This window comes from Pseudomonas sp. PB103, from assembly GCF_009764635.1.
Taxonomy (GTDB): Bacteria; Pseudomonadota; Gammaproteobacteria; order Pseudomonadales; family Pseudomonadaceae; genus Aquipseudomonas.
Genome location: NZ_RWIL01000098.1, coordinates 1 through 53,751 on the forward strand (window position 1 = coordinate 1; position 53,751 = coordinate 53,751).

Annotated in this window: 51 protein-coding genes; 26 read left to right on the forward strand and 25 right to left on the reverse strand. The window is 59.9% G+C overall.

Annotation, left to right across the window (positions count from 1 at the left end; translation table 11 throughout):
• Window positions 1-79: 79 nt before the first annotated feature.
• A complete protein-coding gene (locus EJA70_RS17325) occupies window positions 80-730 on the reverse strand; it encodes a hypothetical protein (protein WP_008081191.1) in 651 nt (216 codons plus the stop codon).
• 369 nt (window positions 731-1,099) lie between these two features.
• On the opposite strand from EJA70_RS17325, the gene coxB reads away from it, so the two are divergent.
• The 4 genes from coxB (at window position 1,100) to EJA70_RS17345 (ending at window position 5,493) form a co-directional block, all read left to right on the forward strand.
• On the forward strand, window positions 1,100-2,230 hold the full coding sequence (gene coxB, locus EJA70_RS17330; RefSeq protein ID WP_158832284.1) for a cytochrome c oxidase subunit II: 1,131 nt from the start codon (window positions 1,100-1,102) through the stop codon (window positions 2,228-2,230).
• A gap of 82 nt (window positions 2,231-2,312) precedes the next feature.
• Window positions 2,313-3,899, forward strand: coding sequence for a cytochrome c oxidase subunit I (gene ctaD / locus EJA70_RS17335; protein WP_016986466.1), 1,587 nt, complete (start codon window positions 2,313-2,315; stop codon window positions 3,897-3,899).
• Window positions 3,900-4,028: 129 nt separating this feature from the next.
• The gene (locus EJA70_RS17340; RefSeq protein ID WP_158832286.1) at window positions 4,029-4,580 is read left to right on the forward strand and encodes a cytochrome c oxidase assembly protein; all 552 of its coding nucleotides are present in this window, start codon (window positions 4,029-4,031) and stop codon (window positions 4,578-4,580) included.
• A gap of 25 nt (window positions 4,581-4,605) precedes the next feature.
• Window positions 4,606-5,493 (forward strand): cytochrome c oxidase subunit 3, encoded by an 888-nt coding sequence (locus tag EJA70_RS17345; protein WP_158832288.1) that lies wholly within the window; start codon window positions 4,606-4,608, stop codon window positions 5,491-5,493.
• A 9-nt stretch (window positions 5,494-5,502) separates the two neighbouring features.
• On the opposite strand, the gene EJA70_RS17350 is transcribed toward EJA70_RS17345, so the two are convergent.
• Window positions 5,503-5,706, reverse strand: coding sequence for a twin transmembrane helix small protein (locus EJA70_RS17350; protein ID WP_158832290.1), 204 nt, complete (start codon window positions 5,704-5,706; stop codon window positions 5,503-5,505).
• A 71-nt stretch (window positions 5,707-5,777) separates the two neighbouring features.
• Here EJA70_RS17350 and EJA70_RS17355 point away from each other — a divergent pair, with 71 nt between their 5' ends.
• Genes EJA70_RS17355 through EJA70_RS17375 form a run of 5 tightly spaced genes read left to right on the forward strand, consistent with a single transcriptional unit; the run spans window position 5,778 to window position 9,686 of the window.
• Window positions 5,778-6,518: an SURF1 family protein gene (locus tag EJA70_RS17355; RefSeq protein ID WP_158832292.1), complete on the forward strand. Its 741-nt coding sequence runs from the start codon at window positions 5,778-5,780 to the stop codon at window positions 6,516-6,518.
• Window positions 6,484-7,077: a hypothetical protein gene (locus EJA70_RS17360; RefSeq protein WP_158832294.1), complete on the forward strand. Its 594-nt coding sequence runs from the start codon at window positions 6,484-6,486 to the stop codon at window positions 7,075-7,077. The genes EJA70_RS17355 and EJA70_RS17360 overlap by 35 nt, the downstream gene beginning before the upstream one ends.
• Window positions 7,078-7,087: 10 nt before the next feature.
• The gene (locus EJA70_RS17365) at window positions 7,088-8,167 is read left to right on the forward strand and encodes a heme A synthase (RefSeq protein WP_158832296.1); all 1,080 of its coding nucleotides are present in this window, start codon (window positions 7,088-7,090) and stop codon (window positions 8,165-8,167) included.
• On the forward strand, window positions 8,155-9,054 hold the full coding sequence (cyoE, locus tag EJA70_RS17370; protein WP_038365028.1) for a heme o synthase: 900 nt from the start codon (window positions 8,155-8,157) through the stop codon (window positions 9,052-9,054). Before EJA70_RS17365 ends, cyoE begins: the two co-directional genes overlap by 13 nt.
• Window positions 9,051-9,686 carry an SCO family protein gene (locus EJA70_RS17375; protein ID WP_008081211.1) on the forward strand — a complete coding sequence of 212 codons (636 nt, stop codon included), beginning with the start codon at window positions 9,051-9,053 and terminating at the stop codon, window positions 9,684-9,686. The genes cyoE and EJA70_RS17375 overlap by 4 nt, the downstream gene beginning before the upstream one ends.
• A 530-nt stretch (window positions 9,687-10,216) precedes the next feature.
• Here EJA70_RS17375 and EJA70_RS17380 read toward each other — a convergent pair.
• The 3 genes from EJA70_RS17380 to EJA70_RS17390 all read right to left on the reverse strand — a co-directional run bounded on the left by EJA70_RS17380 (window position 10,217) and on the right by EJA70_RS17390 (window position 12,746).
• Window positions 10,217-10,987 (reverse strand): MetQ/NlpA family ABC transporter substrate-binding protein, encoded by a 771-nt coding sequence (locus tag EJA70_RS17380; protein ID WP_158832298.1) that lies wholly within the window; start codon window positions 10,985-10,987, stop codon window positions 10,217-10,219.
• 77 nt (window positions 10,988-11,064) lie between these two features.
• Entirely contained in the window at window positions 11,065-11,739 is a 675-nt protein-coding gene (locus EJA70_RS17385) for a methionine ABC transporter permease (RefSeq protein WP_008081214.1), read from the reverse strand.
• Window positions 11,739-12,746: a methionine ABC transporter ATP-binding protein gene (locus EJA70_RS17390; RefSeq protein ID WP_008081216.1), complete on the reverse strand. Its 1,008-nt coding sequence runs from the start codon at window positions 12,744-12,746 to the stop codon at window positions 11,739-11,741. The genes EJA70_RS17385 and EJA70_RS17390 overlap by 1 nt, the downstream gene beginning before the upstream one ends.
• Window positions 12,747-13,006: 260 nt before the next feature.
• Between EJA70_RS17390 and katE the strand changes: the two genes are divergently transcribed.
• Window positions 13,007-15,148, forward strand: coding sequence for a catalase HPII (gene katE, locus EJA70_RS17395; protein ID WP_158832342.1), 2,142 nt, complete (start codon window positions 13,007-13,009; stop codon window positions 15,146-15,148).
• A gap of 75 nt (window positions 15,149-15,223) precedes the next feature.
• Here katE and EJA70_RS17400 read toward each other — a convergent pair whose 3' ends face one another.
• The 4 genes from EJA70_RS17400 to EJA70_RS17415 are packed head-to-tail and all read right to left on the reverse strand — an operon-like array spanning window position 15,224 to window position 18,023.
• A complete protein-coding gene (locus tag EJA70_RS17400) occupies window positions 15,224-15,937 on the reverse strand; it encodes a PA5502 family lipoprotein (RefSeq protein WP_158832300.1) in 714 nt (237 codons plus the stop codon).
• A gap of 37 nt (window positions 15,938-15,974) precedes the next feature.
• Window positions 15,975-16,763 (reverse strand): zinc ABC transporter permease subunit ZnuB, encoded by a 789-nt coding sequence (gene znuB, locus EJA70_RS17405; RefSeq protein ID WP_008081222.1) that lies wholly within the window; start codon window positions 16,761-16,763, stop codon window positions 15,975-15,977.
• Window positions 16,756-17,541, reverse strand: coding sequence for a zinc ABC transporter ATP-binding protein ZnuC (znuC, locus tag EJA70_RS17410; protein WP_008081224.1), 786 nt, complete (start codon window positions 17,539-17,541; stop codon window positions 16,756-16,758). Before znuC ends, znuB begins: the two co-directional genes overlap by 8 nt.
• On the reverse strand, window positions 17,541-18,023 hold the full coding sequence (locus tag EJA70_RS17415; protein ID WP_007911760.1) for a Fur family transcriptional regulator: 483 nt from the start codon (window positions 18,021-18,023) through the stop codon (window positions 17,541-17,543). Before EJA70_RS17415 ends, znuC begins: the two co-directional genes overlap by 1 nt.
• A 66-nt stretch (window positions 18,024-18,089) precedes the next feature.
• Here EJA70_RS17415 and EJA70_RS17420 point away from each other — a divergent pair, with 66 nt between their 5' ends.
• Window positions 18,090-19,010 carry a zinc ABC transporter substrate-binding protein ZnuA gene (locus tag EJA70_RS17420; protein ID WP_122660360.1) on the forward strand — a complete coding sequence of 307 codons (921 nt, stop codon included), beginning with the start codon at window positions 18,090-18,092 and terminating at the stop codon, window positions 19,008-19,010.
• A gap of 97 nt (window positions 19,011-19,107) precedes the next feature.
• Here the strand turns inward: EJA70_RS17420 and EJA70_RS17425 are convergent, their stop codons facing one another.
• Together EJA70_RS17425 and EJA70_RS17430 are read right to left on the reverse strand one after the other, a co-directional pair.
• Window positions 19,108-20,061 (reverse strand): homoserine kinase, encoded by a 954-nt coding sequence (locus tag EJA70_RS17425; RefSeq protein WP_158832302.1) that lies wholly within the window; start codon window positions 20,059-20,061, stop codon window positions 19,108-19,110.
• A gap of 61 nt (window positions 20,062-20,122) precedes the next feature.
• Window positions 20,123-20,419, reverse strand: a complete 297-nt coding sequence (locus tag EJA70_RS17430; protein ID WP_008081231.1) for a DUF2782 domain-containing protein — start codon at window positions 20,417-20,419, stop codon at window positions 20,123-20,125.
• Between the two features lie 74 nt (window positions 20,420-20,493).
• Between EJA70_RS17430 and polA the strand changes: the two genes are divergently transcribed.
• The gene (gene polA / locus EJA70_RS17435) at window positions 20,494-23,298 is read left to right on the forward strand and encodes a DNA polymerase I (protein ID WP_158832304.1); all 2,805 of its coding nucleotides are present in this window, start codon (window positions 20,494-20,496) and stop codon (window positions 23,296-23,298) included.
• 425 nt (window positions 23,299-23,723) lie between these two features.
• Here the strand turns inward: polA and yihA are convergent, their stop codons facing one another.
• Window positions 23,724-24,368: a ribosome biogenesis GTP-binding protein YihA/YsxC gene (gene yihA, locus EJA70_RS17440; RefSeq protein ID WP_008081236.1), complete on the reverse strand. Its 645-nt coding sequence runs from the start codon at window positions 24,366-24,368 to the stop codon at window positions 23,724-23,726.
• Between the two features lie 191 nt (window positions 24,369-24,559).
• Between yihA and EJA70_RS17445 the strand changes: the two genes are divergently transcribed.
• From EJA70_RS17445 to EJA70_RS17475, 7 genes are all read left to right on the forward strand, one after another.
• The gene (locus EJA70_RS17445; protein ID WP_045123119.1) at window positions 24,560-24,865 is read left to right on the forward strand and encodes a cytochrome c5 family protein; all 306 of its coding nucleotides are present in this window, start codon (window positions 24,560-24,562) and stop codon (window positions 24,863-24,865) included.
• 30 nt (window positions 24,866-24,895) lie between these two features.
• The gene (locus EJA70_RS17450) at window positions 24,896-25,507 is read left to right on the forward strand and encodes a cytochrome c (RefSeq protein WP_158832306.1); all 612 of its coding nucleotides are present in this window, start codon (window positions 24,896-24,898) and stop codon (window positions 25,505-25,507) included.
• Window positions 25,508-25,773: 266 nt separating this feature from the next.
• On the forward strand, window positions 25,774-26,415 hold the full coding sequence (gene dsbA, locus EJA70_RS17455; protein WP_008081242.1) for a thiol:disulfide interchange protein DsbA: 642 nt from the start codon (window positions 25,774-25,776) through the stop codon (window positions 26,413-26,415).
• Between the two features lie 14 nt (window positions 26,416-26,429).
• Entirely contained in the window at window positions 26,430-27,308 is an 879-nt protein-coding gene (locus EJA70_RS17460; RefSeq protein WP_158832308.1) for an endonuclease/exonuclease/phosphatase family protein, read from the forward strand.
• Window positions 27,305-29,389, forward strand: coding sequence for a GGDEF domain-containing protein (locus EJA70_RS17465; protein WP_158832310.1), 2,085 nt, complete (start codon window positions 27,305-27,307; stop codon window positions 29,387-29,389). The genes EJA70_RS17460 and EJA70_RS17465 overlap by 4 nt, the downstream gene beginning before the upstream one ends.
• Before the next feature lie 101 nt (window positions 29,390-29,490).
• Window positions 29,491-30,273, forward strand: coding sequence for an N-acetylmuramoyl-L-alanine amidase (locus EJA70_RS17470; protein ID WP_158832312.1), 783 nt, complete (start codon window positions 29,491-29,493; stop codon window positions 30,271-30,273).
• Between the two features lie 76 nt (window positions 30,274-30,349).
• Window positions 30,350-31,963, forward strand: a complete 1,614-nt coding sequence (locus tag EJA70_RS17475) for an EAL domain-containing protein (protein WP_178116891.1) — start codon at window positions 30,350-30,352, stop codon at window positions 31,961-31,963.
• Here EJA70_RS17475 and EJA70_RS17480 read toward each other — a convergent pair.
• Complete coding sequence (locus EJA70_RS17480; RefSeq protein ID WP_158832316.1) at window positions 31,960-33,750, reverse strand: KinB sensor domain-containing domain; 1,791 nt, start codon at window positions 33,748-33,750, stop codon at window positions 31,960-31,962. The two genes, EJA70_RS17475 and EJA70_RS17480, sit on opposite strands and share 4 nt — an antisense overlap.
• Window positions 33,751-33,760: 10 nt before the next feature.
• Window positions 33,761-35,107: a sigma-54-dependent response regulator transcription factor AlgB gene (gene algB / locus EJA70_RS17485; protein WP_007954049.1), complete on the reverse strand. Its 1,347-nt coding sequence runs from the start codon at window positions 35,105-35,107 to the stop codon at window positions 33,761-33,763.
• Between the two features lie 427 nt (window positions 35,108-35,534).
• Between algB and EJA70_RS17490 the strand changes: the two genes are divergently transcribed.
• The 5 genes from EJA70_RS17490 (at window position 35,535) to EJA70_RS17510 (ending at window position 39,990) form a co-directional block, all read left to right on the forward strand.
• Window positions 35,535-35,825 carry a hypothetical protein gene (locus EJA70_RS17490; RefSeq protein ID WP_158832318.1) on the forward strand — a complete coding sequence of 97 codons (291 nt, stop codon included), beginning with the start codon at window positions 35,535-35,537 and terminating at the stop codon, window positions 35,823-35,825.
• Window positions 35,826-35,898: 73 nt separating this feature from the next.
• Window positions 35,899-36,063 carry a DUF1328 domain-containing protein gene (locus EJA70_RS17495; protein ID WP_003177151.1) on the forward strand — a complete coding sequence of 55 codons (165 nt, stop codon included), beginning with the start codon at window positions 35,899-35,901 and terminating at the stop codon, window positions 36,061-36,063.
• A gap of 2 nt (window positions 36,064-36,065) precedes the next feature.
• Entirely contained in the window at window positions 36,066-36,530 is a 465-nt protein-coding gene (locus tag EJA70_RS17500; protein WP_008081255.1) for an inhibitor of vertebrate lysozyme family protein, read from the forward strand.
• A gap of 701 nt (window positions 36,531-37,231) precedes the next feature.
• Window positions 37,232-38,563 (forward strand): glutamate/aspartate:proton symporter GltP, encoded by a 1,332-nt coding sequence (gltP, locus tag EJA70_RS17505; protein ID WP_158832320.1) that lies wholly within the window; start codon window positions 37,232-37,234, stop codon window positions 38,561-38,563.
• Between the two features lie 197 nt (window positions 38,564-38,760).
• Window positions 38,761-39,990, forward strand: a complete 1,230-nt coding sequence (locus EJA70_RS17510) for a nucleoside recognition domain-containing protein (protein ID WP_007911793.1) — start codon at window positions 38,761-38,763, stop codon at window positions 39,988-39,990.
• A 104-nt stretch (window positions 39,991-40,094) separates the two neighbouring features.
• On the opposite strand, the gene EJA70_RS17515 is transcribed toward EJA70_RS17510, so the two are convergent.
• From EJA70_RS17515 to EJA70_RS17555, 9 genes are all read right to left on the reverse strand, one after another.
• Window positions 40,095-40,721, reverse strand: coding sequence for an ABC-type transport auxiliary lipoprotein family protein (locus EJA70_RS17515; protein WP_158832322.1), 627 nt, complete (start codon window positions 40,719-40,721; stop codon window positions 40,095-40,097).
• The gene (locus tag EJA70_RS17520) at window positions 40,718-41,656 is read right to left on the reverse strand and encodes an MlaD family protein (protein WP_158832324.1); all 939 of its coding nucleotides are present in this window, start codon (window positions 41,654-41,656) and stop codon (window positions 40,718-40,720) included. The genes EJA70_RS17515 and EJA70_RS17520 overlap by 4 nt, the downstream gene beginning before the upstream one ends.
• Before the next feature lies 1 nt (window position 41,657).
• On the reverse strand, window positions 41,658-42,461 hold the full coding sequence (locus tag EJA70_RS17525; RefSeq protein WP_158832326.1) for an ABC transporter ATP-binding protein: 804 nt from the start codon (window positions 42,459-42,461) through the stop codon (window positions 41,658-41,660).
• On the reverse strand, window positions 42,458-43,606 hold the full coding sequence (locus tag EJA70_RS17530; protein WP_158832328.1) for an ABC transporter permease: 1,149 nt from the start codon (window positions 43,604-43,606) through the stop codon (window positions 42,458-42,460). Before EJA70_RS17530 ends, EJA70_RS17525 begins: the two co-directional genes overlap by 4 nt.
• A gap of 54 nt (window positions 43,607-43,660) precedes the next feature.
• Window positions 43,661-44,689, reverse strand: a complete 1,029-nt coding sequence (locus EJA70_RS17535) for a DUF5924 family protein (protein WP_158832330.1) — start codon at window positions 44,687-44,689, stop codon at window positions 43,661-43,663.
• A gap of 186 nt (window positions 44,690-44,875) precedes the next feature.
• Window positions 44,876-46,255: a pitrilysin family protein gene (locus EJA70_RS17540; protein WP_158832332.1), complete on the reverse strand. Its 1,380-nt coding sequence runs from the start codon at window positions 46,253-46,255 to the stop codon at window positions 44,876-44,878.
• Window positions 46,256-46,432: 177 nt separating this feature from the next.
• Entirely contained in the window at window positions 46,433-48,091 is a 1,659-nt protein-coding gene (locus EJA70_RS17545; RefSeq protein ID WP_158832334.1) for a Na/Pi cotransporter family protein, read from the reverse strand.
• Between the two features lie 383 nt (window positions 48,092-48,474).
• The gene (locus tag EJA70_RS17550; RefSeq protein ID WP_008084323.1) at window positions 48,475-49,242 is read right to left on the reverse strand and encodes a TerC family protein; all 768 of its coding nucleotides are present in this window, start codon (window positions 49,240-49,242) and stop codon (window positions 48,475-48,477) included.
• 69 nt (window positions 49,243-49,311) lie between these two features.
• Entirely contained in the window at window positions 49,312-50,619 is a 1,308-nt protein-coding gene (locus tag EJA70_RS17555) for a CitMHS family transporter (RefSeq protein WP_008084326.1), read from the reverse strand.
• Window positions 50,620-50,942: 323 nt separating this feature from the next.
• Between EJA70_RS17555 and EJA70_RS17560 the strand changes: the two genes are divergently transcribed.
• Entirely contained in the window at window positions 50,943-51,344 is a 402-nt protein-coding gene (locus EJA70_RS17560; protein ID WP_158832336.1) for a GFA family protein, read from the forward strand.
• On the opposite strand, the gene EJA70_RS17565 is transcribed toward EJA70_RS17560, so the two are convergent.
• On the reverse strand, window positions 51,345-51,671 hold the full coding sequence (locus tag EJA70_RS17565; RefSeq protein WP_008084331.1) for a DOPA 4,5-dioxygenase family protein: 327 nt from the start codon (window positions 51,669-51,671) through the stop codon (window positions 51,345-51,347).
• An 82-nt stretch (window positions 51,672-51,753) separates the two neighbouring features.
• On the opposite strand from EJA70_RS17565, the gene EJA70_RS17570 reads away from it, so the two are divergent.
• Complete coding sequence (locus EJA70_RS17570) at window positions 51,754-52,428, forward strand: NAD(P)-dependent oxidoreductase (RefSeq protein ID WP_158832338.1); 675 nt, start codon at window positions 51,754-51,756, stop codon at window positions 52,426-52,428.
• An 11-nt stretch (window positions 52,429-52,439) separates the two neighbouring features.
• On the opposite strand, the gene EJA70_RS17575 is transcribed toward EJA70_RS17570, so the two are convergent.
• Entirely contained in the window at window positions 52,440-53,639 is a 1,200-nt protein-coding gene (locus EJA70_RS17575; RefSeq protein ID WP_158832340.1) for an MFS transporter, read from the reverse strand.
• Window positions 53,640-53,751 lie beyond the last annotated feature (112 nt).

Sequence of the window (53,751 nt, forward strand, 5' to 3'; positions counted from 1 at the left end):
CGATCTTTTGATCTTGATTGTAAAAAACAAGATCAAAAGATCGCAGCCTGCGGCAGCTCCTACATTGGATCGTGTGAACTCAGGCGGCGGGCTGGTCGAGTTCCAGGCCCACGCCCAGGCGGCGGCCCATGCACGGCCAGCGTTTCCACGCGGCGCCGGTGTCCGGACTGCTGAGTTTGTCGCGGTAGGCTTCTACCGATTCCAGCGCAAAACTCTCGTCGTTGAGCATCTCGTCGATGGCGTGATGCACTGCTTCGTCCAGTTGGTTGGCAAATTCCTCACCGATCAATTGGTGAGCAATCAAGTTGGCGACCGTCATGTCCAAGGGGATCAATGGCTGGCCGAAATGCTTGATGTACAGGTCGTTGACCTCTTCGACAAAACGGTGCGCCAGATAGGCTTCGTCGAGCAGGCTGTCCAGGCCAACGTGCCCGGCCATGATGGCCGGCGGCTGGAGGAAATACTGCTCGGCGATTTTCAGCACCGGTTTGATCTGCGATTCGATTCCCGCTTCCCTGGCGACTTCATTGGCTGCGTCCAGCAGGTCCGGCACTTCATCGATGTAGGCGGCGACAAAACGCGTCAGCACACCATTGGCGTCGGCTTCCGGTAACTGGATCGACGGGTGTAGATGCGGCAGCTTGCTTTCCAGCTGACGGGTCAGCAGGCCAGTGTCTTTCTCGTGTTGTTGGGCTGTTTGGATCTGCTCGCGCAATGCGGCGGTGTTCATGAAAACTCCAGGAAACAAGGCAATGAAATAGGGAAGACATAAGTTAGCTGGCTTACGAAAAATGCTAAGACGCATTTGTCATAATTATTTCATCCTTGATGCAGCTGCGTTATATCGATTTGCCACCACTCGTCTGCATCCTTCTCCATTCGTGCCCTCGATTGCAAGCACCCGCTGTTTCAGATCATTTACTTCAGCACATTGCATTTCTCAGCCGCTGACTATACTCGCCAGTGAATGGAGTTAGCTGATGACGCCCGACTGCACCCGCAGCAAGGCCCGGCGATTCAAGTTCGTAGTCTGATGCAGCCGCTCCCTTGCCGCAGGCGAAAGCCGGCGGGATAACAAGAACGATAAGGGGAACCCGCAATGATGCGACATCCACACGTCTGGATGGGCCTCCTGTTGTGGTCGATTTTCAGTCCGGCACACGCTGCCTGGACTGTGAATATGGCGCCTGGAGCGACTGAAATCAGTCACGCAGTATTCGACCTGCACATGACCATTTTCTGGATCTGTGTGGTGATCGGGATCATCGTCTTCGGCGCCATGTTCTGGTCGATGATGGTGCACCGCCGTTCTACCGGGCAGGTCGCCGCAAAATTCCACGAAAGCACCACCGTCGAAATTCTCTGGACCGTCGTACCGTTTCTGATTCTGGTGGCGATGGCCGTGCCGGCGACTGCCACCCTGATCAAGATGTACGACACCAGTGAGCCGGATATCGATATCCAGATCACCGGTTATCAGTGGAAGTGGCACTACAAATACCTGGGTCAGGACGTCGAGTTCTTCAGCAACCTGGCCACCCCCGCCGAGCAGATCCACAACAAGGAAGCCAAGGGCGAGCACTACTTGCTCGAGGTCGATAAGCCATTGGTGCTGCCGACCGGGGCCAAGGTGCGCTTCCTCGTGACCTCCGCCGACGTTATCCACTCGTGGTGGGTGCCGGCCTTCGCGGTCAAACGCGATGCGATCCCGGGTTTCGTCAACGAGGCGTGGACGCGCATCGACAAGCCCGGCATTTACCGTGGCCAGTGCGCCGAACTGTGCGGCAAGGATCACGGCTTCATGCCGATCGTGGTCGAGGTCAAGGAGAAGGCCGACTACGACAAGTGGCTCGCCGAGCGCAAAGCCGAAGCTGCGCAGCTTAAGGAATTGACCAGCAAGGAATGGACCCTCGACGAACTCAAGGAACGCGGCGACAAGATCTATCACACCACCTGCGTGTCCTGTCACCAGGCTGAAGGTCAGGGCCTGCCGCCGATGTTCCCGGCGCTCAAGGGCTCGGAACTGATCATGAAAGGCAGCAAAGCCGATCACCTGCACCGCGTGGTCTTCGGCAAACCGGGCACCGCCATGGCGGCCTTCGGCAAGCAGCTGTCAGAAGTCGACATCGCAGCGGTCGTGACTTACGAACGTAACGCCTGGGGCAACAATAAGGGCGACATGGTCACGCCAAAAGAAGTGCTGGAGATGAAACAGGCGGGGGACAAATGAGCCGACCTATCGCATCTGCCCGCCACGGTTCGCGGCTCGCCGCCGCGAACCACCTCGCCCACTCACGTGAAGGAGACCGGCCATGAGCGCTGTCATCGATGACCATGGTCATGCCGACCACGCCCACGGCCCCGCCAAAGGCCTGATGCGCTGGGTGCTGACCACCAACCACAAGGACATCGGCACGCTTTACCTGTGGTTTGCGTTCTGCATGTTCCTGCTCGGCGGTACGTTCGCGATGGTGATTCGCGCCGAACTGTTCCAGCCGGGGCTGCAAATCGTCGAGCCGGCGTTCTTCAACCAGATGACCACCATGCACGGTCTGGTGATGGTCTTCGGTGCGGTGATGCCAGCGTTCGTCGGCCTCGCCAACTGGATGATCCCGTTGATGATCGGCGCGCCGGACATGGCCCTGCCACGGATGAACAACTTCAGCTTCTGGCTGTTGCCGGCGGCGTTTCTGATCCTGGTGTCGACCCTGTTCACCCCCGGTGGCGGGCCGAACTTCGGCTGGACGTTCTATGCGCCGCTGTCGACGACCTACGCACCGGAAAGCGTGACCTTCTTCATCTTCGCCATCCACTTGATGGGCATCAGCTCGATCATGGGCGCGATCAACGTGATCGCGACCATCCTCAACCTGCGTGCGCCCGGCATGACGCTGATGAAAATGCCGCTGTTCGTCTGGACCTGGCTGATCACCGCATTCCTGCTGATCGCGGTGATGCCGGTACTCGCCGGGTGCGTGACGATGATGCTGATGGACATCCACTTCGGCACCAGTTTTTTCAGTGCGGCCGGTGGCGGTGACCCGGTGTTGTTCCAGCATGTGTTCTGGTTCTTCGGGCATCCCGAGGTGTACATCATGATCCTGCCGGCCTTCGGCGCCGTCAGCTCGATCATCCCGACCTTCTCGCGCAAGCCGCTGTTCGGCTACACCTCGATGGTTTATGCGACGGCGAGCATTGCCTTTCTGTCGTTCATCGTCTGGGCGCACCACATGTTCGTGGTCGGCATTCCGTTGGTGGGCGAGCTGTTCTTCATGTACGCGACGCTGCTGATCGCGGTGCCGACCGGGGTGAAGGTGTTCAACTGGGCCAGCACCATGTGGCAAGGCTCGCTGACCTTCGAGACGCCGATGCTGTTTGCCGTGGCGTTCGTGATCCTGTTCTCCATCGGCGGTTTCTCCGGGTTGATGCTGGCCATCGCCCCGGCGGACTTTCAATATCAGGACACCTACTTTGTCGTCGCGCACTTCCACTATGTGCTGGTGCCGGGGGCGATCTTCGGGATCTTCGCGTCGACCTATTACTGGCTGCCGAAATGGACCGGCCACATGTACGACGAAACCCTCGGCAAGCTGCATTTCTGGCTGTCGTTCGTCGGCATGAACCTGACCTTCTTCCCGATGCACTTTGTCGGGTTGGCGGGGATGCCGCGACGGATTCCGGACTACAACCTGCAGTTCGCCGACTTCAACATGGTCTCGTCGATTGGCGCGTTCATGTTCGGTGCGACGCAGATTTTCTTCCTCTTCATCGTGATCAAGACGATTCGCGGCGGCCCGCCAGCACCGGCCAAACCGTGGGATGGTGCGGAAGGTCTGGAGTGGAGCGTGCCGTCACCGGCGCCGTACCACACCTTCACCACACCGCCGGAAGTGAAATGAACACCATCAGTCCTGTGACAAACCCTGTGGGAGCTGGCTTGCCAGCGATAGGGCCAGCGCAGTGTGTCAGGCAGGCAGCCATCGCTGGCAAGCCAGCTCCCACAAGGATTCATGTGGAGGCTGAAAATCATGGCTGACTCAATCTCGATGAAAAAACTGGTCACCCGTCTGCTTGGGGTGGTCGTGGCGATGTTCGTTTTCGGTTTTGCTTTGGTGCCGATCTACGACGTGATGTGCAAAGCCTTCGGCATCAACGGCAAGACCGCCGGGCAGTACGAGGGCGAGCAAGTGGTCGACACTTCGCGCCAGGTGCGCGTGCAGTTTCTGTCGACCAACACCGCCGACATGCCCTGGGACTTTTACCCCAAGCATGACGAACTCACCGCCAACCCCGGTGCGGTCAACGAGATGATCTTCATCGCGCGCAATCCCACCGACAAACCGATGAGCGCGCAAGCCGTGCCGAGCATCGCGCCGAGTAACGCGGCGGCATATTTCCACAAGACCGAATGCTTTTGCTTTACCCAGCAGGTGCTGCAGCCCGGTCAGCAGATCGAGATGCCAGTGCGTTTCATTGTTGACCGCGACATGCCCAAGGAAGTGAAGCACCTGACGCTGTCCTACACGCTGTTCGATATCACCGCCCGACATCCGCCGGTGGCTGCAAACACTGGCGGTTGAGCGTGCCCGATAAGGAGAACAATAAATGGCAACTCATGAGCATTATTACGTTCCGCCGCAAAGCAAATGGCCGATCATCGCCACCTTCGGCATGGCCATCACCGTGTACGGCCTCGCCACCTGGTTCAATGATCTGAAGGCGGCGCGCCCGGAATCCCACGGCCCGTACATCTTTTTCGTCGGTGGCCTGTTGCTGGCGTACATGCTGTTCGGCTGGTTCGGCGCGGTGATCAAGGAAAGCCGCGCGGGGCTCTATAGCGCGCAGCTGGATCGCTCATTTCGCTGGGGCATGAGTTGGTTCATCTTCTCCGAGGTGATGTTCTTCGTCGCCTTCTTCGGTGCGCTTTTTTACGTGCGCCACGTCTCCGGGCCGGCGCTCGGCGGGGAAGGCACCAAAGGCATCGCGCACATGCTCTGGCCGAACTTCCAGTTCACCTGGCCGTTGCTGCACACACCGGATCCGAAACTGTTCCCGCCGCCGAAAGAAGTCATCAGCCCGTGGGGCTTGCCGCTGATCAACACGATCCTGCTGGTCAGCTCCAGCGTGACCATCACCATCGCCCACCATGCCTTGAAGAAGGGCCATCGCGGCGCGCTGAAAATCTGGCTGGCGATCACCGTGCTGCTCGGTTGCGCGTTTCTTGGTTTCCAGGCTGAGGAATACATGCACGCCTATCACGAACTGGGCCTGACCCTCGGTTCGGGCATTTATGGCGCGACGTTCTTCATGCTCACCGGGTTCCACGGCGCCCACGTGACCATCGGCACGATCATTCTGTTTGTGATGCTGATGCGCATCATGAAGGGCCACTTCGACAACGAGCACCAGTTCGGCTTCGAAGCGGCGAGCTGGTATTGGCACTTCGTCGACGTGGTGTGGATCGGCCTGTTTATCTTCGTTTACGTGCTCTGAGGAACAACCCTACCAAGGTGCATGCGAGACCAATTGGCCGCTGTAAAAGCCCCAGGCGATCAAGCCGACGGTGCAAGCGGCCAGTGCCACCCGAACACTCAAGGCGATGACCAGGCGATTGGAACTGCTGTCGTCCTTGACCAGGAAAAACAGGCCGCTGAACAGGCTGATCACCGTGGCAATCAGCATCAGGACGATCGCTGTTTTGAGCATGGGAAGAACTCCGGGGGACAGGCGATGCAATTGAGTATAGCGAGCGCAACGACTGACTTTGTGGCGCAGCCATGAAGCGCTTTCGTCCGGGCGTGATTCCGACCGTGGTGGTGGCGTTGTTGCTGCCGCTGCTGGTGTCGCTGGGCTTTTGGCAACTGAGCCGGGGCGCCGAGAAGACCGCCCTGCTCGCCAGTTACGCCGAACGTCGTGCGGCCGACCCGATGGCCAGCACTGAGTTGCTGAACAGCGCCGATCCGGCGTATCGCCGCGTGCATCTGCACGGCCAGTTCGATGCCGCGCACAGTCTGCTGTTGGATAACCGTCAACGTAACGGCAAGGTCGGCGTCGAGCTGCTGCAACCGTTTCAGGATCAACGCAGCGGTCTGTGGCTGCTGGTCAACCGCGGCTGGTTGCCGTGGCCGGATCGCCGCGTACCGCCGCAATTCACCACGCCCACTGAAGCATTGAATATCGATGCCTGGGTCTACGTCGCCCCCGGCGCCACTTTCCAGTTGCACGCTGATCCAGTCAGCAGCACCTGGCCGCAAACCATCACCGCCGTCGAACCCGCCAAGCTGTGGCAAACCCTCGACCGCGACGGCTTCGCCTACGAATTACGCGCCGAACCCGGCCCGGCCAGCTACGAGGCCGATTGGCCGGTGGTTGCGATGGGCCCGGAAAAACACCTCGGTTACGCCGTGCAGTGGTTCGCCATGGCCACCGCCCTGCTCGGCCTCTACGTCTATTTGGGCTTGCACAACGCAAAGGAGAAACACCATGGGAACGGCCATGAATCCACCCAGCATGTCTGAGGCGAAACCTGCCGCCAGCCGCCGTCGCGGGCGCGTTCAGCTGCTGCTGATTTTGCTCGGCGTGATTGGCCCGATGGTGCTCGCCACCGGCATGTACAAATTGCAGTTCTGGGTGCCGGAGGGTCGCAGCTATCACGGTGAACTGATCGGCAACGGCCAGACCCGCGCCGACCTCGGCGTGCAGGCCGACGAGGATCGTTGGCAGATCCTGGTCACCGCGCCGAAAGATTGCGCGGTGGATTGCCAGCAACTGGTGTATCTGGCGCGGCAGATCCAGATCGGTCTGGGCCGCGATGCCGGCCGCGCCAGCCATGCCCTCGCCGCTGCTCAACCGGTCAGCGCTGATTACGACGCCAAGCTCAACCGCGAATATCCACAGCTGCAACGCTACCCGCTGGACGCCGCTGTGTTCAGTAAAACCACGGGCGACAAAGCCACGCCGCAACTGTGGATCATCGACCCCCACGGCAATCTCGTGCTGCGTTATGAGCCGAATGTGAAGGGCAAGGATCTGCTCAACGACCTGCGTCACCTGCTGAAACTGTCGAACATCGGATAAGGGCATCGTCATGGCCAAACCTGGATTTCGCCTCGCGCTGTTTGCCACCCTGCTGGCGCTGATTGTGGTGCTGCTCGGCGCCTATACGCGCCTGACCCACGCCGGCCTCGGCTGTCCGGACTGGCCGGGCTGCTACGGTTTTATCAGCGTGCCGAAAAGCGAAGCGCAACTGGCCCATGCCGAACTGCATTATCCCGATTCGCCGGTGGAGGCGCACAAGGGCTGGAACGAGATGATCCACCGCTACTTCGCCGGCACCCTCGGCATGCTCATTTCGATTTTGGCCGGGCGCGCGTGGGTCAATCGGCGTCATCCGGGGCTGCCGTTGAAGCTGCCGTTGTTTCTGCTGGCGGTGGTGATTGCACAAGCGGCGTTCGGCATGTGGACGGTGACGCTGAAGCTCTGGCCGCAAGTGGTCACCGGGCATCTGCTCGGCGGGTTTGCGACCTTGAGTCTGCTGTTTTTGCTGACGCTTAGACTGTCCGGAGTGCTGCCGGCGCTGACCGTGCCCAAGCGTTTGCAGTATTGGGCGACGGCGGGATTGCTGTTGGTAATTGGTCAGATCGCGTTGGGTGGCTGGGTCAGTTCCAACTACGCAGCGGTGGCGTGCATCGACTTTCCGACCTGCCACGGTCAATGGCTACCGCCAGCGGATTTCGCTAACGGTTTTCACCTGACTCAACACATCGGCCCGAATTACTTAGGCGGACAACTCGACAGTGATGCGCGCACGGCGATTCACCTGACCCACCGGATCGGCGCGCTATTGGTGACTTTGGTGCTGCTCGGCCTCGCCTGGCAATTAAAAGTGGTCGGCATGACGCGGCTGGCCGGTCTGGTGCTGATCGCCCTCGCGGCGCAGATCACCCTCGGCATCAGCAACGTGTTGTTCCATCTACCGCTGCCGGTGGCGGTCGCACATAACGCTGGCGGTGCGGCGCTGTTGCTGACGATGGTGCTGGTCAATTACCACGCGCGCACCAGCCTGGTCCGGGTCAAACAACCGGTGCTCGCGCGCTGGCGCCTGAGCCCGCGCAAACATTCCGCCGCGCCCATCACTATTAAAGGAGAAACGCCGTGGCGATTCTGATTGGCGAACGCCCGCATCAGGCGATCTGGCGTGATTATCTGGAACTGACCAAACCGAAAGTCGTGGTGCTGATGCTGATCACCTCGCTGGTCGGCATGTTCCTCGCGACCCGCGCCGGGGTGCCGTGGACGGTGCTGGTGTTCGGCAATCTGGGTATCGCGTTGTGTGCTGGTGGGGCGGCGGCGGTCAATCATGTGGTCGATCGGCGCATCGATGCGGTGATGGCGCGTACGCACAAACGGCCGTTGGCCGAGGGCCGGGTTTCGCCGGCGGCGGCACTGACGTTTGCGCTGGTGTTGGCGCTGCTTGGTCAGGCCTTGTTGCTGACTTTCACTAATCCGCTGACCGCTTGGCTGACCTTGGCCTCGCTGCTCGGTTACGCGGTGATCTACACCGGTTTCCTCAAACGTGCGACGCCACAGAACATCGTCATCGGTGGCCTCGCCGGCGCCGCACCACCTCTCTTGGGCTGGACCGCCGCCACTGGCCACGTCAGCGCCGAACCGTTGTTGCTGGTGCTGATTATCTTCGCCTGGACGCCGCCGCACTTCTGGGCGCTGGCGATCCATCGCAAAGAGGAATACGCCAAAGCCGACATCCCGATGCTGCCGGTCACCCACGGCGAGCACTACACCAAGGTGCACATTCTGCTGTACACCTTCGCGCTGCTGGCGGTGAGCCTGCTGCCGTACGTGATCCACATGAGCGGCGTGCTCTACCTGATTTGCGCGCTCGCCCTCGGCGCAAGGTTTCTGCAATGGGCCGTGGTGCTGTACCGTGGCACTCGGCCGCACGCGGCGATCAACACCTTCAAGTACTCTATTTGGTACTTGTTCCTGCTGTTCATCGCCCTGCTCGTAGACCACTACTTACTGTTGAACCTATGACTCGAACCCAGAAAACCGTCTTCATCCTCGTCGCCGTGATCGCGCTGATCCTCGGCCTGACCGTCAACAAAGTGCTGAGCGGCAAGGGCCAGGGCGACCCGACTGCGCTGATCGACGCCGGCATTATCCTGTTGCCGCAGAGCCGCAATTTGCCAGACGTGACGATGACCGATCAGGATGGCAAACCGGTGGCGATCAATGAGTTGAAGGGTAAGTGGAGTTTGCTGTTCTTTGGCTACACCTTCTGCCCGGACATCTGCCCGACCACATTGGCGCAGCTGCGGCAGATCAAGAGTGAGTTGCCGAAAGACGCTGTGGATAAGTTGCAGATCGTGCTGGTCAGCGTTGACCCGAACCGTGATAACCCCAAGCAGTTGAAGCAGTATCTGGGCTACTTTGATCCGCAGTTCATCGGCCTGACGCCGACTTCGATTGAAGAGCTGCAGAAGGTGGCGAACGCGGTGAGTATTCCGTTTATTCCGGCGGATACCAGTAAGCCGAATTACACCGTCGACCATAGCGGCAATCTGGCGGTGATCGGGCCGGATGGGACACAGCGTGGGTTTATTCGGGCGCCGTTGAATAATGCCAAACTGGTTGCGCAGTTGCCGGTGATGCTTAACCGTAAGTGACAGTTTAAAAGTCAAGAGCCCCTCACCCTAACCCTCTCCCGGAGGGAGAGGGGACTGAATGGGGGATATTCAAGAATTACGCAGAAATGAACGTGCTGCTTTGAATCCATAATCGCCAAAATCTTTCACGCCAGACACCTCGGTCGGCCCCTAAAAGCCCCTCACCCTAGCCCTCTCCCGGAGGGAGAGGGACTGAATGAGGGATATTCAAGAATTACGCCGAAATGAACGTGCTGCTTTGAATCCATAATCGACTGGATCTTTCAGGTCGATGTATGACGCCAGACACCTCGGTCGGCCCCCTCTCCCTCCGGGAGAGGGCTGGGGTGAGGGGCTGCTCCACAACAGCTCTAAAGCCAAACATCAGACACAAAAAAGGGGACGCTTATGGCGTCCCCTTTTTCTTTGATCGTTCCCACGCTCTGCGTGGGAATGCAGCAAGGGACGCTGTGCGTCCCAGCGGACGCGGAGCGTCCGGGGATGCATGCCCACGCGGAGCATGGGCACGATCAATCAAGCCGAAAGAGCGATCAGAACGCCGGCAATACCGCGCCTTTGTATTTCTCGGTGATGAATTGCTTCACTTCCGGGCTGTGCAGCGCAGCAGCCAGTTTCTTCATTGCGTCGCTGTCCTTGTTATCCGGGCGGGACACGAGGATGTTCACGTACGGCGAGTCATTACCTTCAATCACCAGCGCATCCTTGGACGGATCGAGCTTGGCTTCCAGCGCGTAGTTGGTGTTGATCAGCGCCAGATCGACCTGGGTCAGCACGCGCGGGATGGTCGCGGCTTCCAGTTCACGGATCTTCAGGTCTTTCGGGTTGGTCACGATGTCTTTGACGGTCGACAGGATGTTGGTCGGATCCTTCAACGTGATCACGCCAGCCTTGGCCAGCAGCAACAGCGCACGGCCGCCGTTGGTGGCGTCGTTCGGGATCACCACGTTGGCGCCGCTTGGCAGATCCTTCAGATCCTTGAGCTTGCTCGAATAAGCGCCCAGCGGCTCCAGGTGCACACCGGTCACGGCGACAAGGTTAGTGCCCTTGGCCTTGTTGAACTCATCCAGATACGGCTGGTGCTGGAAGAAGTTGGCGTCCAGACGCTTTTCGGCGACCTGTACGTTCGGCTGAATGTAGTCGGTGAAGACCTTGACCTTCAGCTCCACGCCTTCTTTGGCCAGCGCTGGTTTCACGAACTCGAGGATTTCTGCGTGCGGCACCGGGGTGGCGGCAACGGTCAGGGTTTCGGCGTGGGCCGAGAATGCTGCAACGGCAGCAAAAGCAGCGATCAGTTTTTTCATTCAGCTAACTCCTTTTCAAAGCGCCCGTCTGGCGCCTGCCAGCGAATGGCCGGCTCATCTCTTGATTACAAAACCGGTTATTTGCGCGAGAAATGCACGACCAGTCGATCACCGACCATCTGCAGCACTTGCACCAGAATCAACAGCAATACCACGGTGACGATCATCACGTCGGTCTGGAAACGCTGGTAACCGAAACGGATCGCCAGGTCACCCAGACCACCGGCGCCGACCACACCGGCCATCGCCGTGTAGGACACCAGTGTAATCGCCGTCACCGTAATCGCCGCGAAGATGCCCGGGCGGGCTTCCGGCAGCAAGGCGTTCATGATGATCTGCCGCGTGGTCGCGCCCATCGACTGGGTCGCTTCGATGATGCCGCGATCGACTTCACGCAGCGCGGTTTCCACCAGACGCGCGAAGAACGGTGTCGCGCCCACCACCAACGGCGGAATCGCACCGGCCACGCCCAGCGACGTGCCGGTGATCAGTACGGTGAACGGGATCATCACGATCAACAGAATAATGAACGGCAGCGAACGCAGGATGTTTACCGCCAGCGACATGAACGCGTAGAGGCCACGGCTTTCCAGCAACTGACGCGGGCTGCAGAGGAACAGCAACACGCCCAGCGGCAGGCCGAGCAACACGGTGAACAGCAGCGAACCACCGAGCATCAGCATGGTGTCGCCGGTGGCCAGCCAGATTTCGTACCAGTCGATATTGGTGAAGAAACTGATCAGGTCTTCCATTAGCGCAATACCTCCATGTGAACGTCAGCGGCGGTGAAGCGGGCGAAAGCCGCTTCCATGTCGCCACCGGTGACGGCGAGGGTCAATTGCCCGTACGGAATGTCTTTGATGCGGTCGATACGACCGGCAAGGATGCTGTAGTCGACGCCGGTTTCCCGCGCGACGGTACCGAGCAACGGCGCGTAGGTCGCTTCGCCCTGGAAGGTCAGACGCACGATGCGGCCTGGCACGTGAGCGAAATCATCACGCTGTTCACTTTCGTCGATCTGCTCGCTTTCCTGAACGAAACGCTTGGTGGTCGGGTGCTTGGGATGCAGGAACACATCGGCCACCGAACCTTGCTCGACGATCACGCCAGCGTCCATCACCGCGACTTGATCGCAGACACGACGGATCACATCCATCTCGTGGGTGATCAGGACGATAGTCAGCTTCAGCTCGCGGTTGATCTCGGCCAGCAGTTGCAGGACCGAGGCGGTGGTCTGCGGGTCGAGGGCACTGGTGGCCTCGTCGCACAGCAGAATCTTCGGCTTGGTTGCCAGGGCGCGGGCGATGCCGACGCGCTGCTTCTGACCACCGGACAATTGCGCCGGGTACTTTTTCGCGTGGTCAGACAGGCCGACGCGCTTGAGCAATTCGGCGACGCGCTGATTCACCTCGCTGCTCGACAATTCACCCGCCAGGGTCAGCGGCAATGCAACGTTGTCGGCCACGGTCTTGGAGGCAAGCAGGTTGAAGTGCTGGAAGATCATCCCGACTTGCTGGCGGAAACGGCGCAGGCCGTTGGCATCCAGCGCGGTGACTTCTTCGCCGTCGACGAAGATCTTGCCGCCACTGGAGTCTTCCAGGCGATTGATCAGACGCAGCAGGGTACTTTTGCCCGCACCGGAATGGCCGATCAGGCCGAACACCTGCCCGTTCTCGATAGAGAGACTGGTCGGGTGCAGCGCGGGAATATCCTTACCGGCGACGCGGTAAGTCTTGTGGACGTTTTGAAACTCGATCACGTAGCGAACCTTGTGGGGCGCGTTAGAAAAGGATCAGCGGTTAGCCGGGCGCGCATTTTAGCCTGTCCGTATAGAGGTTCTTAGCATTTATTTCTCAATTAACCTTCGATTTGGCAATAACAAGATCAAAGGTCATAAAAAAGGAACGCTCCAAGCGCCTCATCAGTCACTAGTTAAGCGACTTGAAAACCCTGGGTGCCGTGCCTGGGAACCACTCAAGAGTCCCCGGTAAGCATCGGGGTCAACCGAGGAGTTTACGACTGATGAGCAAGAAGCCTACGACCGATAAAAGCCAGATGGCCGGAACCGATACCCCGGATCGCGCCAACACCAACGCCAAACTCGACAGCCTGGAAAAATTTCGCTCCGACGCCACCGGCCAGGCCCTGCGCACCAACCAGGGGGTCAAGGTTGCTGACAACCAGAACACCCTCAAGGCCGGACCGCGCGGGCCGTCGCTGCTTGAAGACTTCATCATGCGGGAAAAGATCACGCATTTTGACCATGAGCGCATCCCGGAGCGCATCGTCCACGCGCGCGGCACTGGCGCGCATGGTTTCTTTCAGGCCTACGAGAACCATTCGACGCTAACCAAGGCCGGTTTCCTACAGGATCCGGGGAAAAAGACGCCGGTGTTCGTGCGCTTTTCCACGGTGCAGGGCCCGCGTGGTTCCGGCGATACCGTACGCGACGTGCGTGGCTTCGCGGTGAAGTTCTTCACCGATGAAGGCAACTTCGACCTGGTCGGCAATAACATGCCGGTGTTTTTCATTCAGGACGCGATCAAGTTTCCCGACTTCGTCCACGCGGTGAAACCCGAGCCGCACAATGAAATCCCCACCGGTGGCTCTGCTCACGACACCTTCTGGGATTTCGTCTCGCTGGTGCCGGAATCGGCGCACATGGTCATCTGGGCGATGTCCGACCGCGCGATTCCGAAAAGCCTGCGCAGCATGCAGGGCTTCGGCGTGCACACCTTCCGGCTGATCAACGCCGAGGGCAAATCGCGCTTCGTCAAATTCCACTGGCGCCCTACTGCCGGCACTTGCTCGCTGGTCTGGGACGAGGCGCAGAAGCTTGCCGGTAAAGACACCGACTACCACCGTCGCGACCTCTGGGAAGCGATCGAGATGGGCGATTACCCGGAATGGGAACTCGGCGTACAGATCATCGAGGAGGAAAACGAGCACGACTTCGATTTCGACATCCTCGACCCGACCAAGCTGATCCCCGAAGAAATCGTGCCGATCACGCCGCTGGGCAAAATGACCTTGAACCGCAATCCGGACAACTTCTTTGCCGAGACCGAGCAGGTTGCGTTCTGCCCTGGCCACATCGTGCCGGGCATCGACTTCTCCAACGACCCGCTGCTGCAAGGTCGGCTGTTTTCCTACACCGATACGCAAATCAGCCGACTCGGTGGGCCGAACTTTCATGAGCTGCCGATCAACCGCCCGGTGGCGCCGTTCCACAACGGTCAGCGCGATGCGCAGCACCGCACGGTGATCGATAAGGGGCGTGCCTCTTACGAGCCGAACTCGATTGATGGCGGCTGGCCGAAAGAGACACCGCCGGCCGCGCAGGACGGTGGTTTCGAGAGTTATCCGGAACGCATCGATGCGAACAAGATCCGCCAGCGCAGCGAATCGTTCAGCGACCATTTCTCCCAGGCGACGTTGTTCTTCAACAGCATGAGCGACCATGAGAAAGAGCACATCATTGCCGCCTACAGCTTCGAGCTGGGCAAGGTTGAACGTGAGTTCATCCGTGCGCGGGAGGTGAACGAGATTCTGGCCAACATCGATCTGGAACTGGCCAAGCGTGTAGCGGCTAATCTGGGTCTGCCTGCGCCTGCCAAAGGCACGGTGGATGCGCGCAAGGTGTCGTTCGATCACTCGCCAGCACTGAGCCAGGCGAATCTGCTGCCGGAAAACATCAAAACGCGAAAAGTGGCGATTCTTGCTGCTGACGGCGTCGATGGTGCGGCGATTGATGCGATGAAGAAAGCATTGGCGGCTGAAGGTGCGCATGCCAAGTTGCTGGGGCCGACTTCGGCGCCGGTGAAAACGGCGGACGGCAAAAGCCTGCCCGTGGACGCTTCGATGGAAGGCATGCCGTCAGTGATCTTTGACGCGGTGTTTGTGCCGGGTGGCGCGGCGTCGGTCAAGGCGCTGAGCGGCGACGGCGTGGCGTTGCATTACGTGCTGGAGGCTTACAAGCACTTGAAGGCGATTGCGTTGCAGGGCGAAGCCAAGCAGTTGCTGGATGTGTTGAAGCTGGAGAAAGATGCCGGGCTGCTGGAGGGCAAGGATGTGGGTGCGTTGACCAAACCGTTCTTTGCGGCGATCGGGCAGCATCGGGTTTGGGATCGTGAGCCTAAGGCGAAAGCCATTCCGGCTTAAAAAGCAAAAGATCGCAGCCTTCGGCAGCTCCTACAGGGAATGAATGTGTAGGAGCTGCCGCAGGCTGCGATCTTTTTACGGTTTACGCGGACTCAAAACTATCTGCGCAGGCACCGTGCGCACGGTCTGTTTCACAATCTTCAGATCAAAATCCGGATTCAATTTCTTGACCCGCTTGGTCAGCAACGTCGCCAACCAAGGATAGTCATTCGTTCGTGGCGCCTGAATCGTCACCCCACAGTCATAATTCACCACATCGGCGGCGATCGCATCCAGTTGCCGGCGAAGTTTGCGGCTATCAGTGATATTCAACGCAACCGTGGTGCTCTCGGCAGTCGGATCGATCACCTTGGCTTTCGGCTTGGCTTCGGCCGCCAGCAGCGCCGCTTCAGCCTTTTCCAGCTCAGCCTTGCGCGCTTCAGTGATAGCGCCATTGACGCCACCGGTCAGCGCCGGCGCTTTCGGCATCAGCACGCGGGCACGACTCAACGCTGTGGCGGCGGCATTCACATCACCCTTTTGCAGCACGATCTGGCTGCGACGCAGATACGCTTCGGCAAGCTGCCGCTGGTATTGCTCAAGGGATTGGTCGTTTGGCGTTTCTTTCTGCAAAGCAGCCAATTGGTCTTCAGCGGTGGCCAGTTCGCTGCTGGCCAGGCTTTGCTCCAGCTGTGCGATGGCCGTAGCCCGCGCATCGGGGACTTCGGCCACCGGCGGCGTGCTTTGGCAGGCGCCCAGCAGCACTGAAAATGCGACAAGGAGCAGATAACGGGAGGCGAACGGCTTCATTCCTGCGACTCTCTATTTGCGCAAAAAGCGGCCAAGTCTACACCCCACGACGGGGCAGAACAAAACTCAACAGAAACAGTGCGGCCGCCGTCACAACGATTGACGGCCCGGCCGGGGTGTCCTTGAACCACGACAGTGCCAGCCCGCCACACACGGCGAGCATGCCCAGCAGGCTCGCGCCCACCGCCATCTGCTCCGGCGAGCGGGCGTGACGTTGTGCCGCAGCCGCCGGAATGATCAGCAGTGAAGTAATCAGCAACACACCGACGATTTTCATCGCCACCGCGATCACCACCGCAATCAACAACATCAGCGCCATGCGCAGACCTGCAACCGGCAAGCCTTCGACCTTGGCCAGCTCTTCATGCACGGTGATCGCCAGCAATGGCCGCCACAATGTCACCAGCAACACCAGCACCGCCGCGCTGCCGCCGAGAATCCACGCCAGGTCGGTCGGGCTGATCGCCAGCAAGTCGCCGAACAGATAGGCCATCAGGTCGATCCGCACTTCATGCATGAAGCTTAGTACCACCAGGCCGAGAGAGAGCGTGCTCGGTGCGAGAATTCCCAACAGCGTGTCAGACGCCAGCGGTTGGCGCTGTTGCAAGGTCACCAAAAGCACCGCCAGCAGCAGGCAGCCTACGGTGACCGCGACCGTCGGGCTGACATCCAGCAAAAAGCCCAAAGCCACACCGAGCAACGCGGCGTGGGACAAGGTGTCGCCGAAATAAGCCATGCGCCGCCAGACCACAAACGAACCGAGCGGCCCGGCCACCAGTGCCAGCGCCAGACCTGCAAGCAGGGCATACAACAGAAAATCAGCCATGCTTGCAGTTGTCTCCGTGAACGTGAGGTTGGCCAATAACCGGCCCTTTGACCACCGAACCGTGCAGGTCGTGGGCGTGGTCGTGATGGTGGTGATAAACCGCCAGGCTCTGCGCGTTCTTGCCGAACAGCTCGACAAACGCCGGATCGCCGCTGACCTGCTCGGGATGCCCGGAGCAGCAGACGTGACGGTTGAGGCAGACCACCTGGTCGGTGGTGCTCATTACCAGATGCAAATCGTGGGACACCATCAACACGCCGCAACCATGGCGATCGCGCAGACGGGTGATCAGGCTGTACAGCTCGGCTTGCCCGGCGACATCGACGCCCTGCACCGGCTCATCGAGTACCAGCAATTCAGGTTCGCGCAGTAGCGCTCGAGCGAGCAGCACGCGCTGCATTTCACCGCCGGAAACGCTTTGCACCGGGCTGTCGATGACGTGTTCGGCGCCAACTTCTTTCAGCGCCGCCAGCGCACGCGGACGGTCAACGCCCGGGACCAGGCGCAGAAAGCGCAGCACCGACAGCGGCAAGGTCGGATCGACGTGAAGTTTTTGCGGCATATAGCCGACACGCAGCTTCGGCTTGCGCCAGACACTGCCGCTGTCCGGCTTCAACAGCCCGAGCACGGCGCGCACAAGCGTGGTCTTGCCGGCGCCGTTGGGGCCGATCAGGGTGACGATCTGCCCCGGCTCGACGCTCAGCTCGATGTTGTCCAGCACGGTCTGCCCGGCAAACGTGACGGCGACCTGTTCCAGACGGATCAGCGCATTGCTCATCAAGCCCCCTGGCAACCGGAGCACAGGCCGACGACTTCGACGGTTTGTGCTTCGACGATGAAACCGACGTCTTTGGCGCTGTTGATGATCGCGTCGCTGATCACTTTTTGCTCAAGTTCGATGGCGGCGTGGCAATCGCGGCAGATCAGGAACTGGCCCTGATGCGCATGCTCGGGATGGACGCAGCCGACGAAGGCGTTCAGCGAAGAGATGCGGTGTACCAGGCCGTTTTCCAACAGGAAATCCAGCGCGCGGTACACGGTTGGCGGCGCGGCGCGGCGGCCGTCCTGCTCGCTGAGCACGGCGAGGATGTCGTAGGCGCCCAGCGGTTTGTGGCTCTGCCACACCAGTTCCAGCACCCGGCGGCGCAACGCGGTCAGGCGCAAGCCTTTCTGGGCGCACAAGGTATCGGCCTCGGACAAAGCGCTGTGCACGCAATGAGAGTGGTCGTGGGGACGGCTGGCAATCGGTGTAATAGGCATGGGCGGCGACGAGTTTTGATAGAGACGTTATTATGTTACCCGTTCTCGCCTCCTTGAGTGGTCATCGTGTCCCGACTTTTTTCTGTTTTTGTGGCTTTTGTCGCCAGTTTTCTGTTGATCGGTTCGGCTCAGGCCGAGGTCAAAGTCCTCACCAGCATCAAACCGTTGCAGCTGATTGCAGCGGCCGTGCAGGACGGTGTGGCGATTCCCGAAGTGCTCCTGCCGCCGGGTGCGTCGCCGCACAATTACGCGCTGCGGCCATCCGACGTACGGAAGGTGCAATCGGTCGATCTGCTCTACTGGATTGGCCCGGACATGGAAGGTTTCCTGCCGCGCGTGCTGAATGGTCGTACGCTGCCGAGCGTCGCCGTGCAGGATCTGCCAGGGATGAAACTGCGGCGCTTTGCTGAAGACAGCCACTCCCACGCGGAAGAGGCCGACGAGCATGATCACGACCACCGTCCGGGCACGCTGGATGCGCATTTGTGGTTGTCGCCGGTCAATGCGCGGGTAATTGCCGACAAGATGGCGGCAGACTTGAGCGCTGCCGACCCGGCCAACGCCGAGCGTTATCAGAGCAATGCCAAGGCGTTTGACGCGCGTCTGGATGCGCTGGATCAGCGTTTGAAGCAGCGTCTGGCCAGTGTTGAAGGCAAGCCGTACTTCGTCTTTCACGAGGCGTTTGATTACTTTGAAGAGGCTTACGGCCTGAAGCACACCGGGGTGTTCAGCGTGGCCGCCGAAGTGCAACCGGGCGCGCAGCATGTCGCGGCAATGCGCAAGCGTTTGCAGGAAGTCGGCAAAACCTGTGTATTCAGCGAGCCACCGTTGCGTCCGCGTCTGGCGGAGACATTGGTCGCTGGCCTGCCAGTGAAACTGGCTGAGCTGGATGCGTTGGGCGGGTATACACCGGCGACGGCTCAGGGGTATGAGCAGGTGTTGGAGAAGTTGGGTAACGATCTGGCCGGGTGCCTGGAATCTCTGTAAACCCATAGAAAAAGATCGTCCGAACGCGGCCCGAGCCTTCGGCAGCTCCTACAGGTGATTCCATGTAGGAGCTGCCGGAGGCTGCGATCTTTTGATCTTAAAGCGCGAAAGGCAACGGTGTGTGCACCTGCTGCCGCTGCGCCAAGCGCTGCTCAAATTCCCGCGGATCGTGAATCAACACGTCCTGCCCGGCAAACTGCTCCGCCGCAATCAACCGCGACAGCCAGAACCGCACACACGCCACGCGCAGCATCGTCGGCCACAACTCAGCCTCCGCCGCGGTGAACGGGCGCAGCGCCGCATAAGCGCCAAGGAATGCGCGGGCACGCGGGCCATCGAGCAAACCGTGCTCGTCCGAGCACCAGTCATTCAAGGCAATCGCCACGTCGTACAGCATCGGCCCCGAGCAGGCGTTGTAGAAGTCGATCAAACCGGTCAGGTGCGTGCCTTCGAACATCGCGTTATCGCGAAACAGGTCGGCATGAATGTTCGCCCGAGGCAGCGCGAGAATCTTGTCTTTGCGCTCAGTGATTTCATCCAGCGCCTTTTGCAGCAAGGCACGCGGCTCATCGCTCAGGTGCGAGAGAAATTCGCTGCCCTCTTCCAGCATCCAGTCCAGGCCACGATCGGTCTTGCGCTTGATCATGCGCTCGCCCTGCGTCGCCAGGTGCAGGTGCGCCTGCAACTCGCCGACCTGCGCGCAATGCTGGGCATTAGCGATTTTGATGTGCTTGCCGGACAGGCGCGGTTGCAGCAGCGCCGGCTTGCCTTTCAGCTCACGCAACGCCACGCCGTCAGTGGTGCGCAACGCGTAAGGCACCGGCAAGTCGGCTTCGTGCAGCACGTCGAGCAGGTCGATGAAAAACGGCATCTCCTGCACCGGGCCGCGCTCGACCAGAGTCAGGACGAATTCGCCCTGCTCCAGGCTGATAAAGAAATTGGTGTTTTCGCTGCCGGCGGCGATCCCCTGGAAATCAAGCAGACGGCCAAGCCCGTAAGGGGCGAGAAAGGTTTCCAGCTCGGGCCGAGCCAGGGGAGTGAACACAGACATGGTTAAAAACTGCTCAGTTCAGGCGTCGCGGTCAGGCGACGCCGATTAAAAGTCGGGAAACTTACTTCCAGGTAAAGATTTCCCACGACGGAATCAGCATATCCGGCTGGTCGGAGCGAATGTAGTTCGCGTCCGTGCCATCGGCGCGCACCAGGAAATACGGTTTGCCACCCTTTGGCGTGACCTTGATCGCATAGACGAAGCCACTGCGACTGTATTCCTGGATGACCTTGTCGCCTTCCGTGTGCGTGTTGATCGTAACTTCCGGCTCCGAGGCGGGCGCATCATCCGCCGCCATCGCGGCCAACGGTGAGGCAGCAATCAGACCGACCAGCAGCAAGCGATTTAACGTACGCATGATAACCTTGTCCCTTTGTCGTCAACGGTCCCGCTATTCTAGCGCCGGACCCGCCGAAAAGGTTGATCCTGCTCATGAGCCAAGCCCCCCTCGTCCTGGTGGACGGTTCGTCTTACCTGTACCGCGCGTTTCACGCGCTGCCACCACTGACCACTTCCAAAGGCCTGCCGACCGGTGCGGTCAAAGGCGTGCTGAACATGCTCAAGAGTCTGCGCAAGCAGTACCCGGACAGCCCGTTCGCCGTGGTGTTCGACGCCAAGGGTGGGACATTTCGCGATGAGATGTACGCCGAATACAAAGCCAATCGCCCAAGCATGCCCGACGACATGCGCGTGCAGATCGAGCCGCTACACCAGAGCGTGATCGCCCTCGGTTTCCCGCTGCTGTGCGTGGAAGGCGTCGAGGCCGACGACGTTATCGGCACCCTCGCCCGCAGCAGCGCGGCGGCGGATCGCCCGGTGGTCATCTCCACCGGCGACAAGGACATGGCGCAACTGGTCGACGGCCACATTACCTTGGTCAACACCATGTCCGGTAGCTCGATGGACGTGGAAGGCGTGAAGGAGAAATTCGGCGTCGCACCGGAGCAGATCATCGATTATCTGGCGTTGATGGGCGATTCGTCCGACAACATTCCAGGCGTTCCGGGCATCGGCCCGAAGACCGCGTCCGGCCTGCTGGTGGGCGTCAACGGCGGCTTGACCGAGCTGTACGCCAATCTCGACATCGTCCCGACCCTGCCGATTCGCGGCGCGAAAACCCTGCCGGCCAAGCTCGAAGAACATAAGGAAATGGCATTCCTCTCCTATCAACTGGCGACGATCAAGATCGACGTGCCGCTGGACGTTGAGCTCGATGATCTGCAAATGGGCGCGGAAGACCCGGCCAAGCTCTACGAGTTGTACTCGCTGCTGGAATTCAAAAGCTGGATCAATGATCTGGATCGCGACGCCAAACGCCTGGAATTGAGCGCGGCCAGCGAGCCTGCACCGGCTGGCGATCTGTTCAGCGCGCCAGAAGCCGAAGCGCCTGCCGCTTCGACTGAAGCGGCGTACGAAACCATCCTCGATCAGGCACGTTTCGACGTCTGGCTGGAAAAACTCAATAACGCCAAGCTGTTCGCCTTCGACACCGAAACCACCGGCATCGATGCGCAGCAGGCGCAACTGGTCGGTCTGTCGTTCGCCGTGCAGGCCAACGAGGCCGCATACATTCCGCTGACCCACTCCTACATCGGCGTGCCGGAGCAACTGGATCGCGACACCGTGCTGCGTGCACTCAAGCCGATTCTGGAAGATCCGAGCAAGCTCAAGGTCGGCCAGCACGCCAAGTTCGACATGAATATCCTGGCCAACTGCGCTATCGGTGGCGATCAGAGCCAAGGCATCACCGTGCGCGGCATCGCCTTCGACACGATGCTTGAGTCCTACGTGCTCAACTCCACCGCCACCCGCCACGACATGGACAGCCTTGCGCAAAAGTACCTGGATCACACCACCGTGAGCTTCCAGGACATCGCCGGCAAAGGCGCCAAGCAGCTGACCTTCGACCAGATCGCCTTGGAACAGGCCGGGCCGTACGCCGCCGAAGACGCTGACATCACGTTGCGTTTGCACCAGACTTTGTTCGAAAAGCTCAGCGCCATCCCGAGTCTGGCCAGCGTGCTGACCGACATCGAAATCCCGTTGGTGCCGGTTCTCGCACGCATCGAACGCCAAGGCGCGTTCGTTGACGCGGAGCTGCTCGGCATTCAGAGCATCGAGCTGGGCAACAAAATGGTCGCGCTGGAGCGCGAAGCGTTCGAGATCGCCGGGGAAGAATTCAACCTCGGCTCGCCGAAGCAACTGGGCGTGATTCTCTACGAGAAGCTCGGTCTGCCGGTACTGAAGAAGACCGCCAAGGGTCAGCCGTCTACCGCTGAAGAAGTGCTGGCGAAGCTCGCCGAAGACGATCACCGCTTGCCGAAGGTGCTGATGGAGCACCGCTCGATGAGCAAGCTGAAAAGCACTTACACCGATCGCTTGCCAGAGCAGATCAACCCGCGCACCGGGCGTATCCACACTTCGTATCACCAGGCTGTGGCGTCGACCGGTCGCTTGTCTTCCAGTGATCCCAACCTGCAGAACATCCCGGTGCGTACCGCTGAAGGCCGCCGTATCCGTCAGGCGTTCGTCGCGCCGAAAGGCTACAAACTGCTGGCGGCGGACTATTCGCAGATCGAGTTGCGGATCATGGCGCACCTGTCCAAAGACGAAGGCCTGATGAATGCCTTCCGCAACAATCTGGACGTGCACACCGCCACCGCTGCCGAAGTGTTCAAGGTCGAACTCAACGAAGTGAGCTCCGATCAGCGTCGTGGCGCCAAGGCGATCAACTTCGGTTTGATCTACGGCATGGGCGCACAGAAGCTCGGCAAGGACATTGGCGTCGACACCAAGACTGCCAAGGCTTACATCGACACCTACTTCGCCCGTTATCCGGGGGTTCGCGAGTACATGGACCGCACCCGCGCGCAGGCGGCGGATCAGGGTTATGTAGAGACGTTCTTCGGTCGTCGTCTGTATTTGCCGGAGATCAACTCGAACAAACCGCAAGAACGCGCCGCCGCTGAGCGCACGGCGATCAACGCGCCGATGCAAGGCACGGCTGCCGACATCATCAAGAAAGCCATGGTCGCGGTGGATGAATGGCTGGCGACGTCCGGGCTGGATGCCAGAGTCATCCTGCAGGTACACGATGAACTGGTTCTGGAGGTTCGCGAGGATCTGATCGAGCAGGTCAGCGCCGAAATTCGCGTGCACATGAGCGAAGCGGCGAAACTGGATGTACCGCTGCTGGTCGAAGTGGGTGTAGGCAACAATTGGGATGAGGCACACTGAGCCTTTTGAACACGATTTGCCGCGACCTGTTGTCGCGGCAAGCCCGATAAAACCTGCTTATTTCGAAAAGCGCTTGAGATTATTCCAAAGCTTTTTGAAAAAAATCTGAACTAATCTGGAAGGACACTACTCAGAGTTATTGAATGGCTGGTGAAGCCCTTCAATGCTCCTATGTTGTGTTAAGTGTTGGCAGATATCTGAACCCCGCCCTAGCGGTTCGGAACTTAAACCCCGGAATTTCTCCCTCCCCAATGAAATCCGGGGCTTTTTTTGCCCAAAATTTGTCTGTAGCGCGCTCATGCTGCGTTGAAAGCACAGCTAAAAATGCTCATTTAGGTACCCTAAAGTCGAGCGCGACCCCGGCCGCTTTTCACCGTGCTTTCGCCTTGCCTGAGCACAATACAAACAAATTTCCATATCCCGACTTACTCGGCTGCCGCCTCGGCGCCTTTGTCTGCGAGTTCCATCCAGCCTGCCAATACAGTGTAGGCCTCTTCCAGGCCCATGCGTTTTGGCGCGGAGAAGAGTTGGATGGTGACCAGGTCGCCCCAGCCTTTACGGATTTCCGACTGGACTTTGAGCAGGGTGTTCTTGGCTGCGCCGTAGGTCAGTTTGTCGGCCTTGGTCAGCAGGATGTGCATCGGCATGCCGGCCGCAACGGCCCAGTCGAGCATCAGCAGGTCGAAGTCGGTCATTGGATGACGGATGTCCATCATCAGAATCAAACCCTTCAAACTCTCGCGGCCACCGAGGTAAGCCTCAAGGTGACGCTGCCAGTGCATCTTCAGCGGGATCGGTACTTTTGCGTAACCGTAGCCCGGCAGGTCGACCAGACGGCGATCTTCGTCTAGCTTGAAGAAGTTCAACAGCTGTGTGCGACCCGGAGTTTTCGAGGTGCGCGCCAGGCTGGCGTGAGTCAATGTGTTCAGCGCGCTGGATTTACCGGCGTTGGAACGGCCGGCAAACGCTACTTCGAAGCCTTCGTCGTCAGGGCATTGATCGACTTTGGCGGCACTGAGCATGAATGTGGACTGTTGGCACAGGCCGAGGATGGGATTCTTGAGTTGCATGGGATTTCCGATGTGGGCGGCGCCGGGATTGGGCGCGGAACGCGGTGTCGCTTCCGTTTCAGTGACGCCAGTATATAATGCCGCAGATTTTGTGTGTGCTTTGTCCCAGCGAAGGATGAAGTTCACGAGAGCGACAGACTTTGATTGCGCATTAGAACGCAGAACGCTCTCAACCCTGAAAAGGTCGTTTTATGACGAAATGGCTGCTGGCTGCCGGAGTCTTGATGCCGCTTTACAGCGCACAGGCTACACAGGATCCGGAAGCCGTGTACAACCGTGTTTGTGGTGCCTGTCATTCCGGCCAACTACCCATGGCGCCCGAAAGAGGCGATCAGGAAGCTTGGACGCCGAGGTTGGCGAAAGGTATGGGGACGCTGGTGCAACACGTGACCCAGGGTTTCAAGGCGATGCCGCCGCGTGGTTTGTGCATGGACTGCAGTGCCGAGGATTACCAAGCCATCATCCTTTGGATGAGCGCGAGTAAGCCCGGTCCATAACTTAACCCTTAGCCGTAGTTGGATTAGCTGATGAACAAATTGATCGTGAGTCTGCTGTTGACCGTGGGAATTTCAGGCTTCGCCCATGCTGCCGGTGATGCCGCAGCGGGCCAGGCAAAAGCCGCCGTTTGCGGAGCCTGCCATGGCCCGGACGGCAACAGCATGGCGCCAAACTTTCCAAAACTGGCCGGTCAAGGTGAACGCTACCTGACCAAGCAACTGCACGACATCAAGTCGGGCAAGCGCACCGTTCTGGAAATGACCGGGCTGCTGACCAACCTGAGCGATCAGGATCTGGCCGACATCGCCGCCTACTTCGCCAGCCAGAAAGGCAGCGTCGGCGCCGCCGATCCGAAGATCGTCGCTCGCGGTGAAGCACTGTTCCGTGGCGGCAACCTCGCCAAAGGCCTGCCCGCCTGCACCGGTTGCCACTCGCCGAACGGTGCCGGCAACGGCGCTGCCGGCTTCCCGCACCTGGGCGGCCAACACGCTCAATACATCGCCAAGCAACTGACCGATTTCCGCAAGGAAGAAGGTGGCCGCACCAATGACGGCGACACCATGACCATGCAGACTATCGCCAAACGCCTCAGCGACGAAGATATCGCGGCGGTCTCCAGCTATATTCAGGGTCTGCACTAAGCGCGTCGTATCAGGCGTTGAGCGGGGCTGAAGATCAAAAGATCGCAGCCTTCGGCAGCTCCTACAGGGGTGTTGCGTGATTCAATGCAGGCGTTGATATCTCCGGCAATGTTAACGCTCGATTAATCCGTCGCAGCAAGTATAAAAAGGGTGGCTTTGGCCGCCCTTTTTTGTGGCCGCTGCCGTTACACTACAGAACTCATGCCCGCCAGGATCTGTCTGAAAACAGGTCGCGCGAGGCGACCAAAATTGTCCAGGAGTAAAGCATGCGTAATCTGATCATCAGCGCCGCTCTCGTCGCTGCCAGCCTGTTCGGCGTGACCGCTCAAGCCGCCGAAGCCCCTGCCGCCCCTTACGTGGAACTGGCCAATCCGGTTCCGGTTGCAGAGCCTGGCAAGATCGAAGTGGTCGAGCTGTTCTGGTACGGCTGCCCGCACTGCTACGCCTTCGAGCCGGTAATCAACCCATGGGTTGAAAAACTGCCCAAGGACGTCAACTTCGTGCGAATTCCGGCGATGTTCGGCGGCCCGTGGGACGCTCACGGCCAAATGTTCCTGACCCTGGAAGCCATGGGTGTCGAGCACAAGGTTCACGCAGCGGTTTTCGAAGCAATCCAGAAACAACACAAAAAGCTGACCGACAAGAACGACATGGCTGACTTCCTCGCCACCCAAGGCGTGGACAAGGACAAGTTCCTCGCCACCTTCGACTCGTTCGCCATCAAAGGTCAGATCGTCAAGGCGCGTGAACTGGCCAAGAAGTATGAAATCACCGGGGTGCCAACCATGATCGTCAACGGCAAGTACCGCTTCGACATCGGCTCTGCCGGTGGTGCCGAACAAGCGCTGCAACTGGCTGATCAACTGGTCGCCAAAGAGCGAGCGGCAACCAAGGCTGCTGCCAACTAAGCGCGGCAACCGCCATGCGCCGCTGGAAGTCTGAACGCCTCGTTGGCCTGCATGATCCGCAGGTCAACGAGCATCACCTGGCGTCAACGGGCCTGCCCGCGGACCAGCGTCTGCGCCTGCTCAGTTTCAATATCCAGGTCGGCATCAGCACCGAGCGTTATCGACATTACCTGACGCGTAGCTGGCAGCATCTGCTGCCGCACAACGGCCGCTCGGGCAATCTGCAAAAGATTGGCGATCTGCTCGGCGACTTCGATCTGGTCGCCCTGCAGGAAGCCGATGGCGGCAGCCTGCGTTCGGGCTACGTCAATCAGGTCGAACACCTGGCCCACCTCGGCGCCTTCCCCTACTGGTATCAACAACTCAATCGCAACCTCGGTCGACTGGCCCAGCACAGCAATGGCGTGCTCAGCCGCCTGAAGCCGTGGGCGATCGAGGATCATCCCTTGCCCGGCCCAAAAGGTCGTGGCGCGATTCTGCTGCGTTTCGGCGAAGGTCCGGAGGCACTGGTGGTGGTGATGATGCACCTGGCCCTCGGCGCGCGAACGCGCAGCCTGCAACTGGCCTATATCCGTGAGCTGATTGGTGGCTATAAACACCAAGTGTTGATGGGCGACATGAACACCCACGCCAGCGATCTGCTACAACACTCACCGTTACGCGATCTTGGCCTGCTGGCCCCACAGCTGGAAGCGACGTTCCCCAGCTGGCGCCCGCAGCGTTGCCTTGATCATATTCTGCTCAGCCCGACCCTGACCCTGGAAAGGGTCCAAGTGTTGGCCCAACCGATTTCCGATCACCTGCCGGTCGCGGTAGAGATTCGTCTGCCGGGTTCGCTCACGGCCGATGCATTGCCCGCGTTGAGTCCTGACCCTCGCGGAACCCCTGAATGAGCGACGAAGCCCAGCGCTGGAAAGAGAAGTACCTCAAAAGCATCGAACAACAGGACAAACTCGAACGCCGCTGGGCCGCAAGGCTCGACTTGCTGCGTCGCGGGCTGGTGCGCAGCACGTTGGCAGCCGAAGGCACCGACAAGGTCGTCGATCAGTGCATGAAAGAGATGCGCGACGTGGTGCGCACCGACGACATGGACGCCGGCCTCGCCGCCCTGTTGCCGCGCCTGGAAAAAGCCGTGCTCGACTCCGAGCAACGCCGCGAAACCCGCATCGATCAGGTCAGCACGGCGCTGACCTCACTGGTGGCTCAGTTGCAGGCCTTGCCGTTGCCCCGGGAAGTGGCGCAACCGCTGAAGAAATTCGCCAAACAACTGGATGGCCGCGTCGGCCAGGCGCGCGAGATGCCGCTGCTGCTCAGCGAACTGAGTGGCTTGCAGGGCAAGGCGTTGAGCCAGCTGGAAACGCCAGCTGAGCCGGGGCGTCCGGGATTGTTGCAGCGACTGTTTGGCAGCCGGGAAAACGAAGAAACGCCCGCCCCAGCCCCAGAAGCACCACCAGCTCCGGCGACCGCGTCCGTGCCGGCGGCGCCCTCACCCGTTGCGCCGCAAGCCGAAGCAGTGCCCGAGCAGACGGCCCCCGTCGCAGCTACTGAAAAGGTGATTACAACGACGCCGCCCGTTCAGCAAACTGCGCCAGCCATCGAACCAGCGACAGCCGCACCCGAGACTCCAACGCAACCGCCAGTGGTTGCCTTCGTCCCGCCGACCGTGCTCAACGAAGCGCCCAGCACCCCGGCCGAGACCGAAGCCCTGCCTCTGGAGCCCGAACTTGAGCCTGTTTTCGCGCAGGCGCCGGCGCCGATTGCACCCGCCCCCTTCAATCCGGACGAATTGATCCACCCCGGCGATCCCGTTCCGCTGATTCTCGACAGCCTGCCGCTGCCCGAACCTATCGCTCAGGCATTGGCGGCCATCGACCCGGAGCAGTCCGAGCACGACATTCTGTTCGCCCTGCCGGATTCCCCGGAGCCGTCTTACAGCTCCGTGGCCAAGCACATCGAAGACACCCTGATCGGCCTGCTCGACGACCTGACCTTGCCCGAACGCCACCGCCCGCAAGCCGAGGCAATGCGCGAACGTTTGCAACATGGGTTGAACTGGTACGAACTGATACCGATCCTCGACGATCTTGCCACCTTGATGCTGGCGATTACCGACAGCGGTCAACACGAATTCGAAGTCTATCTGCAACAGCTCAACGAACGCCTCGAAGCGTTCCAGAGCAACCTGCAGGCCGCCAGTGAAGGCCATGCCGACAACAGCTCGGCGGCGCGGGCAATGGACACGCAAATTCGCGAGCAGGTCGACGGCTTGCAGACCAGCGTGCAGGAAGCCGCCGATCTGGATGACCTCAAGCAAGTCCTGGAGAATCACCTCGAAGGCCTGCTCGGCACCATGGATCAACACCAGAAACAGCGCGATGCCCGTGAACAGGAAGTCGCGACACGGCTTAAAAGCCTGTCCGAACGCGTGGCGCACATGGAACAGGAAGCCCAGGGTTTCCGCGAGCACCTTGAAGTGCAACGGCAGAAAGCCCTGATCGACCCGCTCACCGGCTTGCCCAACCGCGCCGCATGGAGCGAGCGCCTTGAGCATGAAATCAAACAGTGGCAACAACACGGCAATACCTTGAGCCTGGCGATGCTCGACCTTGATCACTTCAAACGGATCAATGACAACTACGGTCATCTGGCCGGTGACAAAGTGTTGAAGATTATCGCCACCGTGCTGCGCAAGCGCCTGCGCGGCACTGACTTCATTGCCCGTTTCGGCGGGGAAGAGTTCGTGCTGTTGCTGCCGGCCACGCCACCGGCAGTCGGTGCCAAGCTGCTGGAAACCCTGCGCGCGGCCATCGAAGCTTGCCCGTTCCACTTCAAGGGCGAACGCGTGACCATCACCATTTCCATGGGATTGGCGTCCTTCCGAGCGGGAGAACACAGCGATCTGGTGCTGAAAAGAGCCGATCAGGCGCTGTACCGGGCAAAAAATGCAGGGCGCAACCGGGTCGAGCTGGGCTAAGCAATGTGTTCCATTTTGTTTAAATCCGCCCGCTGACCGTCGAGACGCAAGGCAGTACGTTACACTGTTGCATTACTGTCTTGCGTGTATTGTCCTCTGCCATGAAATTCTTTGCCCTCCTCGCTTCGCTGCTCGTTCTGGCCGGCTGTGCCAGCAGCCCGCGTTATGACACCAGCCACCCTTCGGCCAATTACGATAGCCGCATCCAGTTTGTGATCGTCCACTACACCTCGACATCGCTGGAGCGTTCGCTGCAATTGCTGACCCACGGCGAAGTCAGCAGCCATTACCTGATCGGCGACGACAAGAGCGCCACCGTCTACAAACTGATGGATGAAAACCAGCGCGCCTGGCACGCCGGCGAAAGCCAATGGCAGGGCCGCACCTGGCTCAACTCCAGCTCGATCGGCATCGAAATCGTCAATCCGGGCTTCAAGGACACCCCGACCGGGCGCCTGTGGTATCCATACAGCGAAGCACAGATTCAATCGTTGATCGCCCTGCTCAAGGACATCAGCAAACGCAACGGCATCAGCCCGCGCCACATCATCGGCCACAGCGACATCGCGCCGCTGCGCAAGCTCGATCCAGGCCCGCTGTTCCCGTGGCAGCGCCTTGCCGCTGAAGGCCTTGGCGTGTGGCCCAACGAACAAGCGGTGGCACGCCAACAGGCCGTGTTCAACAACAGCGAACTGCCGATCGTCAGCTGGTTCCAGGCGCAACTGGCGCACCTTGGCTACGACACGCCGCAGACCGGCGAACTCGACGTCGCCACCCGCCACGTCCTTGCCGCTTTCCAGATGCACTTCCGGCCTTCGCGCTTCGACGGTACGCCGGATGCGCAAACGGCAGCGCTGTTGCTGGTGCTCAATCAGACAAAATAATGACGCCCGCCCGACGGTCAGGGCGAAACTGTAATCAGCAGCTATAACTCATTGGTAATTCTTCGGATATTCCATGATGGTTGCTACCCGAGAGACGCTGCGTAGCTGGTTTTATCGCCCTTGTTTTTTGGCGATGATCGCGGCTGTCCTCAGTGCCTGCCTGCTGATCGCCGGCGCAATGTTCGTGGCGATGCATCAGGTCGAGCAAAACGAGAGCCGGGAAATGAACGCGCAAGGCGAACGTTTCCTCGCTCGCCTCGAACAATTGTTCGGCCAGTTGCGCGAAAGTCTCGACGACCTCGAAGCGCAACCGTTGCGCAGTTGCGACGACGAAATGATCGCCACCCTGCAACAAGTCACCTTCAACTATCGCTTCGTTTACGAAGCCGCTTATATGGATGCCTCGCGGATCTGTTCGAACCGGCCGCGCCAGGAAGGCTTATCGGTTGTCCGCGCACCAGACATCAAAGGCCCGACCTACAGCTACTGGCTGAACACCACCACCGAACCCGACGAGAACCGCGCCGCGCTGATGCTTGGTCGGGGAAATTTTCGTGTGGCCACCTCGCGCGGCCATTTGACCGACATGGTCGACCTGTCGCCCGGCAGCAGTCTTCTGGTAGTGCTCGACCATGGCACCCGAGCGATTCCGGTACTGGGTACCGAGCAGGACTGGCCGCCGACGGCACACTGGCCACCGAAAAGCCGCGATGCCCTGCAAGTCACGCAAACGCGACTGATCTACCGCATGCCCACCGACAACCCGGAATATCAGTTGGTGTTGATCACGCCGCGCACCGGCATGCACATCCCCACCATTTGGTGGTGGATGATTCCAGTCTGCCTGGTGGCCGGTGCGATTGTCGGCTTTCTCACCTTCCTGCTGGTGCGCCAGCGGCAATCATTGGATGCCGAGCTTCACGGCGCGATCCGCCGCGGCGAGTTGCAGGTGCTCTATCAACCGATCTTCGACCTCGACAGCCGCAACTGCGTCGGTGCCGAAGCCCTGCTGCGCTGGCGCCGCCCGGACGGCACGCTGACCAGCCCCGACCTGTTTATTCCGATGGCGGAAAACACCGGGCAGATTCGGCAAATGACCGACTTTGTCCTGCAGCGTTTGCTCGAGCAGTTGGGCCCGGTATTGCGCGCCAACCCACAACTGTATATCTCGGTGAACCTGGCGGCGTGCGACGTCATGGTGCCGCGCATCGGCCAGGTCATGGCGCGCTTGCTGACCTTGCACCGGGTCGCCGCACGACAGATTGCCTTCGAGGTCACTGAACGCGGTTTGATTGATGTGGTGGTCGCGCGGGAAAACCTGCAAGCCCTGCGTGATGTTGGCCATCAGGTGCTGATCGACGATTTCGGCACCGGCTATTGCAGCCTCGCCTACCTGCAAACCCTGCCAGTGGACTGCCTGAAGATCGACAAGGCGTTTATCGACGCCCTCGGCCATGACGCCGCCAGCAGCGGCGTCGCCCCGCACATCATTCACATGGCGCAAGCGCTGGACCTGAAGGTGATTGCCGAAGGCATCGAACTGGAATCACAAGCGCAATTGCTCAGCAGCGAAGGCGTGAAGTTCGGTCAGGGCTGGCTGTTCGCCCATGCGCTGAGCGCGGTGCAGTTCATCGAACTGATCACTCGCGGGCGTCGGCTCGCCGGTCGGCGCATGGACGACGAAGCCTAAACGGCTAACGCCATATAGAACTGCGTGCCCTGCCCCGGCCGCGAATACACACCCATGCGCCCGCCATGCAACTGGACGATTTCCTTGCACAGCGCCAAGCCGAGCCCGGCACCACCCTTCTTGCGCCCGACCTGGACGAAGGGCTCGAAGATCCGCCCCTGCTGGCCGTAGGCAATGCCTTCGCCATTGTCTTCGACGCTGATGATCACCCGCTCGCCGTGGCGCCGCGCCTGCAGACGAATCAATCCGTCGCGGGCGGTATGGCGCAGGGCGTTGTCGATCAGGTTGTCGAGCACGCGGTCGAGCTGCGCCTGATCCGCCTGCAAACGCGGCAGCGGGCCTTGCACTTCGACCTCCAGGGCGATGCCTTTGGCCGCCGCCGACTCGGCGAAACGCAGCTGAGCCTGCGCCAGCAGATCTTCGATGGAGCACGGCGCCAGTGTAAGTTTCTGCAACCCGTTCTGGTAGCGCGAGAAGTTGAGCAAGTCGTTGATCAACTGCATCAGGCGCTGCATTTCCTCATTCACGGTATCAAGCAGATCAGCCTCGCGTGACTCCGCCGGAAACTTCGCCCGTTCGCGGAACAGGCCGAACGCCATGTGCATGCCGGTGACCGGCGTGCGCAGCTCATGGGACGCGCGCAGGACGAACTCGCTGCGCACCCGCTCGAACGCGCGCTGCTCGGTGACGTCGTGCAACACCATCACCGCGCCGAGGATATGACCTTGTGTGTGGCTGACCGGCGTCAGGCTGTAAGTCAGCAGGCGCGATTCGCCGTCGACCTCAATGCTCAAATCCTCCGGCGCGCGCTCCAGCGTGCCGCCGCGCAGCACCAGTTGCAGCTGCGCATCCAGCTCCGGCCGCTCAAGCGCCGCGCCCAAACCCTGGCCAAGTCGATCATCGTCCCAACCCAACTGGCGTTGAGCCACCGGGTTGAGGTGCTCCAGATGACCTTCGCGGTCAATCATCAGCAGACCATCGTCGATGCTGTCGAGCACCGCCTGCAGACGCTGCTGGCCCGCCAGCAGCTCGTCGACGTTGGTGGCCTGGTGCTCACGCAGCGCTTCGGCCATCAAACCGAAGCGACGCGACAACAGGTTCACTTCCATCGCCGAGGAAATCGGCAGGGTCACTTCATAGTTGCCCTGACCAATGTTGTCCGCCGCTTTCGCCAAGACTTCGATCGGCACACCGAAGCGTCGAGCGATACCGTGTGCCGTGACGAAACCGATGATCAACACCGCCAGCCCTACCAGCCCGAGCAGACCGGCGATCAACAGTGCACGGTCGCGCGCTTGACGCTGGACCGCGTTGATGTTGTCCAGCGCATGCTTGTGTTCGGTGATCAAGCCGTTACGCAGCGTGTTGAAGCGCTCTCTGAGATTGGCGTTGCTGCTCAACGCTGTCGCCGGGTCACGGGACACATCGAAGGCCTGAAGAAAACTCAGGTAATCAGCCTTGGCCTGACTGAAACCATACTGGCGACCATCGCCGATGTGCTCTTGGGCGATACCGTCATCGAGCAACTTGAGGTATTGCTGCTTGGACGCCTCGAACGCGACCGGATCGGGTTCTTCGGCAAGCATGATGACCAGTTGATCACCCAAAGTTTGTCGCAGCTTGAGGCCCAGATCGAGCGTGACGAAGTTGTTACGCAGCGTGGTTTCCTGTGTACCGGCCATCTGCATCACGCTGACCAGCCCGAGCAGCAACCCGAGCAAGGCCACGGTGATCAAGGCGGAAATGCTCAGGAACAACCGCGTGCGCAACTTCATCGCCAGTTTCATCGCCCGGCACTCACAGGTTGTACTGCTTGCGCTTGCGATACAGGGTCGAGGCGTCGATGCCGAGGGTTTTCGCTGCTTGATCCAAGGTGCCGGCGGTGGCGAGAACCGCGCCGATGTGGGCTTTTTCCAACTCGTCCAGACTCAGCGCGGCGCCGACCCGAGGCGCGTTGTTGGCCGGTTGCTCGGCCATGCCGAGATGGCTGATCTCCACGCGCTCCTGCGGGCAGATGATGCTCGCGCGCTCGACCACGTTGCGCAGCTCACGAATGTTGCCCGGCCAGCGGTAGCCGAGCAGTGCCTCGCGAGCCTCGTCACTGAACCCACGCGCCGGACGTGCGTACTCTTTAACGAAGCGCGCCAGAAAGCGATCAGCCAACGTGAGGATGTCCTCGGCACGCTCGCGCAACGGCGGCAGGTGCAGGGTAATGACGTTCAGGCGATACAGCAGGTCTTCACGGAAACGACCGTCACGGACCATGTCCTCCAGATTGAGGTTGGTCGCCGCCAAAATACGCACGTCGGCGCGACGGGTGACCGGGTCACCTACGCGTTCGTATTCCTTGTCTTGAATGAAGCGCAGCAACTTTGGCTGCAATGTCAGCGGAAAATCGCCGATCTCGTCGAGAAACAGCGTGCCGCCGTCGGCCTGATTGACGCGACCCAGCGTACTTTCGCTGGCGCCGGTAAACGCACCACGGCTGTGACCGAACAGCTCGCTTTCCATCAGCTCTGCCGTCAGCGACGGGCAGTTGATGGTCACGCAGGATTTCTTCTCGCGCTTGCTCCAGCCGTGAATCGCACGGGCCAGCTCACCTTTACCGGTGCCGGATTCACCAAGGATAAGAATGTTGGCGTCGGTGCCCGCGACTTGGCGCGCGGTTTCCAGGACGACCTTCATCGCCGGGCTGTGGGAGTCGAGACCGTCCTTCGGTTTGCGGATCTCGCCCTCAAGCGCTTCGAGGCGCGCCGACAACTGACGCACTTCCAGCTGCTTGGCGGTAGCCAGACGCAGCTGATCAGGGCTGCACGGCTTGACCAGATAATCAGCGGCGCCCGCCTGAATAGCATCCACAGCGGTATCGACCGCCGAATGCGCGGTGACGATCACCACGCGCATCCACGGTGCCTGAATGCGCATTTGCGCCAGTACATCGAGACCGTTGTCTTCGCCCAGGCGCAAATCAAGGAAGCACAAGTCGAAGACCTGGCGTTGCAGCAGTGCGTCGGCCTGAGCCGCGCTGTTGGCGGTAGCCACCGTATAGCCTTCGTCTTCAAGGCAATAACGGAAGGTACGCAGGATGGCGGATTCGTCGTCCACCAGCAGAATGCGGCCTTGATGCTCAGTGGCAGATTCCATTTTTCCTACGCTCCATAGTGATTGGTCTGAGGTTAGTCCCGGAAAAATCGGGCAAGTTGCATGGTTGATTCTGAACGATGCCAGCCATAGGAGGGTAGCTCTCTCCTGCCATTACGGCCAATACGTTGATTTTGTTGGTTTTTTAAACAATCAGCGGTTTACAGGACATTGCCTGTGTCCTTTTCTGACATCTGCGCCCTGCTCTCAATTCCATAAGAATGAATTCTCCTACGAAAAAATCGTGCATTGCGCACGATCCCAGACGACCCATCGTGCAGGATGCGTCGCCAACTCTTTTCGCATCTCTTTTAAGTAATTGATTTTATTAGATATTTTTCAATGAAAAAACTGGCATGCAGGCTGCAATAACTCATTCAGCCCGGGCAGATCAGAACTGCCCCAACCGAATAAGAGTGAGGAACCCAGGATGACTCGCCAACGCGCCGCTCAAGTACGCATCTCGCCACTGCATCTGCAACAGGCTCTGTTTGGCGTACTTGCGCTGTTGATCACCCTGATCGCTTGCCAGCAATACCTGCGCTGGGAAAACAGCCAGCAGCCGGAAGCACCGCTGATTTCCATGCAGCACGCTACCCAGAGTCATTTCAGCGCTGTCAGCAGCAGTGCCCAGGATGACAACGCGACGATGCGCATGGTCGATGTCGACCAGGCACAGCCATTGGATCAAATGCCACGTGAAGAGCGCTGGGTTTTCTGATTGAACAAACGGATTCAGGCGCGATGCGCCGGAACACGCAATATCCCTAAATAGAGAAGTAAGGAGAATCACCATGTTGAGCTGGGCAATCACATTCTTGATCATTGCCATCATCGCTGCAGTACTGGGCTTCGGTGGTATCGCGGGCACCGCCACGGGTATCGCCAAGATTCTCTTTGTCGTGTTCCTGGTGATGTTCATCGCTTCCTTCTTCTTTGGCCGTCGCGGCCGAGGTTAACGATGACTGTTTTAAAAACACTGGCAGCCGCCCTGCTTCTGGGCGGTAGTGCCATGGCGATGGCGGCCAACGATGGCCAGGCGCGGGTCAACGAACTGTTGAGTTCCGACCCGCAATATCGCGAAACGTGGGAAGGCGTGGTGAAGAAGGAAGAACGCCTGCCGGAATGGGTGATGAACCTGTCCGGCACGCCGGACCAACAAATGAATGCCGTGACTGAAGACGGCGATCAATATCTGGTCGGGCCGCTCTGCGAATCTGCGGACAAGTGCCTCAACCACCGTTTGATCGTCGCCTTCAGTTTCGACAAGAAAGACGCTTACGCCATGCTCGTCGATGTGCCCGAAGGACTGCCGGCCGACAAGTCGCCCACGCGACATGCCACCTACCGCTTCCTCGGCAAACCCGATCAGGGCATGCAGGATCTGCTGATGGAAACCCTGAAGAAAGATCCGAACTGGTATTGAACATGAAGGCAGCAGCCCTGTTGCCTTCCATTGCACCGATCCGAGGAGGCTCGGCGCATGACCAAGGGGCCGGGACGTTCTGACTGTTACAGGGTCGGAGTGACCTACGGGTACAGGGAGTGCCTGCGCGAGGGCCGGGTCAGGGCAAGTAAAAGCTGCATCGCAGGTTCGCCGACTCACAGCAGATCGACGGACTTGCGTTGAGCTTCCTTTTCAGCAAAACATTGATCCAGAGCGTCCAGCTCGCCTTTTTTATCGTCGACACTGCGCGCGAAAACATTACGCGGTGTTTCCTGGCGACCGTATATCGACAAAGAAACCTTTTAAACAGTGGGACTTCTAGGCTTCCCACGTAGGCTTTTTCCTAAATTTTTCGCTGATTTTTATCGTTCAAAAAATAACCAACCTACGCTGTGATGGCCGGTTCACGGCACTTATGCCGGCCGAAATGTCACAATCGAACCGGTTGGGACGCCAGTTTCAATTAAAAAAGCTCATGCCGATTCGGCATAGGGTAGGCGTTTACGGCATTAGACGGCGCAACCTTGCATCGGAATAGTTGCGCCTTTTTTCGCCTGCCGAAGAGCCGTAAACACGCGCTTCGGGGCACCTTATACGGAGGCAGATGCACAGACTTTTCCGCTAAAGAGCGTTCCAGTTCCTGCATGTGCCTGAGTCAAACGCAAGTAAGGGTAAAGATAATGAAGAAGGCAAAAATTAGCCTCGCCTGGCAGATCCTCATCGGTCTGGTTTTGGGTATTGCAATTGGTGCGTTGCTCAACCACTTCAGTGCCGAAAAAGCCTGGTGGATCAGCAACGTCCTGCAACCGGCAGGCGATATCTTTATCCGTCTGATCAAGATGATCGTGATCCCGATCGTCATCTCTTCCCTGATCGTCGGCATTGCTGGCGTTGGCGACGCCAAGAAACTCGGGCGTATCGGTCTGAAGACGATCATCTATTTCGAAATCGTCACCACCATCGCGATCGTTGTCGGCCTGCTACTGGCCAACCTGTTCCATCCGGGTGCCGGCATCGACATGAGCACGCTGGGCACGGTGGACATCTCCAAGTACCAGGCGACTGCCGCCGAGGTACAGCATGAACACGCGTTCATCGAGACCATCCTTAACCTGATCCCGTCGAACATCTTCGCGGCCATGGCCCGCGGCGAAATGCTGCCGATCATCTTCTTCTCCGTGCTGTTCGGTCTCGGTCTGTCGAGCCTGCAGTCGGACCTGCGCGAGCCGCTGGTGAAGATGTTCCAGGGCGTCTCGGAAAGCATGTTCAAAGTCACCCACATGATCATGAACTACGCGCCGATCGGCGTGTTCGCCCTGATCGCGGTGACCGTCGCCAACTTCGGCTTCGCCTCGCTGGTGCCGCTGGCCAAGCTGGTGATTCTGGTTTACTTCGCCATCGCCTTCTTCGCCTTTGTGGTGCTGGGCCTGATCGCCAAGATGTTCGGTTTCTCGGTGTTCAAGCTGATGCGCATCTTCAAGGATGAGCTGGTGCTGGCCTACTCCACCGCTTCGTCGGAAACCGTGCTGCCGCGCGTGATCGAGAAGATGGAAGCCTACGGCGCGCCGAAAGCCATCTGCAGCTTCGTGGTGCCGACCGGTTACTCGTTCAACCTCGACGGTTCGACCCTGTATCAATCGATTGCGGCAATCTTCATCGCGCAGCTGTACGGCATCGACCTGTCGATCAGCCAGCAACTGCTGCTGGTGCTGACCCTGATGGTCACCTCCAAAGGCATCGCCGGCGTACCGGGCGTGTCCTTCGTGGTGTTGCTGGCCACCCTGGGCAGCGTCGGTATTCCGCTGGAAGGTCTGGCGTTCATCGCCGGTGTCGACCGCGTCATGGACATGGCCCGTACTGCCCTGAATGTGATTGGTAACGCGCTGGCCGTGTTGGTTATCTCGCGCTGGGAAGGCATGTACGACGACGCCAAGGGCGAGCGCTACTGGAATTCCCTGCCACACTGGCGCAGCAAGACCCAACTGCCAGCGGGCGAAATCTCGAAAAACTGACACACACCTGTAGGAGCTGCCGCAGGCTGCGATCTGTTGATTCTGTTTTTAAAGGCAAGATCAACAGATCGCAGCCTTCGGCAGCTCCTACATGAGATTGGGGCCACGAGCCTGTAGACAAACCCCGGAGAAATCCGGGGTTTGTCGTTTCTGGCGACCCCGCTATCATTCGCGGCATTCTTCGGGGGATTTGACTGATGCTTAATGGCCTGTGGCTTGGCTTCTTCATCGTGGCAGCCGTATCGGCGCTGGCGCAGTGGCTGATCGGCGGCAACGCCGGGATCTTTGCGGCGATGGTGGAGAGCATTTTCGCCATGGCCAAGCTCTCGGTCGAAGTCATGGTGCTGCTGTTCGGCACCCTCACCCTGTGGCTGGGTTTCCTGCGCATTGCCGAGAAGGCCGGCATCGTCGAATGGCTGGCCAAGGTGCTCGGCCCGCTGTTCCTGCGGCTGATGCCGGAAGTCCCGGCGGGTCACCCTGCCCTTGGCCTGATCACCCTGAACTTCGCTGCCAACGGTCTGGGCCTCGACAACGCCGCGACGCCAATCGGCCTGAAAGCCATGAAGGCGCTGCAGGAACTCAATCCCAGCGCGACCATCGCCAGTAACGCGCAAATCCTCTTTCTGGTGCTCAACGCCTCGTCCCTGACCCTGCTGCCGGTGACGATCTTCATGTACCGCGCCCAGCAAGGCGCGCCGGACCCGACGCTGGTGTTCCTGCCGATCCTGCTGGCGACCAGTTGCTCGACGATTGTCGGCTTCCTCTCGGTGGCATTCATGCAGCGCCTGCGGATCTGGGATCCGGTGGTGTTGGCCTATTTGATTCCCGGTGCGTTGATCCTCGGTGGGTTTATGGCACTGCTCGGCACGCTTTCCGCCACGGCTCTGGCGGGATTGTCGTCGATCCTCGGCAATCTCACGCTGTTTGGGTTGATCATGCTGTTTTTGCTGATCGGCGCGTTAAAGAAAGTGAAGGTCTACGAGGCGTTTGTCGAAGGCGCCAAAGAAGGCTTCGACGTGGCGAAGAATCTGCTGCCGTATCTGGTGGCGATGCTCTGTGCGGTTGGCGTACTGCGTGCTTCCGGGGCGCTGGACTTCGGGCTGGACGGCATTCGTCATCTGGTCGAGTGGGCCGGTTGGGACACGCGGTTTGTCGATGCGTTGCCGACGGCGATGGTCAAACCGTTCTCCGGCAGTGCGGCGCGGGCGATGTTGATCGAGACCATGAAGACCTCGGGTGTCGACAGCTTCCCGGCGTTGGTCGCCGCGACGATTCAGGGCAGTACCGAGACCACGTTCTATGTGTTGGCGGTGTATTTCGGTGCGGTGGGCATTCAGCGGGCGCGGCATGCGGTGGGGTGTGCGTTGCTGGCGGAGTTTGCCGGCGTCGTTGGCGCTATCTTCGTCTGCTACTGGTTCTTCGGCTGAGTGGGAGCTGGCTTGCCAGCGATGGCGGCGGTACTGCCAACATTGACGTTGCCTGACACGCCGCTATCGCTGGCAAGCCAGCTCCCACAGGAATTGTGTTTGGCTTAAGGTTTTTGGGGGGCCAGTTTCTGGCCTTGGTCGACGGCCCACGCGACGACCTTGGCGGTCAGGCGATCACTGGCCTGGCCAAAGCCTGCGACCACCGCCGGCACCTGCACATCACTCAGCGGCTGACGCTCTTCAAAGCGTCGACTTGCCAGAATCCGCTGGTCATAACCGCGCACCAGCAACGCATAAACCCGCACCACGACGCTGGCCTGCGATCCCTGATACTCGGTCTGAAACGCCTGCAAACTCCCGCCCAATTCCAGATCCGCCGCAAAGTTGCTGTCATCGGTACTCAGCAACGTCACCCGGCCATCACGCGCAAACCCATCCAGCAGACGATTACGCACCAGCACCGGCGCCGGGTCGCTCCAGCGCGAGCCCTTGTAGCTGCTGATCACGTCGCCCTGCGGGATCACCGCAATCACCGGCCGGTTCAATGCCTCACTGGCCTGCAACTTGTTAAGTCGCAACGACCAATGCTGCGTTGCCGCCGAACTGGCCGAGGCGGGCGCCTGTGCCGTCGGTAGGCGATAGACATCCGACGGCTCGGATTTTGGCAAAATCGAGCATGCGCTGATCAGGGAAATGCCGGCGGCGAGAAGGGCGAGGCGAGTCAGCTTCATGGCGTGAATTCCTTGTTCTTGTCACGGCCCAGCAAGTAGCCGCTGGGGTTGGCCTCAAGGCGTTGCGAGATGGCGCGCAACGAAGTCAGCGTCTCGCGCAGTTCGCGGATCGCCGGGGCCAGGCCATTGAGGCCCTGCATGCCGTTGTCGAGGGAGTTTTCGTTTTTGCTGAGCAAGGTGCTGATGGTCGTGGTGCTTTGCTCCAGCGACTTCATTGCCTGCTCGGCGCTGCCCAGTGCTTGCTTGCCTTGATCGTTGATCAGGCCGTTGGCGTTGCGCATCAGCAGCGAAGTCTGTTCGAGCATGCTGCCGGCCTGTTTGCCGACAGTCGCCAGTTGTTGCATGGCCTGCTTGATGTCACCGCGCTGATCGTTGATGGTGCCGGTGGTTTGCTCCAGATGCGCGAGGGTTTTGCTGACTCGCTCAACGTTCTCTGGGGAAAACATCTGATTGGCGTTCTGCAGCAACGCGCTGATGCCGGTCATCAAATCGTTGCTGTCATTGAGCAAACGCGAAATCGGCGAAGGCGAGGCGACGATCAGCGGCAGCTTACCGTCATGGCCGCGCAGTTTCGCGCTCTGCGGCGTGCCACCGCTGAGCTGGATGATCGACGTGCCAGTGATCCCGGCCAGCGCCAGTTTCGCCTGGGTGTCTTCTTTGACCGGGGTGTCACCGGCCAGACGAATTCGCGCCAGCACCCGGCGTGGATCCTGTGGGTCGAGGCGCAGACTGATCACGTCACCGACCTTGATCCCGCTGTACTGCACCGAGCTGCCTTTGGACAAACCGCTGACCGCCTCGTTGAAGACGATTTCGTAGTCCTTGAACTCGGTGTCGACACTGGACTTTGCCAGGAACAGACCGAAGAGCAGGGCGCCTGCCACCACAATCACGGTGAACAGGCCGATCAATACATGATGCGCTCGGGTTTCCATGTCAGACCTCGTTGAGCAATTTGGCGGCGTCCAGCGCCGAGCGGCCGCGCGGGCCGTGGAAGTATTCGTGAATCCACGCGTCATCGGTTTCCGAAACGACGTCGATCGGGCCGGCGACCAGGACTTTCTTCTGCGCCAGCACCGCCACACGGTCGGTGATGGTATAGAGCGTGTCGAGGTCGTGGGTCACCAGAAACACGCTGAGGCCGAGCGCATCGCGCAGGGTCAGGATCAATTGATCGAACTGCGCCGCGCCAATCGGATCGAGGCCGGCGGTGGGTTCGTCGAGGAACAGGATGTCCGGATCCAGCGCCAAAGCCCGCGCCAGAGCAGCGCGCTTGATCATGCCGCCGGACAGCGACGCCGGGTATTTGTCCGCCGCCGACAGCGGCAGCCCGGCCAGCGCCAGTTTCACCGCCGCCAGGTGTTCGGCATCGTTGCGGCTGAGGCCGGCGTGTTCAATAAGGGGCAGGGCGACGTTCTCGGTGACGGTCAGCGAGGAAAACAGCGCGCCCTTCTGGAACAAGACGCCGAAGCGGCGTTCGACCAACGAGCGCTCATGCTCGGACAGGCTCGGCAGGTTCTTGCCGAACACTTTGACGATGCCTTCGCTGGGCCGGCGCAAACCGACAATGCTGCGCAGCAGCACCGATTTGCCGCTACCGGAACCACCGACCACGGCAAGAATCTCGCCTTTGTACAAATCCAGATCGAGGTTCTCGTGCACGCTCTGGCTGCCGAAGCGATTGCACAGGCCACGGACTTCAATCACCGCCTGCGAGGGCGCGCGGGGTAGACGACTCACCAGCCCATCTCCATGAAGAACAGTGCGGCCACCGCGTCGAGCACGATCACCACGAAAATCGATTGAACCACGGCGGACGTGGTGTGGGCGCCGACCGACTCAGCACTGCCGCTGACCTTGAAGCCTTCCAGGCAACCAATCGCGGCGATGATGAAGGCGAAGATCGGCGCCTTCACCAAGCCGACCAGAAAGTGCTGAACGCCGATGTCCGACTGCAACAGCGTCAGGAACATCGCCGGCGAGATATCCAGCGACACCGCGCAGACCACGCCGCCACCGATGATCCCGCAGAGCATCGCCAGAAACGTCAGCATCGGCAGCGCCACCAGCATCGCCAGCACGCGCGGCACCACCAGCAGCTCCATCGGGTCGAGGCCGAGGGTGCGGATCGCGTCGATTTCTTCGTTGGCCTTCATCGAGCCGATTTGCGCGGTGAAGGCACTGGCGGTGCGCCCGGCCATGAGGATCGCCGTGAGCAGCACACCGAATTCGCGCAGGAACGAGAAGCCCACCAGGTCCACGGTAAAAATCGTCGCGCCAAAACTGGCCAGCACCGTCGCGCCGAGAAACGCCACCACCGCGCCCACCAGAAAGGTCAGCAGCGCCACGATGGGTGCAGCGTCGAGGCCGGTCTGTTCGATGTGCGCGATCATTGGCGTGATGCGCCAGCGCTTGGGCCGAAACAGGCTGCGCGCGATGGTTTCCAGAATCAGGCCGATGAAACCGAGGAGTTGCAGGGTGTCTTGCCAGATGGTGTCGACAGCGCGGCCGATGCGCGTCAGCAACTGCACGCTGACGCTGATTTCCGGCTCCTTGATTGGCACGCAGAAGTCGGTCATCGAGCGATACACGGTTTGCAGCAGCGCTCGGTCGGCGGTGGAAATCGTGCAATCAGGATGCTCGGCAGATTTACCGAGGCGCTCGGAGCCGAGCAGTTCGACCAGCAGCGAAGCGCCCGCGGTGTCGAGGGCGCCGAGGCTATTGAGGTCGATCTCGGTATTGGCGTCGTACTGGCCGTGGAGCTTTTCGCTCAGTTGCTTGAGCTCGGCGTAATGGGCAAGCGTCCAGTCCCCGGTGACCCGCAGGCGGGCAGGGCTGATCGACGTGTCCAATTGGGCATTGCCGCTGATCGAGCTGCTGGTCATAAGCTCCGTGCTTGTTCGTCTGCTAAGCGAACTAACGTAATAGCACGAACCGGATTACTTTTCTTTGATCGCTGTGCTGTCGGTGACTTCGAAGCGCAGCACGCCGATCACCTGGCCATCCTCGGTCAGCACCCGCACCTGCCATTTGCCCGCCGGATTGCCAGGGAAATTCTGTTTGTGCGTCCACGCGCGGTAGCCTTCCTTGCGCCCGCCATGGATATCGAGGGCGATGCGGTCGACCTCTTTGCCGTTGAATTGCCAGACGTGATAAATCCGCTCATCGAGCCCGCGCGGCGCGTTGATCGCGGTGTAGGCGTAGAGCCCGCCGTTGCGGATCTGCTCGGCGCTGACCGTGTCGAGGCTGGCACCGGGGGTGCGATCCTGCAATTGCGTGCTGATCGCCACGTCGGTCATCCACAGCGTCGCCGGCGGCACCCACGAACGCAGCGCCCAACCGACGCCGCCAATGCCGACGGTGATGCACAGGATCGCCAAGGCGTTGCGCAGCGTGCGGATCGGGAAGATCGACGCCAGACTCGGGAACGACAGCAGCACGGCAATGCCCAGCGCCCATTTGAAGCTCTGCGCCGTGGTCAGGTGCATGATCACCGGCAATGCGGTGAGCAGGGCGGCGAACAGGGTCAGCGTGTGCAGCGCGAGAAACGCCCAGCGCCGTGGCGCCAGCCATTTGTAGTAGAGCGGATCGACGATCGAGATCAGCGCCGCGACGCTGAGCAGGCCGGTGAAGACCAACTGGCCGCTGTTCCAGGTCGTGGTGATGAAGAAGAACGGCAGGACGAAAAACAGGCTTTCCTGATGGATCATCTGCGTCGCGTAACGCAGCAGCGGCTGGGGAATCTCGCGTTTGAACACGCGGGTGAAGAGGCCGGTGAGGGTGTTTTCCAGCATCAGCCAGATCCAGCTGAGCAGCATGATCACCGTGATCCAGCTCGCCAGCCCCTGCTGACGGTCGACCATGATGAAACTGCCGACGCCGGAGATGAAACCGCCAAGCGCAATGACCCCGGGATAGCGCTTCATCAGTTCGAGAATGCGCTGGATCAGGAGCTGTATTTTCGGCATGTCGGGGGGTTCACAACGCTGTAGGAAAAATCCTCGACAGAGTAGCGCCCGCCGGGCGCTGTGGCGAGGCTGCCGGTCACTTATTCGGTGTATTTCAGGGCCTCAAAAGATCGCAGCCTTCGGCAGCTCCTACATTTGGAATGCAACCCCCTGTAGGAGCTGCCGAAGGCTGCGATCTTTTGATCTTCAACCCCGCTTACGAATCAAACGCCAGCCGATCAGAATCAGCAGCAACACACCGATTCCACCCGCACTCAACCACAACACCTGATCATCACTGATCAACGGCTTCTCGATCCGCAAATACCCCGGTTGCAGCAGCAATTCACGCATGGCCTTGTTCGCCGCCTCCAGCGTCACCCCTTGCAGCTCGCGCGCCGGGTTGGCGAAGCGGCCGTCCTCGTAATCGCCCAGCGCGCTCCAGTAATAATCCGCCATCGCGCTATTACCCTGAACCGCCCACGCCTGATGGGCGATCGAGGCTTGTTTGATCCGCGCGAAGGTGTCCGGGTCGAGGCCGTTTTTCAGCAGATCGGCCTTGAGGTCTTCCAGCACCTGGATGGCTTCGTCGACGTCATCACGATCGAGATCAGCGTTCAGGCTCATGAAGCCGACACCACCAAACACTTCGCGCTCGGCCCACGGCCCGTAGGACAAGCCATGATTAAGGCGAATCTGCCGATACAGCGCCCAATCCAGATAATCCTTGAGAATGTCGAAGGTCTCGTCGTATTGATCATCGATCACCGGTTCCGGCACCAGCCAGTGCAGCTTGGCGCTGTCGCCGATAAAGCCACGGGTGAGGGTGCGTTCATGGGCCGCGCTGGTGCGAATGTCCGGCAGCGGCCGGTGTTCGCTCGGATCGACCGCTTCGAGCGCGCCCCAGGTGCGTTCCAAGTAGGCCGGCAGCAGCTTGTCGAGTTCGCCGACGACGATCAGCGTCATGTTGTTCGGCGCATACCAGGCCTTGCGCACCTTCTCCAGCTGTTCCTGAGTCAGGTGACCGACTTCGGCGCGTTGCGGGCATTTCAGGCCCAGCTCGACGGCGAGCTGGTTGCTCGCGGTGTGGCCGAGATCCTGGCGATCGAGGAAGCGTTGCAGACGCGTGTAATGGCCGCCGTCCTCGCGTTCGACCACGCGTTTGGCGGCGTTGATCGCGTTGTCGTCGATGCGCGTCTGGGTCAGCAGGTCGAGCAGCAGGTCGAGGACCTTGCGCTGGTTCTTCGCCGGGGCTTCGATGACGAAGGTGGTGTCGGCGTTGCTGGTAAAGGCATTCCAGTCACCGCCCAGCGCCTGCATGCGTTCTTCCAGACCACCTTCGCCCGTGGCGTCGATACCGCTGAACAACAAATGTTCGAGTAAGTGCGGCAGCTCTTTGTCAGCGCAATCAAAATCGTCGAGGCCAACGCCGACCACCAAGCGAATCGCCACATGCCCACGTTCGGTGCCGGGTTTGAGCATCAGCTGCAAACCGTTGGGCAGCGCATAGCCTTCGACCTGAAAGCGATCCAGGGCAAAGGCAGGCAGGGAACCGAACAACAGACAGGCGAACAACAGGCAACGCATAACAGGCTTCCGTACGGCTGATTTGGAGATCCGTGTCGTCAGTCAGTGCCCCATCGCTGGCAAGCCAGCTCCCACAAGGATTTTTGGTGCTCACAAAACCCTGTGGGAGCTGGCTTGCCAGCGATGGGGCCCTTGAGACTGAACTCTGTGTTACTGACTGACCCTGGCCCCAGACGTTCAAGGCGAATGCGTAATGTCGGCAATATCATCCGCCGCCAGCGCCCCGGTGTCCGTCGTTTCCAGCACCACATACGCACTGCCGCAAAACAGCGAATTCAAGCGTTTCATGTCGGCAATCAACTCCAGGTGCAGCGAACTGGTTTCAATACTTTGCACGATCTTGCGTTGCAAACGGCTGACATGCGCATGGGCCAAACGGCGTTCCTGTGCACGGAAGCGACGCTTCTCGCGCAGCAACTGGCGAGCGCTTTCACGATCACCGCTGAGGAATACCGACAGGCCCAAACGCAAGTTGGAGATCAATTGCTGCTGCAACCCGGCCAGATCCTCTAGGCCTTCCTCGGAAAACGAGCGGCGCTGCGAGGTCTTCTGCTGCTGGATTTTGCGCAGCATGCGTTCGATCAGATCAGCGGCGAGTTTCAGGTTGATCGCCAGCTCGATGATCTCCGCCCAGCGCCGACTGTCCTGCTCGCCGAGATCCTCACGGGGCATCTGCGCCAGGTACAGCTTGATCGCGCTGTACAACGCTTCGACGTCGTCGGTCAGCCGGCGTATCTCCTGAGTGACAGCGGTCTGCTTGCCGCGCAATACATCAAGCGTGGCGTCGAGCATGTTCTCCAGCAGATCACCCATGCGCAGGGTCTCCCGCGCGGCGTTGGCCAGCGCCAGACTCGGCGTGACCAGCGCGGTGGCGTCGAGGTGACGCGGCTTGGCGGTGCCGTTGACCTCCGGGCGCTCCGGCAGCAGCCAAGCGCACAGACGTGCCATCGGCCCGACGCTCGGCAGCAGTATCAGGCAGCGCGCGGTGTTGTAGAGCAGGTGGAAGCCGATGACCATTTCCTGCGGGCTGAAATCGAGACTGTCGATCCAGTGCACCAGCGGGTCGAGCACCGGGATGATCAGCAGCAGGCCGATCAGTTTGTACAACAGGCTGCCCAGCGCCACTTGCCGGCCGGCGGCGTTCTGCATGCTGGTGCTCATGAACGCCAGCACGCCGCTGCCGATGTTGGCGCCGATCACCAGACCGATAGCCACCGGCAAGCTGATTACCGCTGCGCCGGCCAGTGTGGCGGTCAGCAGCACCGCGGCAAGGCTGGAGTAGGAAATCATCGCGAACAGCGCGCCGACCAAGGCGTCGAGAAGGATGTCGCCGGTCAGCGAGGCGAAAATCACCTTCACCCCTTGCGCGTGGGTGATCGGCGCGGCGGCCTCGACGATCAATTGCAGCGCGAGAATGATCAGCCCGAGACCGATCGACACTCGGCCCATCTGCCCGAGCCGCGTCTGTTTGCGCGACAGAAAGAAAATCACCCCGAGGAAAATCAGCAGCGGCGACAGCCATGACAGGTCGAAGGTCAACACCCGCGCCATTAGCGCGGTACCGACGTCGGCGCCGAGCATGGTCGCCAGCGCCGGGGTCAGCGCCATCAGGCCCTGACCGACAAAGGAGGTGACGAGCATGGCGGTCGCGTTGCTGCTCTGCACCATGGCGGTCACGAGGATGCCGGCCACGAACGCGAGCCAGCGCTTGGACATGTTCTGGCCAATCACATGGCGCAGATTGGTGCCGTACACCCGCAGGATGCCGGTTCGGACGATGTGCGTGCCCCAGATCAGCAGGGCGACGGCGGAAAGCAGATTGAGCAGGGTGAGCATGCAGACCCCCTGTAATAGCAGTGCCTCAGAGAGGCAAGTTGACGGTACCGCGCGGTTTCTACGTTTTTGATACTTAAGCTGTAGTTGGCTAACGGACTGGGCGCCAGCATTGCACAGCTAAAGTGTTGATTGAAACAAAAGTGTCATGAAAAGCGCTTCATCCACCCTTCAGATTTCGAATCCACCAATGATCCTGTGGCGAGGGGATTTATCCCCGATGGGTCGCGCAGCGGCCCCCGTTGTTTAACCCAAAAGCAGGGGACTGCTGCGCAGTCCATCGGGGATAAATCCCCTCGCCACAGGTTTTTGCGGGTACAAAAAAACCTGTGGGAGTCTGGCAAGCCAGCTCACACAGGTTTTGTATTGGCAGTTGGGCTACCCGGTTACTGGCCCGGGATGTCCTTGCGCAGCTTCACCGGGTCCTGCTGCTTTTTCTTCTTGGCCATCGCGCCGCGCAACTTGATGTTGATCGCCTCGACCGCCAGCGAGAACGCCATGGCGAAGTAGACATAGCCTTTCGGTACATGCACGTCGAACGACTCGGCGATCAGCACGGTACCGACCACCAGCAGGAACGACAGCGCCAGCATCTTCAGCGACGGGTGCTTGTCGATGAACTCACTGATCTTGCCCGACGCCAGCATCATCACCAGCACCGCCACGATAATCGCGGCGACCATCACCGGCACATGGGAGACCATGCCCACCGCCGTGATCACCGAATCCAGCGAGAAGACGATGTCGATGATCGCAATCTGAATGATGGTGTAGAGGAAGTTGCCGCCCTTGCCGCCAGGCGAATCGTCGCTTTCGTCTTCGCCTTCCAGCGCGTGGTACATCTCTTGCGAGCTCTTCCACAGCAGGAACAGGCCACCGAAGAACAGGATCAGGTCACGGCCGGAAATGCCCTGGCCGAACACTTCGAACAGGTCGGCGGTGAGGCGCATGACCCAAGTGATCGACAGCAGCAACATGATCCGGGTGATCATGGCCAGGCCAAGACCGAAGATCCGGGTGCGCTGCTGCATGTGCTTGGGCATGCGGCTGACCAGGATCGAAATCATGATAATGTTATCGATGCCGAGGACAATCTCCAGGGCAGTCAGGGTAAAGAAGGCAACCCAGATTTCGGGGTTGGTCAGCCATTCCATGTGTATTCCTTTGAGCGTGTGTTAAACCAGAACGCCAGCCAGCAGCTGGCGCTTGGTGAGTTGATGCCGTTACAACGTGCTGAACAGCGGGAAAGTCCCCAACAGCAGGGCTGCAACCAGAATGCACAGGCACACCAGCACGGCCCATTTCAGGGTAAAACGTTGGTGGTCACCGAACTCGATACCGGCCAGCGCCACCAGCAGGTACGTCGACGGTACCAACGGACTCAGCAAGTGGACGGGCTGACCGACGATCGAGGCACGGGCCATTTCCACGGCAGTGATGCCGTAATGGCTGGCCGCTTCGGAGAGCACCGGCAGCACGCCGTAGTAGAACGCGTCGTTCGACATGAAGAACGTGAACGGCATGCTCACCAGCGCCGTGATCACCGCCAGGTACGGGCCGAGGAAGTCCGGAATCACTGCCAGCAGACTTTTCGACATGGCGTCGACCATGCCTGTTCCGGAGAGAATACCGGTGAAGATACCGGCAGCGAAAATCAGACTGACCACTGACAGCACGCTGCCGGCGTGGGCCGCGACGCGGTCCTTCTGCATCTGCAGGCACGGGTAGTTGACGATCATCGCGATACTGAACGCGACCATGAACAGCACCGGCAGTGGCAGCAGGCCAGCGATCAGCGTGCACATCAGCGCCAGGGTCAGCAGGGCGTTGAACCAGATCAGTTTCGGACGACGGGCATCCGGGAACTGCGACACGCTGATTTCGCTGTGATCGATTTCGTCGCCGATCAGGTGCAGCTCACCCAGACGCGCACGTTCACGTTTGCCGTAGAAGTAGGCAATCAGCAGGATCGCCACGACGCCGGCGGCCATCGCCGGGATCATCGGCACGAAAATGTCCGACGGATCGACATGCAACGCACTCGCGGCACGGGCGGTCGGGCCACCCCACGGGGTCATGTTCATCACGCCACCGGCCAGAATGATCAGGCCGGCCATGATCCGCGGGCTCATGCCGATGCGGCTGTACAGCGGCAGCATGGCGGCCACGCAGATCATATAAGTGGTCGCGCCGTCCCCATCGAGGGAGACGACGAGCGCCAGTACGGCGGTGCCGACCGAAACTTTCAACGGGTCGCCCTTGACCAGTTTGAGGATCTTGCGCACGGCCGGGTCGAACAGGCCGGAGTCGATCATCAGGGCGAAATACAGAATGGCAAACATCAGCATCACGCCGGTCGGCGCCAGCTTGGTGATGCCTTCGAGCATCATCGGGCCGATCTTCGGGGCGAAACCACCGAACAGGGCGAACAGAATCGGGATGATGATCAGGGCGATCAGCGCGGACAGGCGCTTGGTCATGATCAAAAACATGAACGTGATGACCATGGCGAAGCCAAGGAAAGTCAGCATGGGAATACTCCAGGCGTAGCGCGGCTAGTTGAGTGAGCGGATCGGCGAGGGATCAGCGCAGAACGGCAAGCACGAAACGTACGGGCGGAGTGGGAGCGAGGAGGCGGGCTACAGAGGACATCGGAATCACCATTGTTGTTGTTAATTGGGCCTTGCGTGCGAGCAATCACACGGTTTGGCCAACCGGTCTGTTGCCGGAAGTGGGGCGATCCTAATCGGGGAAGCTTTCAGCCAGCTTTCGCTGGAGAAAGCTTTGAATGAACGGTCAACCGGCCGTCGGATGCGAACTAGAGTCAATGAACACGGGAAGGAGGGCTTCAGCCATGAGCCAATTGCACAGCGGCGGCTGCCATTGTGGACACATTCGTTATCAGTTCAGCGGGGCGCTGCAGGACATCGCCCATTGTCATTGCTCGATCTGCCGCAAGGTCAGCGGCGGGATTGTGACGACGTGGATCACCGTGCCGGTGGCGAGTTTCCAGTGGTTGGCGGGTACACCGTCGCGGTATGACTCGTCGCAGAGCTGCGCGCGGTTCTTCTGCCCGAACTGCGGCGCGCAACTGGCGCTGGTGACGTTGCTCAGCCCGGAAAGCATCGATGTGACCATCGCCACCCTTGATCACCCGGAACTGGCGCCGGCCGAGCGGCATATCTGGACCGACAGCCAACTGCCCTGGCTGCATCTGGACGAACAACTGCCGAGTGAAGCCGAAGAAACCATTTGATCAAAAAATAGACAGGTCCAACGGTCGCACGGCGCCCATCCAGATCGCGTGCTCGGTGTGATCGAGCAAATCATCGCCAGTGTCCGGGTGCAGGAACACCACCAGGCCTTTGCGGTTCAGCGCCAGCCACGGCAACACCTCGCCGATCAGCTCGGGGCCGAAGGCCAGTTGGCAACTCCAGTCCGGGTGCGGGCCGACCGGGCGTTCGTGGACCCGGCCCATTTTCAGCGCAAACAACTGCGCCGCCTGTTCGCACAAATCCCGCGCCTGCCCAATGCTGCTGGCGTCGAAATAGACATGGGCGTGGTAACCCTTGATCACTTGCATCTGAAAGCCTCTGAATCGGTTCGAACCCTCGGCGCTGCCCGTATGTCACACGCCATACAAGGGAAAACAAAAGGGATCAGCCATGAAAAATGCCGAAACCCCGGCGGTAAAAGTGGTGCTCTATGGTGCCATGAGTAGCCTGGGCGGTGCGTTGATGGCTGAGTTGCTGCGCCGTCAGCACGAAGTCATCGCCATCCTCGACGACCTCACCGCGCTCGCGCCGCGTCCGGGTTTGCGTACGAAAAGCGGCGATCTGTTCGATTTCGAGCGGGTCAATCAAAGTGTGGCAGGCAGTTCGGCGGTCATCTGTTTATTGGATGCGCCGGGGTTGCCGTTCAGCAGTGATCACGTTGAACGCTCAGTGGTGCTCGGGCCGGTGGAGCAGGTACTAGCCGTAGATGCTTTGGTCGATGGCCTGCAAGCGGCGAATGTTTCGCGACTGTTTTTGGTAGGAGAGTTCTCGGTGCTCGACGAACCGGAGCTGGACGATCGCCTGCAACGCCACGCCGCCGAGGAAATCCGTGAAGCGCTGCAAAGCAGCCCGCTGCAGTGGACGCTGGTCAATGCGCCGCATGGCGTGGCCGGGCTGACGATTGAGCATTTCAGTCAGGTTGGCGGCAATCTGGAACCGGGATTGGCGGAGCCCCTGGAAAGACTGAATCGCGTGGCGGTGGGGATTGCTGATGAGCTGCGGCTGAATTTGCATGTGGGTCAGCATGTGAACTTTGTCGCCGCCGATGGCATACCGGATCAATAGCCAGGATCGCGTTAAAGTTCGCAGTTCTTCATTGGGACGACCGATCGCTCTGCGGTCGGCGTTCCCGTCGGACTTGCCCATAACTTCGGAACCGTCGAGTAGTGCAGCATAACCATCAAGCCTCCCACAGCCGCGCAGATCCACCATAAAACAAAACCGCCATAAGCGCCGTATAACCATGTTCCCAAGCCAGGACCATATAACGAATGCCCAAGCCAGGCGGCGCTGAATATGCCCAGATACTTTCCTCTTTGGCGCCCGTGCGAGCGGTTCATGACCGATAGTGTCCAGACGGGTATCAGCAATAACTCGGCAGCGGTGAGAATCAGCATCGTCAACACAGCCCAGATGATATGGCTGCCCATGTTCAACAGAAGAAATGCGCCACTGAGTAGCAGACCTCCAAGACGCGAAGCGATAACCACGCCATGGCGTTCGATCATTCGACTCACGGGTAATTGCAGCACTACTACGAGCAAAGCGTTCATTGAAAACAGATACGCGATCCAATGTGCACCAGCCTCGGTGTGTTCACTGATAAAAATCCCGAAAGTGCCGTACATCTGATCGAAGATGCCCAACGCCAATAACTGACCAAGTATGAAGACAAGAAAAAAGCCATCTCGCCAAGGGGAGCTTCCTCCGTCCGAGGCATTGGCGTTGTCCACCGTCTGTAAATCCGCCGACCGCCACAATTTCGCGGAGTGTCTAAGGGCGAAACCGAGCAAGAAAAAGCTGCCGAACAGGTTCAGCAACCCCTGAAGAAAAAACACGTATTCGTAGCCAAAACCGACCAGCACCCCCGCCATAATACCGGCGAGCGCTACGCCCATATTGAATACAACTCGATGCAGTCCCTGCACACGCACTTGTAGCGCTTGCGGGCTGCCCTCCATCACCAGACGCAAATTGGCTGGCCGGAATGCACCGTCAAAGATGCCCACGAGAGGAACCACGACAAGTAACAGTCCGAGGGGTGGCATCAACGCCAGTGAGGCCGCGAATACGCCACTCAACATAAGCGAAATACCCGTAGCCCATTGCGAATTCAGGCGCTCCGAAAGAACCCCTCCAACGTAGGCGCCAACAATGCATCCACCGCCATAGGCCGCCATAAGCCAGGCGATGGTAGAGAACGAATACCCGTAAACCTCAAGGAAGTACAACGGCAAAAACAATTTGACGATACCGCCGGCATGAACGAGCCCCATGAAAGACAGGACACCGTTTCCCCCTTACGATAAGGGATAGGCAAACGGTTATGTTTATGACTAACAGCAACGATAAGAGTGGGGAGCTTTTGGGCCAGGAGCGGCGGCGCCG

Excerpts from the sequence above, each read along its gene's own strand:
- EJA70_RS17490 (WP_158832318.1), top strand. The coding sequence starts at position 35,535 with ATGACTCGCCAACGCGCCGCTCAAGTACGCATCTCGCCACTGCATCTG.
- EJA70_RS17495 (WP_003177151.1), top strand. The coding sequence starts at position 35,899 with ATGTTGAGCTGGGCAATCACATTCTTGATCATTGCCATCATCGCTGCA.
- EJA70_RS17460 (WP_158832308.1), top strand. The coding sequence starts at position 26,430 with ATGCGCCGCTGGAAGTCTGAACGCCTCGTTGGCCTGCATGATCCGCAG.
- gltP (WP_158832320.1), top strand. The coding sequence starts at position 37,232 with ATGAAGAAGGCAAAAATTAGCCTCGCCTGGCAGATCCTCATCGGTCTG.
- EJA70_RS17520 (WP_158832324.1), bottom strand. The coding sequence starts at position 41,656 with ATGGAAACCCGAGCGCATCATGTATTGATCGGCCTGTTCACCGTGATT.
- EJA70_RS17550 (WP_008084323.1), bottom strand. The coding sequence starts at position 49,242 with ATGGAATGGCTGACCAACCCCGAAATCTGGGTTGCCTTCTTTACCCTG.
- EJA70_RS17545 (WP_158832334.1), bottom strand. The coding sequence starts at position 48,091 with ATGCTCACCCTGCTCAATCTGCTTTCCGCCGTCGCCCTGCTGATCTGG.
- EJA70_RS17565 (WP_008084331.1), bottom strand. The coding sequence starts at position 51,671 with ATGCAAGTGATCAAGGGTTACCACGCCCATGTCTATTTCGACGCCAGC.
- EJA70_RS17380 (WP_158832298.1), bottom strand. The coding sequence starts at position 10,987 with ATGAAAAAACTGATCGCTGCTTTTGCTGCCGTTGCAGCATTCTCGGCC.
- EJA70_RS17430 (WP_008081231.1), bottom strand. The coding sequence starts at position 20,419 with ATGCGTACGTTAAATCGCTTGCTGCTGGTCGGTCTGATTGCTGCCTCA.
- yihA (WP_008081236.1), bottom strand. The coding sequence starts at position 24,368 with ATGCAACTCAAGAATCCCATCCTCGGCCTGTGCCAACAGTCCACATTC.
- EJA70_RS17560 (WP_158832336.1), top strand. The coding sequence starts at position 50,943 with ATGAGCCAATTGCACAGCGGCGGCTGCCATTGTGGACACATTCGTTAT.
- EJA70_RS17360 (WP_158832294.1), top strand. The coding sequence starts at position 6,484 with ATGGGAACGGCCATGAATCCACCCAGCATGTCTGAGGCGAAACCTGCC.
- EJA70_RS17340 (WP_158832286.1), top strand. The coding sequence starts at position 4,029 with ATGGCTGACTCAATCTCGATGAAAAAACTGGTCACCCGTCTGCTTGGG.
- EJA70_RS17475 (WP_178116891.1), top strand. The coding sequence starts at position 30,350 with ATGGTTGCTACCCGAGAGACGCTGCGTAGCTGGTTTTATCGCCCTTGT.
- EJA70_RS17510 (WP_007911793.1), top strand. The coding sequence starts at position 38,761 with ATGCTTAATGGCCTGTGGCTTGGCTTCTTCATCGTGGCAGCCGTATCG.
- EJA70_RS17480 (WP_158832316.1), bottom strand. The coding sequence starts at position 33,750 with ATGAAACTGGCGATGAAGTTGCGCACGCGGTTGTTCCTGAGCATTTCC.
- EJA70_RS17375 (WP_008081211.1), top strand. The coding sequence starts at position 9,051 with ATGACTCGAACCCAGAAAACCGTCTTCATCCTCGTCGCCGTGATCGCG.
- EJA70_RS17425 (WP_158832302.1), bottom strand. The coding sequence starts at position 20,061 with ATGTCTGTGTTCACTCCCCTGGCTCGGCCCGAGCTGGAAACCTTTCTC.
- EJA70_RS17355 (WP_158832292.1), top strand. The coding sequence starts at position 5,778 with ATGAAGCGCTTTCGTCCGGGCGTGATTCCGACCGTGGTGGTGGCGTTG.
- EJA70_RS17470 (WP_158832312.1), top strand. The coding sequence starts at position 29,491 with ATGAAATTCTTTGCCCTCCTCGCTTCGCTGCTCGTTCTGGCCGGCTGT.
- algB (WP_007954049.1), bottom strand. The coding sequence starts at position 35,107 with ATGGAATCTGCCACTGAGCATCAAGGCCGCATTCTGCTGGTGGACGAC.
- EJA70_RS17450 (WP_158832306.1), top strand. The coding sequence starts at position 24,896 with ATGAACAAATTGATCGTGAGTCTGCTGTTGACCGTGGGAATTTCAGGC.
- znuC (WP_008081224.1), bottom strand. The coding sequence starts at position 17,541 with ATGAGCAATGCGCTGATCCGTCTGGAACAGGTCGCCGTCACGTTTGCC.
- EJA70_RS17345 (WP_158832288.1), top strand. The coding sequence starts at position 4,606 with ATGGCAACTCATGAGCATTATTACGTTCCGCCGCAAAGCAAATGGCCG.
- EJA70_RS17465 (WP_158832310.1), top strand. The coding sequence starts at position 27,305 with ATGAGCGACGAAGCCCAGCGCTGGAAAGAGAAGTACCTCAAAAGCATC.
- EJA70_RS17325 (WP_008081191.1), bottom strand. The coding sequence starts at position 730 with ATGAACACCGCCGCATTGCGCGAGCAGATCCAAACAGCCCAACAACAC.
- polA (WP_158832304.1), top strand. The coding sequence starts at position 20,494 with ATGAGCCAAGCCCCCCTCGTCCTGGTGGACGGTTCGTCTTACCTGTAC.
- EJA70_RS17570 (WP_158832338.1), top strand. The coding sequence starts at position 51,754 with ATGAAAAATGCCGAAACCCCGGCGGTAAAAGTGGTGCTCTATGGTGCC.
- EJA70_RS17500 (WP_008081255.1), top strand. The coding sequence starts at position 36,066 with ATGACTGTTTTAAAAACACTGGCAGCCGCCCTGCTTCTGGGCGGTAGT.
- EJA70_RS17535 (WP_158832330.1), bottom strand. The coding sequence starts at position 44,689 with ATGCCGAAAATACAGCTCCTGATCCAGCGCATTCTCGAACTGATGAAG.
- EJA70_RS17385 (WP_008081214.1), bottom strand. The coding sequence starts at position 11,739 with ATGGAAGACCTGATCAGTTTCTTCACCAATATCGACTGGTACGAAATC.
- EJA70_RS17400 (WP_158832300.1), bottom strand. The coding sequence starts at position 15,937 with ATGAAGCCGTTCGCCTCCCGTTATCTGCTCCTTGTCGCATTTTCAGTG.
- ctaD (WP_016986466.1), top strand. The coding sequence starts at position 2,313 with ATGAGCGCTGTCATCGATGACCATGGTCATGCCGACCACGCCCACGGC.
- EJA70_RS17515 (WP_158832322.1), bottom strand. The coding sequence starts at position 40,721 with ATGAAGCTGACTCGCCTCGCCCTTCTCGCCGCCGGCATTTCCCTGATC.
- EJA70_RS17445 (WP_045123119.1), top strand. The coding sequence starts at position 24,560 with ATGACGAAATGGCTGCTGGCTGCCGGAGTCTTGATGCCGCTTTACAGC.
- EJA70_RS17350 (WP_158832290.1), bottom strand. The coding sequence starts at position 5,706 with ATGCTCAAAACAGCGATCGTCCTGATGCTGATTGCCACGGTGATCAGC.
- coxB (WP_158832284.1), top strand. The coding sequence starts at position 1,100 with ATGATGCGACATCCACACGTCTGGATGGGCCTCCTGTTGTGGTCGATT.
- EJA70_RS17575 (WP_158832340.1), bottom strand. The coding sequence starts at position 53,639 with ATGGGGCTCGTTCATGCCGGCGGTATCGTCAAATTGTTTTTGCCGTTG.
- znuB (WP_008081222.1), bottom strand. The coding sequence starts at position 16,763 with ATGGCTGATTTTCTGTTGTATGCCCTGCTTGCAGGTCTGGCGCTGGCA.
- EJA70_RS17415 (WP_007911760.1), bottom strand. The coding sequence starts at position 18,023 with ATGCCTATTACACCGATTGCCAGCCGTCCCCACGACCACTCTCATTGC.
- EJA70_RS17365 (WP_158832296.1), top strand. The coding sequence starts at position 7,088 with ATGGCCAAACCTGGATTTCGCCTCGCGCTGTTTGCCACCCTGCTGGCG.
- EJA70_RS17530 (WP_158832328.1), bottom strand. The coding sequence starts at position 43,606 with ATGACCAGCAGCTCGATCAGCGGCAATGCCCAATTGGACACGTCGATC.
- EJA70_RS17555 (WP_008084326.1), bottom strand. The coding sequence starts at position 50,619 with ATGCTGACTTTCCTTGGCTTCGCCATGGTCATCACGTTCATGTTTTTG.
- dsbA (WP_008081242.1), top strand. The coding sequence starts at position 25,774 with ATGCGTAATCTGATCATCAGCGCCGCTCTCGTCGCTGCCAGCCTGTTC.
- EJA70_RS17540 (WP_158832332.1), bottom strand. The coding sequence starts at position 46,255 with ATGCGTTGCCTGTTGTTCGCCTGTCTGTTGTTCGGTTCCCTGCCTGCC.